Annotated in this window: 57 protein-coding genes (2 of these 57 only partly in view); 14 read left to right on the top strand and 43 right to left on the bottom strand. The window is 55.6% G+C overall.

The annotated features are described in order from the left end of the window. The 4 genes from gyrB to WFO64_RS15595 all read left to right on the top strand — a co-directional run. Positions 1–392, top strand: partial view of a DNA topoisomerase (ATP-hydrolyzing) subunit B gene (gyrB, locus tag WFO64_RS15580; RefSeq protein WP_337012995.1) — the 3' end only. Its footprint begins 2,017 nt before the window's first position; 392 of the gene's 2,409 nt are visible here — the last part of the coding sequence; its start codon lies off the left edge, out of view; its stop codon occupies positions 390–392. A 194-nt stretch (positions 393–586) separates the two neighbouring features. Further along, positions 587–1,063, top strand: coding sequence for a YhcH/YjgK/YiaL family protein (locus WFO64_RS15585; RefSeq protein ID WP_442956155.1), 477 nt, complete (start codon positions 587–589; stop codon positions 1,061–1,063). Positions 1,064–1,162: 99 nt separating this feature from the next. Continuing rightward, entirely contained in the window at positions 1,163–1,972 is an 810-nt protein-coding gene (gene yidA / locus WFO64_RS15590) for a sugar-phosphatase (protein ID WP_337012996.1), read from the top strand. Positions 1,973–2,088: 116 nt separating this feature from the next. Beyond that, the gene (locus tag WFO64_RS15595; RefSeq protein ID WP_337012997.1) at positions 2,089–3,357 is read left to right on the top strand and encodes a DUF3748 domain-containing protein; all 1,269 of its coding nucleotides are present in this window, start codon (positions 2,089–2,091) and stop codon (positions 3,355–3,357) included. Here WFO64_RS15595 and WFO64_RS15600 read toward each other — a convergent pair. Further along, the gene (locus WFO64_RS15600) at positions 3,323–3,691 is read right to left on the bottom strand and encodes a YceK/YidQ family lipoprotein (RefSeq protein ID WP_337013057.1); all 369 of its coding nucleotides are present in this window, start codon (positions 3,689–3,691) and stop codon (positions 3,323–3,325) included. The genes WFO64_RS15595 and WFO64_RS15600 overlap by 35 nt on opposite strands. Before the next feature lie 290 nt (positions 3,692–3,981). Here WFO64_RS15600 and ibpA point away from each other — a divergent pair, with 290 nt between their 5' ends. Further along, positions 3,982–4,398: a small heat shock chaperone IbpA gene (ibpA, locus tag WFO64_RS15605; RefSeq protein WP_337012998.1), complete on the top strand. Its 417-nt coding sequence runs from the start codon at positions 3,982–3,984 to the stop codon at positions 4,396–4,398. A gap of 378 nt (positions 4,399–4,776) precedes the next feature. Here the strand turns inward: ibpA and WFO64_RS15610 are convergent, their stop codons facing one another. The 6 genes from WFO64_RS15610 to WFO64_RS15635 are packed head-to-tail and all read right to left on the bottom strand — an operon-like array spanning position 4,777 to position 10,504. After that, the gene (locus tag WFO64_RS15610; RefSeq protein ID WP_337012999.1) at positions 4,777–5,688 is read right to left on the bottom strand and encodes an EamA family transporter; all 912 of its coding nucleotides are present in this window, start codon (positions 5,686–5,688) and stop codon (positions 4,777–4,779) included. A 21-nt stretch (positions 5,689–5,709) separates the two neighbouring features. Then, entirely contained in the window at positions 5,710–6,210 is a 501-nt protein-coding gene (locus WFO64_RS15615) for a YbaK/EbsC family protein (protein WP_337013000.1), read from the bottom strand. 29 nt (positions 6,211–6,239) lie between these two features. Next, positions 6,240–7,040, bottom strand: coding sequence for a 2OG-Fe(II)-dependent halogenase WelO5 family protein (locus tag WFO64_RS15620; RefSeq protein ID WP_337013001.1), 801 nt, complete (start codon positions 7,038–7,040; stop codon positions 6,240–6,242). A 5-nt stretch (positions 7,041–7,045) separates the two neighbouring features. Next, a complete protein-coding gene (locus WFO64_RS15625) occupies positions 7,046–7,753 on the bottom strand; it encodes a class II glutamine amidotransferase (protein WP_337013002.1) in 708 nt (235 codons plus the stop codon). Then, positions 7,741–9,015, bottom strand: a complete 1,275-nt coding sequence (locus WFO64_RS15630) for an ATP-grasp domain-containing protein (protein WP_337013003.1) — start codon at positions 9,013–9,015, stop codon at positions 7,741–7,743. The genes WFO64_RS15625 and WFO64_RS15630 overlap by 13 nt, the downstream gene beginning before the upstream one ends. A 22-nt stretch (positions 9,016–9,037) precedes the next feature. Continuing rightward, the gene (locus tag WFO64_RS15635; RefSeq protein ID WP_337013004.1) at positions 9,038–10,504 is read right to left on the bottom strand and encodes a hypothetical protein; all 1,467 of its coding nucleotides are present in this window, start codon (positions 10,502–10,504) and stop codon (positions 9,038–9,040) included. Between the two features lie 168 nt (positions 10,505–10,672). Here WFO64_RS15635 and WFO64_RS15640 point away from each other — a divergent pair, with 168 nt between their 5' ends. Beyond that, the gene (locus WFO64_RS15640; protein WP_337013005.1) at positions 10,673–12,124 is read left to right on the top strand and encodes an aminotransferase-like domain-containing protein; all 1,452 of its coding nucleotides are present in this window, start codon (positions 10,673–10,675) and stop codon (positions 12,122–12,124) included. Here the strand turns inward: WFO64_RS15640 and WFO64_RS15645 are convergent. The 9 genes from WFO64_RS15645 to WFO64_RS15685 all read right to left on the bottom strand — a co-directional run bounded on the left by WFO64_RS15645 (position 12,121) and on the right by WFO64_RS15685 (position 21,367). Further along, a complete protein-coding gene (locus tag WFO64_RS15645; RefSeq protein WP_337013006.1) occupies positions 12,121–13,371 on the bottom strand; it encodes a valine--pyruvate transaminase in 1,251 nt (416 codons plus the stop codon). The two genes, WFO64_RS15640 and WFO64_RS15645, sit on opposite strands and share 4 nt — an antisense overlap. Before the next feature lie 81 nt (positions 13,372–13,452). Then, on the bottom strand, positions 13,453–14,427 hold the full coding sequence (gene ghrB / locus WFO64_RS15650) for a glyoxylate/hydroxypyruvate reductase GhrB (protein WP_337013007.1): 975 nt from the start codon (positions 14,425–14,427) through the stop codon (positions 13,453–13,455). Between the two features lie 213 nt (positions 14,428–14,640). Next, positions 14,641–15,921 carry an MFS transporter gene (locus WFO64_RS15655; RefSeq protein ID WP_337013008.1) on the bottom strand — a complete coding sequence of 427 codons (1,281 nt, stop codon included), beginning with the start codon at positions 15,919–15,921 and terminating at the stop codon, positions 14,641–14,643. Positions 15,922–15,953: 32 nt separating this feature from the next. Next, positions 15,954–16,919: a sugar kinase gene (locus WFO64_RS15660; protein WP_337013009.1), complete on the bottom strand. Its 966-nt coding sequence runs from the start codon at positions 16,917–16,919 to the stop codon at positions 15,954–15,956. A 9-nt stretch (positions 16,920–16,928) separates the two neighbouring features. Further along, a complete protein-coding gene (locus WFO64_RS15665; RefSeq protein WP_337013010.1) occupies positions 16,929–17,678 on the bottom strand; it encodes a sugar phosphate isomerase/epimerase family protein in 750 nt (249 codons plus the stop codon). Between the two features lie 139 nt (positions 17,679–17,817). Further along, positions 17,818–18,843, bottom strand: a complete 1,026-nt coding sequence (locus tag WFO64_RS15670) for a LacI family DNA-binding transcriptional regulator (protein WP_337013011.1) — start codon at positions 18,841–18,843, stop codon at positions 17,818–17,820. A gap of 65 nt (positions 18,844–18,908) precedes the next feature. After that, entirely contained in the window at positions 18,909–19,892 is a 984-nt protein-coding gene (locus tag WFO64_RS15675) for a LacI family DNA-binding transcriptional regulator (protein ID WP_337013012.1), read from the bottom strand. Positions 19,893–20,027: 135 nt separating this feature from the next. After that, complete coding sequence (locus tag WFO64_RS15680; RefSeq protein WP_337013013.1) at positions 20,028–20,690, bottom strand: OmpA family lipoprotein; 663 nt, start codon at positions 20,688–20,690, stop codon at positions 20,028–20,030. A 110-nt stretch (positions 20,691–20,800) separates the two neighbouring features. After that, positions 20,801–21,367, bottom strand: a complete 567-nt coding sequence (locus tag WFO64_RS15685; protein WP_337013014.1) for a DNA-3-methyladenine glycosylase I — start codon at positions 21,365–21,367, stop codon at positions 20,801–20,803. 216 nt (positions 21,368–21,583) lie between these two features. On the opposite strand from WFO64_RS15685, the gene WFO64_RS15690 reads away from it, so the two are divergent. The 5 genes from WFO64_RS15690 (at position 21,584) to WFO64_RS15710 (ending at position 25,882) form a co-directional block, all read left to right on the top strand. Continuing rightward, on the top strand, positions 21,584–22,207 hold the full coding sequence (locus WFO64_RS15690; RefSeq protein ID WP_337013015.1) for an autotransporter: 624 nt from the start codon (positions 21,584–21,586) through the stop codon (positions 22,205–22,207). 75 nt (positions 22,208–22,282) lie between these two features. Then, positions 22,283–22,963 (top strand): hypothetical protein, encoded by a 681-nt coding sequence (locus WFO64_RS15695; RefSeq protein WP_337013016.1) that lies wholly within the window; start codon positions 22,283–22,285, stop codon positions 22,961–22,963. A gap of 111 nt (positions 22,964–23,074) precedes the next feature. Continuing rightward, positions 23,075–23,611 carry a primosomal protein DnaT gene (gene dnaT / locus WFO64_RS15700; protein WP_337013017.1) on the top strand — a complete coding sequence of 179 codons (537 nt, stop codon included), beginning with the start codon at positions 23,075–23,077 and terminating at the stop codon, positions 23,609–23,611. After that, positions 23,611–24,351 carry a DNA replication protein DnaC gene (dnaC, locus tag WFO64_RS15705; protein WP_033734618.1) on the top strand — a complete coding sequence of 247 codons (741 nt, stop codon included), beginning with the start codon at positions 23,611–23,613 and terminating at the stop codon, positions 24,349–24,351. The genes dnaT and dnaC overlap by 1 nt, the downstream gene beginning before the upstream one ends. Before the next feature lie 397 nt (positions 24,352–24,748). After that, a complete protein-coding gene (locus tag WFO64_RS15710) occupies positions 24,749–25,882 on the top strand; it encodes an ROK family protein (RefSeq protein ID WP_337013018.1) in 1,134 nt (377 codons plus the stop codon). A 26-nt stretch (positions 25,883–25,908) separates the two neighbouring features. On the opposite strand, the gene WFO64_RS15715 is transcribed toward WFO64_RS15710, so the two are convergent. After that, on the bottom strand, positions 25,909–27,360 hold the full coding sequence (locus tag WFO64_RS15715) for a sugar porter family MFS transporter (protein WP_337013019.1): 1,452 nt from the start codon (positions 27,358–27,360) through the stop codon (positions 25,909–25,911). A gap of 59 nt (positions 27,361–27,419) precedes the next feature. Between WFO64_RS15715 and WFO64_RS15720 the strand changes: the two genes are divergently transcribed. Then, entirely contained in the window at positions 27,420–27,569 is a 150-nt protein-coding gene (locus WFO64_RS15720) for a hypothetical protein (protein ID WP_337013020.1), read from the top strand. A gap of 26 nt (positions 27,570–27,595) precedes the next feature. Here WFO64_RS15720 and WFO64_RS15725 read toward each other — a convergent pair whose 3' ends face one another. The 5 genes from WFO64_RS15725 to xylF all read right to left on the bottom strand — a co-directional run bounded on the left by WFO64_RS15725 (position 27,596) and on the right by xylF (position 32,855). Beyond that, positions 27,596–27,817, bottom strand: coding sequence for a hypothetical protein (locus tag WFO64_RS15725; protein ID WP_337013021.1), 222 nt, complete (start codon positions 27,815–27,817; stop codon positions 27,596–27,598). A 47-nt stretch (positions 27,818–27,864) separates the two neighbouring features. Continuing rightward, the gene (gene xylR, locus WFO64_RS15730) at positions 27,865–29,043 is read right to left on the bottom strand and encodes a D-xylose utilization transcriptional activator XylR (protein WP_337013022.1); all 1,179 of its coding nucleotides are present in this window, start codon (positions 29,041–29,043) and stop codon (positions 27,865–27,867) included. A gap of 93 nt (positions 29,044–29,136) precedes the next feature. Continuing rightward, the gene (xylH, locus tag WFO64_RS15735) at positions 29,137–30,321 is read right to left on the bottom strand and encodes a xylose ABC transporter permease XylH (RefSeq protein ID WP_337013023.1); all 1,185 of its coding nucleotides are present in this window, start codon (positions 30,319–30,321) and stop codon (positions 29,137–29,139) included. Beyond that, positions 30,314–31,834 carry a xylose ABC transporter ATP-binding protein gene (locus tag WFO64_RS15740; RefSeq protein ID WP_337013024.1) on the bottom strand — a complete coding sequence of 507 codons (1,521 nt, stop codon included), beginning with the start codon at positions 31,832–31,834 and terminating at the stop codon, positions 30,314–30,316. Before WFO64_RS15740 ends, xylH begins: the two co-directional genes overlap by 8 nt. A gap of 28 nt (positions 31,835–31,862) precedes the next feature. Next, complete coding sequence (xylF, locus tag WFO64_RS15745) at positions 31,863–32,855, bottom strand: D-xylose ABC transporter substrate-binding protein (RefSeq protein WP_337013025.1); 993 nt, start codon at positions 32,853–32,855, stop codon at positions 31,863–31,865. A 346-nt stretch (positions 32,856–33,201) separates the two neighbouring features. Here xylF and xylA point away from each other — a divergent pair, with 346 nt between their 5' ends. After that, positions 33,202–34,524, top strand: a complete 1,323-nt coding sequence (gene xylA, locus WFO64_RS15750) for a xylose isomerase (RefSeq protein ID WP_337013026.1) — start codon at positions 33,202–33,204, stop codon at positions 34,522–34,524. A gap of 17 nt (positions 34,525–34,541) precedes the next feature. Then, a complete protein-coding gene (gene xylB, locus WFO64_RS15755; protein WP_337013027.1) occupies positions 34,542–35,984 on the top strand; it encodes a xylulokinase in 1,443 nt (480 codons plus the stop codon). Between the two features lie 156 nt (positions 35,985–36,140). Here the strand turns inward: xylB and WFO64_RS15760 are convergent, their stop codons facing one another. From WFO64_RS15760 to asnC, 21 genes are all read right to left on the bottom strand, one after another. Then, positions 36,141–37,379, bottom strand: a complete 1,239-nt coding sequence (locus WFO64_RS15760; RefSeq protein WP_337013028.1) for an MFS transporter — start codon at positions 37,377–37,379, stop codon at positions 36,141–36,143. Between the two features lie 106 nt (positions 37,380–37,485). After that, on the bottom strand, positions 37,486–38,220 hold the full coding sequence (phoU, locus tag WFO64_RS15765) for a phosphate signaling complex protein PhoU (RefSeq protein WP_337013029.1): 735 nt from the start codon (positions 38,218–38,220) through the stop codon (positions 37,486–37,488). 17 nt (positions 38,221–38,237) lie between these two features. Then, entirely contained in the window at positions 38,238–39,011 is a 774-nt protein-coding gene (gene pstB / locus WFO64_RS15770) for a phosphate ABC transporter ATP-binding protein PstB (protein ID WP_337013058.1), read from the bottom strand. Between the two features lie 44 nt (positions 39,012–39,055). Then, on the bottom strand, positions 39,056–39,946 hold the full coding sequence (gene pstA, locus WFO64_RS15775) for a phosphate ABC transporter permease PstA (RefSeq protein ID WP_013359567.1): 891 nt from the start codon (positions 39,944–39,946) through the stop codon (positions 39,056–39,058). Next, entirely contained in the window at positions 39,943–40,905 is a 963-nt protein-coding gene (gene pstC, locus WFO64_RS15780; RefSeq protein WP_337013030.1) for a phosphate ABC transporter permease PstC, read from the bottom strand. Before pstC ends, pstA begins: the two co-directional genes overlap by 4 nt. A gap of 87 nt (positions 40,906–40,992) precedes the next feature. Beyond that, complete coding sequence (pstS, locus tag WFO64_RS15785) at positions 40,993–42,036, bottom strand: phosphate ABC transporter substrate-binding protein PstS (protein WP_337013031.1); 1,044 nt, start codon at positions 42,034–42,036, stop codon at positions 40,993–40,995. Between the two features lie 165 nt (positions 42,037–42,201). Further along, positions 42,202–44,031, bottom strand: coding sequence for a glutamine--fructose-6-phosphate transaminase (isomerizing) (gene glmS / locus WFO64_RS15790; RefSeq protein WP_337013032.1), 1,830 nt, complete (start codon positions 44,029–44,031; stop codon positions 42,202–42,204). Between the two features lie 154 nt (positions 44,032–44,185). Next, the gene (gene glmU / locus WFO64_RS15795; protein WP_337013033.1) at positions 44,186–45,556 is read right to left on the bottom strand and encodes a bifunctional UDP-N-acetylglucosamine diphosphorylase/glucosamine-1-phosphate N-acetyltransferase GlmU; all 1,371 of its coding nucleotides are present in this window, start codon (positions 45,554–45,556) and stop codon (positions 44,186–44,188) included. Positions 45,557–45,717: 161 nt separating this feature from the next. Further along, positions 45,718–46,137: a F0F1 ATP synthase subunit epsilon gene (locus WFO64_RS15800; RefSeq protein WP_008926374.1), complete on the bottom strand. Its 420-nt coding sequence runs from the start codon at positions 46,135–46,137 to the stop codon at positions 45,718–45,720. 24 nt (positions 46,138–46,161) lie between these two features. Next, on the bottom strand, positions 46,162–47,559 hold the full coding sequence (gene atpD, locus WFO64_RS15805) for a F0F1 ATP synthase subunit beta (protein WP_010258870.1): 1,398 nt from the start codon (positions 47,557–47,559) through the stop codon (positions 46,162–46,164). A gap of 30 nt (positions 47,560–47,589) precedes the next feature. Then, positions 47,590–48,456, bottom strand: a complete 867-nt coding sequence (gene atpG, locus WFO64_RS15810) for a F0F1 ATP synthase subunit gamma (RefSeq protein ID WP_337013034.1) — start codon at positions 48,454–48,456, stop codon at positions 47,590–47,592. A gap of 52 nt (positions 48,457–48,508) precedes the next feature. Beyond that, entirely contained in the window at positions 48,509–50,050 is a 1,542-nt protein-coding gene (gene atpA, locus WFO64_RS15815; protein ID WP_010258868.1) for a F0F1 ATP synthase subunit alpha, read from the bottom strand. 14 nt (positions 50,051–50,064) lie between these two features. After that, positions 50,065–50,598: a F0F1 ATP synthase subunit delta gene (gene atpH, locus WFO64_RS15820; RefSeq protein WP_003849530.1), complete on the bottom strand. Its 534-nt coding sequence runs from the start codon at positions 50,596–50,598 to the stop codon at positions 50,065–50,067. Positions 50,599–50,612: 14 nt separating this feature from the next. Continuing rightward, positions 50,613–51,083, bottom strand: coding sequence for a F0F1 ATP synthase subunit B (gene atpF, locus WFO64_RS15825; RefSeq protein WP_003849528.1), 471 nt, complete (start codon positions 51,081–51,083; stop codon positions 50,613–50,615). Between the two features lie 107 nt (positions 51,084–51,190). Beyond that, positions 51,191–51,430, bottom strand: coding sequence for a F0F1 ATP synthase subunit C (gene atpE, locus WFO64_RS15830; RefSeq protein WP_003849523.1), 240 nt, complete (start codon positions 51,428–51,430; stop codon positions 51,191–51,193). Positions 51,431–51,535: 105 nt separating this feature from the next. Beyond that, positions 51,536–52,354, bottom strand: a complete 819-nt coding sequence (gene atpB / locus WFO64_RS15835) for a F0F1 ATP synthase subunit A (protein ID WP_337013035.1) — start codon at positions 52,352–52,354, stop codon at positions 51,536–51,538. An 8-nt stretch (positions 52,355–52,362) separates the two neighbouring features. After that, on the bottom strand, positions 52,363–52,743 hold the full coding sequence (gene atpI, locus WFO64_RS15840) for a F0F1 ATP synthase subunit I (protein WP_283546691.1): 381 nt from the start codon (positions 52,741–52,743) through the stop codon (positions 52,363–52,365). Positions 52,744–53,455: 712 nt separating this feature from the next. Then, on the bottom strand, positions 53,456–54,073 hold the full coding sequence (gene rsmG, locus WFO64_RS15845; RefSeq protein ID WP_337013036.1) for a 16S rRNA (guanine(527)-N(7))-methyltransferase RsmG: 618 nt from the start codon (positions 54,071–54,073) through the stop codon (positions 53,456–53,458). Between the two features lie 47 nt (positions 54,074–54,120). After that, positions 54,121–56,010, bottom strand: coding sequence for a tRNA uridine-5-carboxymethylaminomethyl(34) synthesis enzyme MnmG (gene mnmG / locus WFO64_RS15850; RefSeq protein ID WP_337013037.1), 1,890 nt, complete (start codon positions 56,008–56,010; stop codon positions 54,121–54,123). Positions 56,011–56,442: 432 nt separating this feature from the next. Next, entirely contained in the window at positions 56,443–56,883 is a 441-nt protein-coding gene (gene mioC, locus WFO64_RS15855; protein WP_337013038.1) for an FMN-binding protein MioC, read from the bottom strand. 155 nt (positions 56,884–57,038) lie between these two features. Then, positions 57,039–57,120: the 3' portion of a transcriptional regulator AsnC gene (asnC, locus tag WFO64_RS15860; protein WP_003849496.1), read on the bottom strand. Its footprint extends 380 nt past the window's final position; the window shows 82 of its 462 coding nt (coding positions 381–462); its start codon lies beyond the right edge, outside the window; its stop codon occupies positions 57,039–57,041.

Below are 57,120 nucleotides of genomic sequence, written 5' to 3' on the forward strand. Positions count from 1 at the left end.
ATCCGCTGGAAGCTGATTTCATTCAGGGGCCTGAGTACCGCAAAATCTGCGCTCTGGGTGGCAAACTGCGTGGTCTGCTGGAAGAAGATGCTTATATTGAACGTGGCGAGCGTCGTCAGCCGGTGGCAAGCTTCGAACAGGCTATTGAGTGGCTGGTTAAAGAGTCGCGGCGCGGCCTTTCGGTCCAGCGCTATAAAGGTCTCGGCGAGATGAACCCGGAGCAGTTGTGGGAAACCACGATGGATCCAGACAGCCGTCGTATGCTCCGCGTCACCATAAAAGATGCGATTGGCGCTGACCAGCTGTTCACTACCCTGATGGGCGATGCGGTTGAACCGCGCCGCGCCTTCATCGAAGAGAATGCGCTGAAAGCAGCCAATATCGATATTTAACCGGCAGCGAACCGACCAGGCCATCACCCAGGTGATGGCCTTTTTTTTGTGCCGTACGGGCGCAAACCCGGCAGGACATCTCTTCCTGCCCGAATGCTGCGACCCCGAGCACGTTTTAATTTTTTCAGATCTCCTTCTCTTGCCCCCTCTGCGCGCATTTACCGCGCACAATTCATACAGGGCGTGACACCCTGATTGTTTGCGACCGTTACAACTGGGACAGAGAACGCTACGCCTTTCATCCGGTGTTCGATCAGGCGAAAAGCGGGATGGCCAAAACAGATTTCAGCCAGCTGGAAACCGGTAAATATGAGATGCAGGCTGATAACAAAATATTCTGTCTGGTGCAGGAGAGGATGACCGAACCGGCCAGCGCGCGTCGGGCGAAATCCCACTTCAGCTACATTGATATTCAGTCTCTGCTGGCAGGCACCGAAAATATCGGCCTGGCCCGCGCCCATCCCGATCAGCAAATTACCGAAGATTTCACCGGGCAGCGTGACGTCGTTTTTTATCAGAAAATATTGAATGAATCGGTGATTACGTTGATGCCCGGCATGTTCGCGCTCTTTTTCCCACACGATATTCATCGCCCCTGCTGCGCGCCTGACGAACCCGCACTTATCCGAAAAGCCATGATTAACATCCACCGCGATCTCTTTACCACCTGAACCTGGCGGTCTGCTGGCCGTTGCCGCTTGCCAGGAAACTGGTCAATGATCGCTGAATCGCGCTAGCATTGAACAAAACCCAGACGCAACGAGGACTCTATGGCTATTAAATTGATCGCTATCGACATGGATGGCACCCTGCTCAACCCACAACATGAAATCACGCCGGGAGTAAAATCCGCTCTGGATCGCGCCCGCCAGCAAGGGGTGTCGATTGTGCTGACCACAGGCCGCCCGTTTGTGGGTATCCAGCGCTATCTGATGGAGCTGGATATGCAGGCGCCCGGTCAGTACGCGATCAGCAACAACGGTGCGCTGGTTCATCAGGCCGAAGATGGCGAGTGCGTGGCGGAAGTGACGCTGACCTTTGATGACTATCTCTATATTGAGAATCTGGCGCGTGAGCTTGGCGTGCATTTCCAGGCGTTCGATAAATCCCATCTCTATACGCCGAACAAAGACATCAGCGAATACACCATCCACGAAGCGAGCCTGACCGGCATTCCGGTGCGCTACCGCGCTGTGGAAGAGATGGATCGCACCATGCGCTTCCCGAAACTGATGATGATTGACCGGCCCGCCCTGCTTGACGCGGCAATTACCCGGCTACCCGAGCACGCTCAACAGACCTATACCATCCTGAAGAGCGCGCCTTATTACCTCGAAATTCTTGATCGCCGGGTGAATAAAGGTCAGGGCGTCAAAATGCTGGCGGAGAAACTCGGCCTGAAGCAGGAAGAAGTGATGGCGATTGGCGATCAGGAGAATGACCTGGCGATGATTGAATACGCTGGCACAGGTGTTGCAATGGGTAATGCCATTGATTCTGTTAAAAAAATCGCGCAGTTCATCACAAAGACTAATCGGGAAGATGGCGTTGCATATGCTATTGAAGAGTTAGTACTGTAACGGTTTTGATCTCTGCCGGGCCGCTTCGGCCCGGATCCCTGAACCCGGCAAAAAAGCTGCACGGCAAAACATAATCGCGTAATTTGTCGGGCAACTCTTTCTCCGCGGGTTTCATCATGTCAGAAAAACAGATTACCTTTGCTGCCCGTCAGCATCAGCTCACCAATATTAATGTCTGGACTGCCGACAGCCAGTGGCTGGCGTTTGACGTTCGTCCATCGGGCGCGTCGTTTACCAGCCAGACCATTGAGCGGGTCAATGTGATGACCGGTGAGGTGGAGGTGCTCTATCAGGCCCGGCATGGTGCCCATGTTGGTGTCGTCACGGTCAGCCCCGATCTGCCACCGCGCTACGTCTGTATTCATGGCCCGGAACATCCCGATGCCAGCTGGCAGTATGACTTCCACCACCGGCGCGGTGTGATCGTCGAGAACGGCGCGGCGGTGAATCTTGATGCGTGCGATATCACGCCGCCGTTCACCCCTGGCGCGCTGCGTGGTGGCTCGCATGTGCATGTCTTCAGCCCTGACGGTTCACGTCTGAGCTTTACCTATAATGACCATGTGATGTATGAGCTGGATAGCCGTCTGGACCTGCGAAACGTTGGCGTTGCGGTGCCGCTGCGCGCCGTAACGCCCGAAAAGCAGCATCCGCGCGAATATGACGGCACTTATTTTTGCCTGCTGGTAAGCAGGACGCATGCGGAACCCCTGCGCGGCAGTGACCAGATCACTCGTGCCTATGAGGAGTGCTGGGTCGGTGAGCGTGGCTATCAGAAACCAGACGGCGGCTGGCAGCGCTGGGCCATTGCCTTTATTGGCGACACGCTAACGGCGCAGGGCGAGAAACGCCCTGAAATCTTTATTGTTGATCTGCCTGATGCGCTGGAGGATTACGCCCGTGCGGGAGAAATGCCGCTGGAAGGCAGCAGCCAGCAGTTACCTGCGCCCCCGGCTGGCGTGCGGCAGCGTCGCCTGACACACAGCAATGGCGTGGCGCTGCAACCGCGTCACTGGCTGCGCGCAGCACCCGATGGCAGCCAGATAGCGTTTCTGATGGCGGATGCAGGGCAGGTGATTCAGCTTTGGACAGTCTCCCCCAACGGCGGTGAACCGCGTCAAATCACCCGGCTGAGCCACAGTATTCAGTCCGCCTTTAGCTGGCATCCTGACGGCCAGGCGATCGCCTTTATCTGCGATAACAGCGTGATGCGATGCAACCTTGAGAGCGGCGGATGTCAGCGGCTGACCCGCAGAACGGAAGATGCGCCATCAGGTGACGCGGTGGTCTGGTCACCTGACGGTACACAGATTGCTTATATGCGTGAAGTTAATGGCTGGCGGCAACTCTTTACGGTTGCGGCTGTGACCGCATCGGGGGCATAGGCTGCGCCTGCGCCAGGCTTTCCTGCGTATGGGCCAGCCTTTCGCTTTTCAGGATGCGTTCACGCGGGGAGTTGAGTGATTTATCTTTGTCGCTACGGTAGTAGTCCCACGGCAGCAGCAGCGTATCCAGCACAGCAGAGAAAGGAAGATCGATTAACGCCAGCGGTTTCAGCGCCCAGCTGGTTTCACCATCGGTCAGCATGTCAGCGCTCGCACGAGTGCCTGGATAGTAACCCTGACTCGCACCTGTGTGAGACATCACGCTGGAACAGCCGGTTGTCGCCATTGCGCAGCAAACCATTCCAGCCAGAGGTAAGGTCTTCATCAATTTCATCATCATCATCCCTTCAGCCATGGCATAAGCCTGGCTGAGTTGGCTTGCCAGACAACGTCAACACTCTGGGGCGAAGTCCGTTCGGGTCTGGCAAAAGTAGTTCTGAGTGTATGCCATTTCGTCTAATTGGCGAAAAAAATTGCATTCCGCCCTCTTGAAAATTCGCTTGTGACACCCATTTTTAGTTTACGGACGCACTCACCGTTGCCGCAAGGGACAGTGAGGTGCCGTATCCAGCCTGTCCAATAGTGGAAGGTTGCCAAAACTTGCTGAATTCCAGGAGTCTTAATATGCGTAACTTTGATCTCACCCCACTTTATCGCTCTGCCATCGGTTTTGATCGCCTGTTTAACCTGCTCGAATCTAATCAGAATCAGAGCAATGGTGGCTATCCTCCCTATAACGTTGAACTGGTCGATGAAAATCACTATCGCATTACGATTGCAGTGGCCGGTTTTTCTCAGAGCGAGCTGGATATCACGGCGCACGATAACGTGCTGATCGTGCGGGGTTCCCATCCTGAAGAGCAACCTGAGCGTAAATACCTGTATCAGGGTATCGCCGAGCGTAACTTCGAGCGTAAATTCCAGCTCGCCGACCACATTGTGGTACGCGATGCTCGTCTTGAGAATGGTCTGCTGAGCATCGATCTTGAACGACTGGTGCCGGAAGAGGCGAAACCACGCCGTATTGAGATTCTGAAGTAATATTGAGGTTCTGAAACAGTCATTAAAAACGCCGCTAATGCGGCGTTTTTCGTTTTTGAGATCAGTGGAGATTCATAAGGCAAAAAATGTTGCTCCGGTCCGCTGTGTCAGACGGCTGATAAGTTCAAAGCGATGGGAGCATACGCCTGTAGCAAAGCATCGCGGACCAGGGACAAAAACGCCGGGAGCGTTTTTGAACAACGCAACGCGTTGGCCCGGCTACGGGCGCACCTCAGGGATGAGGTGCGTAATCGCCCGCGCTGAGCATTGCCTTAGAGGGCGTCTTTTGCGTCTTTGCGAAAGGCGTATGCTCCCTGAGCCAGTCACCTGACCTCAAGGCGATATTTTTTGCCCTTATATCTGACCGCAGGCTTGTCCTTACGGCTGCGTTCGCATCGCTAAGCGCTGACCCAGCACGCCACCAAACACATTGACCAGCAGTCCCAGTATAATCACCACCGCACCCAGCATCTGCTGCCCGGAGAGATGCTCATCCAGCACCAGCGCGGCGGTAATAATCCCCACCACCGGCACCAGCAGCGACAGCGGCGCGACGCGCCAGGTTTCGTAGCGGCTCAGCAGATTCCCCCAGATGGCGTAACCCACAATGGTGGCGACAAACGCCAGATAGAACAGCGCCAGCACGGTCTGCAGGCCGATATGCAGCAGGCTGTTAACGATGGCGGCCTGACCATCAAACAGCAGCGAACAGGCAAAGAAAGGAATGATCGGCACCAGCGCACTCCAGACCACCAGCGACATGATCGGCACGCTACGGTTCCGCATAATGATCTTATTGGTGATATTACCCAACCCCCATGACAGCGCCGCCGACAGCGTCAGCATCATGGTGGTCAGCGTGATACCGGCGCTGGTCTGCCCTTCCATGCCTGCTGTTGCCAGCAAAAACATCCCCAGCGTAGCGATGATAATCCCGACAATATGATTCCAGCGCAGCTTCTCTGCCAGCAGCAGCGCGCCCAGCAACAGGGTAAAGAATGCCTGCGCCTGCAGCACCAGTGAGGCCAGACCGGCTGGCATGCCAAGCTTGATCGCCAGGAACAGAAACGCAAACTGACCAAAACTGATGGTCATTCCGTAAACCACCAGCCAGCGTAGCGGTATCGGCGGGCGACGCACAAAGAAAATGGCGGGAAAGGCGACCAGGCTGAAACGCAGCCCGGCGAGCAAAAAAGGTGGCATGCCCTGCAGCCCCAGCTTGATCACCACAAAATTCACGCCCCACGCCACTACCACGCACAGCGCTAACAGCATATCTTTTACCGACATCAGAAACTCCTTGTCGTGCCGTCAGGCGGTGATCGCAATCGGGGTCGCGATATCAGCACAACACGCTTCCCCCACGATGCGAAAATAATCATCAACAGCCAGTGCGATCGACTTCTCCAACTCGCCCGCGTTAAACCATAACGTATCAACCTGTTGCAGCCGGGTATCCACCCGCAGCGCCAGCCGGTCATCAAAACTAAACGGCGGCACTGCGCCCATCACACAGCCAGTCAGCGCCTGTGCCAGCTCCGGTGCCGCGAAAGAGGATTTTTTTCCACCCATGGCGCGTGCCGCGCTTTTGAAATTGATCCGGCAGTCGCCCGGTACAATCGCCAGCAGCTGATGAGACGGTGCACCGTCCGGCATACTCACCTCCAGCACCATCGCTTTGGCCGCCTGACCCAGCGCGTTGCCGCGTATCTGGCTGATCTGTTCGGTCTGCCCTACCGCCTCATGCTCCACCACACGGTAGCGGGCCTGATGCTGATCCAGCAGCGCTGTAATTTTGTCAAACGTCTTCATTCCCTTCTCCTGTTCTGGCGCAACCCGGCTTAGCTCCAGGCGATAGCGTGTTTCATCTTTTTATCGGTCAGCCCGAAAAAGAAACCCATAGTGATACGGGTATCCCCTTCGACACGATCAATCTCATGATAAAAAGCGGGATTAAACAGATAGATATCACCACTGCGCGGTGAAAATTCGCAGATCTCGCTGTTTTCAATCACCCCACTGCGATAACCCAGCTCACCGGGGGTTTTGAACTGTTCATCCTCCGGCGACCACTTTTTGTTGTAGATGCGCAGCGCCCCGCCCGCGTTGCACTCCTGCAGGCAGACCACGCAGCTGAGCTGATGGAGGATTTGCGTCACCACCAGCGAGGTCTTTGCGGCGTCGCGCACGATATTGTCGTTATGCAGCGGGTTAGCAACGCCATCGGCATGAAAGCGCACGATAGAACCGGCATAGTCACCACAATCCGGTTCCTGGGCGATGCGCAGGCTTTCCAGCCGCAGCGCGTGCTGAACCCAGCGATAAATCTTTTCACGCAGCGTATTCAGCGAGGGCGGCAACGCCGGCTGGATATCGCGCAGCTCGGTAAAGTAGTTATCGGGTGCCGCGGTGTGGCGCGCCAGATAAGGGCCAAGCGTGGTCAGCGCGCCATTGGGATAATGGGAGACACGGATCTTTTCCCGGCAGCTCTGCAGGTCGGCCACCACCGATTCCCGCACATCTGGTGTCAGAAAATTACGCAGCACCAGTAGCGGCACCCGTGCGGTGACGATGTCATCCAGCCAGGTCGGTTCCACAAACATGTTGGGATTAATCACGCGGAACTGATTGAAAATAGCCATATTTATCACTCCCTAAACGATATTTCATAGAGTTCATGATTGTTCATTCGCCGCCAGTTGCCGGCGTTACCTGGTATTGTCACGGGTTCAGAGGCGATCAGCGTGTACCCCTCCTGTTGCCGAAAATGCATCGTAAAATAGTCGGGCCAGGGCGTGTCGTGCGGATACCACTGCCACGCCCAGGCTTTGTCACGGGTGACGAAAATGGCATTGCCTGCGCTGCCACCTGGCTCAACCTGCGCCATCTTTGCGCGCAGATAGTCGCGGGTGAAATCGGCGGGCGTGGTCTGATCGACCAGATAGCGGAGATATTCTTCAGAATCAAAGTGCGATTCCGCCAGGCCGAGCTGGCGGTAAATCGTCGGCAGAAAACCGTTATGCATCATGTACCACTGATGTCCGGCACTGTTGCGCCGCAGCGGATGAGAAAACGCCAGACCCTGATTTTTACTCAGCGTGGCGTGGCGCACATGCACCGCCAGAAACCGGCTGCGCAGGCGATCCACATCAATACCCGGCAGGGCGTCAGCAAAGGCACCGGTGCCTTGCAGGGTGCGGATCTCGCCCTCTTCAAGCCACAGACAGCCCCAGCCGTTGGGATGCGATTTGATCGGGCCATCGTGTTCGGCGCCTTCACCGCAGCTCATAGCGCGTGCCGCCTCAAGAATCTGTGCGCTGTCAAACTGGCCATGCGCCAGAATCATCCTGCACATACTTTGTCTCTCCCGGCTGCCACTGACTGCGCGGCAATCACCTGCTGAAAGGTGGTGATAATTGGCTCATGCGTCTTGGCCGTCAGGCTGAAGGTGGCCAGGATGCCCGCGTGACGGGTCAGATCGGCATAGAGCGATGAGCGTGGCGAAACCTGTAGCGCCGGCAATCTGAGTGGCGGCAACAACGCACCCTGCTGATGTTGATCGATCCAGCGTTCGGCAGCCTGTAGCTGCGCCGGTTGACGTAACCGCAACTGGCCGACCGCACCGGGGGGGGTAAAGGTAAAGGCAGGCAATGTGCCGCCCGCTTCCAGCCGGAAGGTGACTTCCGCCCAGTTGATGCCCGTCGCCTCCTGCACCAGCGTCGCCACCCCCATACCGGAGAGCCGGAACCCCATCTCCAGAAAATGCGGCACGCCGTTGACCACAATGAAATCGATATGAAACGCGCCCTGACGATAGCCAAAGGTTTCACAACAGAAGGTCATCAGGCTGCTGAACGAAGCAGGCAGGGCCGCTGCCGCCATCGCCACATGCCCCGACTCATAAAAGCTGACGCAGCCCTCACCATCCCGATGCTGTTCAATCACCTTCTGGCAGCAGGTCAGCGCCAGGGGTTCTCCCTGATGCACTACGCCCTGCAGTGAAAACTCCTCGCCAATTAACGCGCTTTCGACAATAAAGCCGCTGAAGCTGCGTCCGCCGTAGTTCATGGTCTGCACCAGTTGCTTTACCACGCTGCGCAGCTGATCGGCGCGCTCAATCAGCCAGATGCCCAGCCCGCCGCCACCATCCACCGGTTTCACTACACAGGGATAGATCAGCGCCTGTTCAGCATCCAGAATGCTGAGCGGCGAGGCGAAAAAGCGAAACTCCGGCTGCGGGAAACGCGGCCAGGCTTTTTGCAGCGCCATGCGCTGCGCATATTTATCCAGCGGAATAAAGGCGGCGGGCGCGTCCGGCCCGGCCAGCATCTCACGCAGCCGACCTGCACTGGCGTTGTAGGCTTCAAAGCCCGCCAGCACCACCAGCGGATGCGCCAGTAAACCGGCGTGAAGATAAGCTTGCATCACCTCCCACGGATTTTCAGGGCGGTCGAGGCGAATGATAAGATCAAACGGCAAAACCAGGCTTAACGACTGGTAATCGACAAAATCCCCCATCTCAGCCAGCACGGTAAAATAGCCGTCGCGCTTCGCCACCGCGCAGTAAGGATTTTGTCCGTCGCGGGTGGCGCCAATTTGCAGGAAAATCTTTTTCATCGCCTCGCCTCACCTTACCGGGTTAACGCCCGGAAATGATTTCTGTCACGATGTCATTGAGCACACCGTTATTGACCTGAATCGCCGCTTTGTGGGGATCAAAACGCAATACGCGCGACAGCGGATCAGCGCGTTTTCCCTCCAGCAGCGAACTGACCGGCTGGCTCTGCCAGCAGTGCTGCATCTGCGTGAGGTTCATGCCGGAGAGCTGCGTTAACTGCTGTGCCAGCGCGAGGTCCTCACTGCGTTGCTCAAGCAGGTCGCGGATGGCCGCCTCATCCAGCGTAATCTGTTGCTGCGACAGCCAGTGGCCGAGCCGCTCTCCCTGCGCCAGGAACGGTGAGTAAATCATGCAGATCAGTTGATCTTCGCTGAGGTCAAACGCCTGGATGGCGAAGTTTGCCGCGCGCTGCCGCTGCCGCTGAATGGCGGCGTCATCCTGATAGCGTGCCGCCATCTCATCGATTAATTGCGGCGGGAAATCTTTCTTCACCATCAACCCCAGCGCAAAGCGCACATATTCGCGGATCCCCTCGGCATAGTTTCGCTGCAGCAACGTTTCTGCCCGCAGTCCGCGCAGGTGCGCCATCAGCGTTGGATTACCGCAGTCGGACTCGGAAAAACTGAACATCAGTTCATCAAAACGGAAACGCATAAATTCGCTGAGCAGCGCCCAGTGCGCGCCCGCTTCATAGGCGGTGTCCTGATAGATATTGAAAAACAGCGGATCGCGCGCCAGCTGGTGGGTGATGCGGTGCGCGGGCGTCAGCTGATCGGCACCGTAAACATCACTGAAGTAGCGCTCGGCCACCCCATCCAGCGTCTGTAGAAATCCGCTGAAGCCCCGATTTCTCTCCGCCACTGGCGCTTCAAACAGCCGTGAAAGATGGCGCGCCCAGGCAACATAGGCGGCCTGCTCCTGCGGCGAGTCGCCAGTGATAATCAGATCCACACCGCCGTTATAGTCAGCTGCAAGGCCAAAAGAGTTCACCATGCTGAGATTACAGGCGTTGCAGAAGGTCGAGCGCGCATCGGCGCGAAACCGGTGACCATTCATCAGCACATCATTGCGGTTCTGCTGCCGCACGCTGTCCGGCATCGGCAGGTCGCGGGCAAACGGCCGAATCAGCAGGCCATCCACCACCAGACATTCCGCCCGTTCATCGTCGTGCATCGCCAGCGACTGATAAACGCGGTGAATATTCTCCATCACGCTCTCATTCATTGCCGCGTGGCGATTGGTGCTGACCCGCAGATGAAAAGTGCTGCCCTGCTGCTGCCAGATCAGTCCCTGAATGTAACGCACGTAAGCCACCATGTAGCTGCTGTCTTTTCCACCGCCATAGGCGAGCAGCACACGGTTGTTCTCCAGCCGCAGCTTATCCGGCAACGCGGCAAGCAGGCGGCCGGAGCAGCGTTGAGCCGACTCAATGATGGCGGGCGACAGATACGCTTCAATCTCCTTTATCATGGCGGGCAGATTATTCATTTTTCACGTTTCCCTCTGGTGAACAGAATCACTTTATGGCCTGAAGCTGGTCGGCGGGCGGGATCGCCGTGCCGGTTAGCGTCATGAATAATTAAGAGATGCAGCCTAAAGTACTTTGAATGTACTCTGTTGAATATGCACAGATCAGCGCGATATGGGGTGGAACAGATGGCCGATGTTATCGGGGAACAGGAGAGTCAGAGCAGTCGTTACCGTCAGATAGCAGAACAGATCAAGCAGGCCATTCATGCCGGTTCGCTGTCACCCGACAGCCGTCTGCCGTCGGTGCGGACGCTGGCGACGCAGTACAATGTCAGCCTCACCACCGCCCTGAAAACGCTGCGTACGCTGGAAGATGAGCGTTACGCCGTCGCCCGTCCAAAATCGGGTTTTTTTGTTGCCCCGCAGCGCCCCTCTTCGCGTCAGCTGCCCGCCGTCAGCGAACAGCCACGCGCCATCGCGCCGCTTGATGAGCAGACAGAATTGCATCTGGCGATGCTCGGCTCAGACTGCCGGGTGCGTCTCGATCTGGCCAACGGCGACAGCGCACTCTATCCGGTCAAGCGCATCGGCCTGCTGATGCGTCAGATGGGCTACAGCAAACCGGCCCTGCTCGGGAATACCGTCAAGGGCACCGGCTATGCGCCGCTGAAAACAGAGATTGCTCGCCGCGCGGTCGATTACGGCTGCAATATCAGCGCCGACGATATTCTGATCACCAATGGCTGCATTGAGGCGATCTCGCTGTCGCTGCGCGCCACCACCCAACCGGGTGACGTGGTAGCGGTGGAGTCACCCTGCTATTTCGTGTTGCTGCAGATGCTACACAACCTCAATTTACGGGTGATTGAAGTGGACGCCGGGCCGGAAGGGTATGTAAATGTGGCGAAGCTCACCGGGCTGTTTCAGCGCAAGGCGGTGCGGGTTTTCCTCACCCTGTGCAACGTCAATAACCCACTGGGAAAGAGCATTCCCAACGAGCAGAAAGCCTATATTGCGCGGCAGGCGGATGAAAATGATGTGGTAATCATTGAAGATGATATTTTTGGCGATACTGCGTTTGGTGAGCGTCGCCCCTTCCCGATGCGCGCCTTCAGCCCCAACGCCATTCTCTGCAGTGGCTTCTCTAAAACCGTGGCACCCGGCATTCGTATTGGCTGGGTTCACAGCGTCAACTACATGCGCAAAATCGCCTCACTGAAATATACCTCCACCATGGGCACCTCGGTGCTGTCTCAGGCGGCGGTGGCGGAACTGCTGCGCAGCGGCGGCTATGATGCTCACCTGCGCAAACTGCGGCGCGAGCTGGCGCGGCAAATCCGTGAAATGCGTCACTCGGTGCTGCGGGAATTTCCGGCGGGCACCCGGGTGTCCGATCCGGAAGGCGGTTATGTGCTGTGGGTCGAGATGCCACGACAAGCGCTGAACGTGCGCGAGCTGTTTCTGAAAGCGCGCAACGCGGGCATCGGGATTGCGCCGGGCCACATTTTTGCCACCGATCAGCGCTACGATCACTGTTTCCGGCTGAATGCCGGTTTCGGCTGGAATGCGGAGGTGGAACAGGCGATTCAACAGCTGGCGCAGTGGTGCCAGCTATCATTAACCGATCCGCAGGATTAGCTGTCGCGCCAGGCGTTCTCAACTTCTTCCGCCAGAATCTGCACCGCCCGCTCGATGTTCTCCGCATCCGGCACGTAATTCATCCGCATACATTGATGGGTGTGCGGCCACGCCTGTTCCAGCCCTGGAAAGAAGAAGTGGCCCGGCACCATCAGGACACCGCGCGCTTTAAGCCGCTGATAGAGCATTTCGGTGGTGATCGGCAAATCGCGGAACCAGAGCCAGAGGAAAATCGCCCCTTCCGGCTTGTGGATCAGGCAGCGTTCTTCCGGCAGATAGCGCCGCAGAATCGCAATGGTCTGCTGCACCTTCTGCTGATAGAACGGCTTAATCACCTCTTCGGAGAGCCGCAACAGATCGCCGCGACGGATCATCTCATTGGCAATGGCCGGACCGATGCTGCCTGGCGCCAGACTAATGATGCCGTTCATGTTGCTCAGCGCGGTGATCGTCTTCTCGTCAGCAATAATAATGCCGCAGCGTGCACCGGGCAGGCCGAGCTTCGACAAACTCATGCAGAGAATAATGTTGGGATTCCACAGCGCGCGTACCTCACTGAAGATAATGCCGGGGAACGGCACGCCATAGGCGTTGTCGATCAGCAGCGGCACCTCATGCTGCTGTGCCAGCGCATCAAGCTGCATCAACTCATCATCAGTGATCACGTTACCGGTGGGGTTAGTCGGGCGCGATACGCAGATCAGGCCGACCTCTTCGTTCATCGGCAGATGCTCGAAATCGACATGATATTTAAACTGACCTTCCGGCAGTAGCTCAATGTTCGGCTTCGCCGACACAAACAGCCCCTCTTCCAGACCGGCATCCGCATAGCCAAGATACTCAGGCGCCAGCGGGAACAGCACCCGCTTTTTGCTGCCATCGGCCCGGCGACCGGCGAACAGGTTAAACAGATAGAAGAAGGCACTCTGGCTGCCGTTGGTTAGCGCGATGTTCTGTGCGGTGATCGGCCAGCCAAGCTGGTCGCTCAGCAGTCCGGCCAGTGACTCCAGCAACGTCGCCTTACCGCGCGGACCGTCGTAATTGCACAGCGCCTCGCTGAGTTTGCCCTCCTCATGCATCTGCTGCAGCAGTTGCTGAAAGTAATCGTTCATGGCCGGAATTTGCGCTGGATTGCCGCCGCCCAGCATGATGGTGCCGGGCGTGCGCAGGCCCGCGCCCATATCTTCCATCAGACGTGAGATGCCGGAATGTTGGGTAAATTTGTCGCCGAACTGAGAAAAGGACATAGCGGTTAAATATTTGTGATAGCGAATCGGGTGTCCACCATAACGCCCGCCATCGGCGGGCGCAATGGAAAGGCGTGGAGATTACCTGAGCGCCTGCGGGTTAACGCAGTTTTTATCGACGCTTCCGCCGAGCGCGGCAATGAGATTCTCTACCGCATCCTGCATCATGCCGTAGCGGGTTTCATGCGTTGCGGAACCGATGTGCGGCAGCGTTACCACATTAGGCAGCGACAGCAACGGAGAGTCGGCAGAAACCGGCTCCTGCTCAAACACATCCAGTCCGGCAGCATGCAGTTTGCCCGCCTGCAACGCGGCGATCAGCGCCTGCTCATCCACCACCGGGCCACGACCGGCGTTGATCAGCACCGCATCCGCCTTCATCAGTTCAAGCTCGGCGGCACCGATCAGATGGTGTGTCTCGCTGGTCAGCGGCAGACTGATGCAAACGAAATCACTCTGCTTCAGTAGCGCTTCCCGTTCACAACGCTGCGCGCCAAAGCGCGACTGCGCCTCTTCATGCTCACGGCGAGCGTTGTAGAGGATTTTCATGCCGAAGCCGAAGTGGGCGCGCTGCGCCAGCGCCATCCCAATGCGTCCCATACCGAGAATACCCAGCGTTTTATGATGAACGTCGATGCCGAACTGCGCCGGACCGATGCTCTTCTGCCAGTTACCCGCTTTGACCCAGGCATCCAGTTCCGGTACCCGGCGCGCCGTGCTCAGCACCAGCGCCATCATGGTGTCCGCCACAGTTTCGGTCAGCACGGTCGGGGTGTGCATCAGCACCACGTGACGCTGATTCAGTGCATCAACATCAAAATTGTCATAGCCCACAGAGACGCTGGAGCAGACGCGCAAATTGGGCATCTTCGCCAGCAGCTCGCCATTCACTTTACCGCCCGACCCCAGCAAACCTTCTGCCTGCTGGAACGCCGCAGCATGCTGCTGCTGGCTTTCCGGCGAGAGATCGCTGATTTCCGTCACGTCACACTGTTCAGCCAGGCGCGCATAGAGATCGTCAGGCAGTTTTTTATAAAGAATTACAGCGGGTTTCATTCGGTGGCTCCCGGTCAATAAGTAGCGGACGGCTTGCAGGCCGCCCGGAGAAACAGAGGCTAACGTTTAGGCTTTCAGCGTACTGACATAGCTAATGTGATGGGCGCTGACACCAGCAGCAAGGCATTGCAGGCCAGGCGTGGTATTTTACGTCTTTGCGGACGGGTCAGGCCCTGAGCCATGCCTGATCAACAACCGCTAACGCTTACGCTTTCAGGCCGGTTTCGCCCCCTGCAGCGGCGGCGCGTTGTTCTGCGCCGGTTTCACAATCAGCGTCAGCCATACGGAAACCAGCAGGGCCGATCCCATAAAAATGTAGGACGCGGACGGGCTGCCGGTGGCGCCATTAAGATAGCCGACAATCCATGAACCGATAAACGACCCCAGCGCACCCATACTGTTGATCAGCGCCATCGCGCCACCGGCAACATTACGCGGCAGCATCTCAGGAATAATGGCGAAGAACGGCCCGTAAGGCGCATACATCGCAGCACCGGCAATCACTAACAGAGTGTAGGACATCCAGAAGTTGTTCGATCCCATCAGATAAGAACCCAGGAACGCCAGTGCGCCCACCAGCAGCAGCGGCCAGACAAACAGCTTACGGTTCTGGGTTTTGTCCGACGCCCAGGAGACCACCACCATCGCAATGGTCGCCGCCAGATAAGGCACTGCTGAGAGCCAGCCCGCTTCGACCATGCCCATCTGCGAACCGTTGCGCAGAATCGACGGCAGCCACAGCACAAAGCCATAAACGCCGATGCTCCAGGCAAAATATTGCAGGCAAAGGATGATCACGTTGCGGTTACGGAACGCTTCGCTGTAGTTGCGCACCGCTTTGATGTTTTCCTGCTCTTTTTGCAGTTCAGCCTGCAACGCCGCTTTCTCGGCATCGCTCATCCAGCGCGCCTGCGCCGGTTTATCCTGCACCAGGAACCACCAGGCAATCGCCCAGACCACCGCAGGAATCCCTTCGAAGATAAACATCTCACGCCAGCCAAAAGATTCGATCAGATAGCCCGACACCACCGACATCCATAGCACCGTGACCGGATTACCCAGGATCAGGAAGGTGTTGGCGCGCGAACGCTCCGATTTGGTAAACCAGTTGCTGATGTAGATCAGCATCGCAGGCATTACAGCGGCTTCCACCACACCCAGAACAAAGCGAATCGCTGCCAGCATCGGAATGTTGCTGACCACGCCGGTCAGCGAGGCGCAGCCGCCCCACAGGATAAGGCACCCGAAGATCAGTTTTTTAACGCTGCGGCGTTCGGCATAAATCGCGCCAGGGATCTGGAAAAAGAAGTAGCCCAGGAAGAACAGCGCCCCCAGCAGCGAGGACATCCCTTTCGTGATGCCGAGATCGTCATTAATCCCGGCAGCAGAAGCGAAGCTAAAATTTGCACGATCGAGATACGCCAGGCTGTAGCTGATAAACACGATGGGCATAATGAACCACCAGCGTTTTGGCGCGATTGTCTGCTTTTTCATCGGGAACTCCTGTGACTGTAGAGGGGCGAAAACTACACGTCGCCCAGTTGCTGACGCGTCGGCAGACCTTCGCTGTCACCCATGACCTGAATCGCCATCGAACCAATTTTGTTGCCGCGACGAATCGCCTGCAGCAGCGACTGACCTTCCAGTAAAGCGCTGATGACGCCCACGGCAAAGCCGTCACCGGCACCCACAGTATCCACTACATTGTCGACTTTGATCGCCGCAACCTGGCCCTGTTCGCCCTGCGCCGTTTTGTACCAGGCACCGTCACAACCGGTTTTAATCACCACGGCTTTCACACCCTTATCGAGATAGAAATCCGCAATCGCCTCCGGCTGACGATAGCCGGTAAGAATCCATCCCTCTTTTTCACCCGGCAGCACCCAATCGGCATACCCCGCCAGCAGATTGAGCTGTTTACACATCTCCTGTTCGCTGCGCCACAGCACCGGCCGCAGGTTAGGGTCAAAGGAGAGAGTTTTACCGCGCGCGCGCATCTCTTTGGCGGAGTGCTTCAGCAGCTCCAGCGAACGCTCTGACAGCGCCGCCGCCACACCGCTCAGATGCAGATGACGTGCCGAGCCAAAATAGTCCGCGTCAAAATCGTCAACTGACAGATGGCTGGCAGCCGAGCCTTTACGGAAATATTCTACCCGTGGATCAGAGCCGTCATCGACTTTGGACTTGAGCTGAAAACCGGTTGGGTAACGCTTATCAACCGTCACCCGGGCGTGGTCGATACCCTCTTTTTCCAGCTGCTGGCAGATAAACCGGCCAAAAGCGTCATTCCCGATACGGCTGACCCAACCTACTTTCAGGCCAAGACGGGCCAGGCCGGTCGCCACATTAAGTTCCGCGCCCGCCGCGCGTTTAACAAAGGTCTCTGCTGCGGCCAGGTCGCCGGTTTCACGGGCAATGAACATCGCCATCGCTTCACCGAGGGTGACAACATCAAGCGGGCCGTTGTGATGCATAGTGTGATGCGTCGTCATCTTCACTCCTTACACGTTACGCAGCAGCGACACATAGTGGCGCGTCACCGCCGTCAGATCGTCGCCTTCCAGCGGAAATTCGATACCGCGCGGCGCGTGAGCGGGCAGCTGTTGCAGCAGCGTGCGCCAGTGGTCGTCAGCCTCATCCAGCGCAATCGCCCGGAAGCTGTCCTGATGCGCCACGGCGGCTTTGACATGTACATAGCTCACCTGCGCCGCCAGCTGCTGTGCGGCCTGATTCGCATCCTCACCGCTCCAGCACCAGTTACCCATGTCAAAGGTCATGCTGATCGGCAGATCGGCTTTGCGAACCGTCGTGAAAAACGCCACTGAGGGTGCCAGTCGGCCATGTTCAGTTTGATCGTTTTCCACCGTCAGCTGAAACGGCAGATCCGCCAGCAGCGTCTGCAACGTTTCGCGATGAAGCGCACCGGTGAAGTTTCCCAGCGCCACTTTCAGCCGCTGTGCGTTTAACTGCCGTGCTTCTTCAACGTAGTGGGTTATGCGGGGATTGATTTCGCCGCCGTCACAAAACAGCGTATCGGGCACCGAATAGCTGCTGTGCAGCTGATGCTGCGCCACCGCCTGGGACAGGGCGGGCAGATCGGTCAGCGCCGCGTCATCAAGCAGTTCGCGGCGGATTTCAACCCCGTCTGCGCCCGCCTGCTGAATAATCGGCAGCAACGCACTCTGACCGCCGAGCGCGACAATCTGCGCGTGGCCATATGCGGCAGTCACCACGATGATGTCAGGTTTCATGTTGTGCTCCATGGCAGGACTTTGCCCTTAACGAAGACAAAAACCCTAAATGGAACCGGTTCCAAAGCAAAGCAGCAAACGGTGAAATTATGATCGTGCTCACGAAGCGAGCACGTAAATGGAAGGTTAAATCTGAAATTCAGGCAAGAGGCTGGCTGGAGCCGCGAACAATCAGTTCGCCAGAGAAAACCTGCTCGGCAACCGGCAATTCGCTGCCCTCAATGCGCGCAATCAGCCGTTCCAGCGCACGGTAGCCAATCTGCCAGGTGGGCTGTTTCAGCGTGGTGATACCGACCCCCGCCAGCGCCGCCCACTCCAGTTCGTCAAAACCGAGCAGGCCGATATCGCGGCCCCAGTGCAGGTTAAGTCGTTGCAGCGATCGCGCCACCTGCAGCGTCAGCGCCCCGTTAGCGACCATTACCGCGCAGCGTTTGCCGGTGTGACGCTGATGGAATGCCAGCAGCGTCTGATCCAGCACAGCGGACTGATGCAGCGCCGCTTCGGTATTCTCATGCTCAACCTGCGGATGCGCCAGCAGCAGCTGGCGGAAAGCCTGCAAACGCTCTCGGCGTGTATTGACGCTGCCCAGCGGCTCACTGAGAAACAGCAGCGCATCATAGCCATTGTCGACCAGATGGCGCGTTGCTGTTTCGGCCGCTTCGGCGTTGTTCAGGCCCACCACATCACAGGGGAAATCGGCAATTTTGCGGTCAATAAGCACCATCGGCAGCAGGGATTGTTGCAGATGGTTCAGCACCTCTTCACGCATCCCGACCGCGTTAACCACGATCCCTTCTACCTGATAGCTGCTCAGCAGTTGCAGATAGTGCTGCTCCAGATCCACTTCATTGTTGGTGTTACACATTAGCAGCGTGAAGCCCTGCTCGCGGCAGGCGGCTTCGATACCGCTCATCATATCGACGGAATAAGGATTCGTGATATCGGCGATTATCAGCCCGATCAGGCGGGTACGCCCGCGCTTCAGACCGCGCGCCATCTGGCTTGGGCGATAGCTGAGATCGGCAATGGCCTGTTCAATCCGCGCTTTTAAATCGGCAGAAAGCAGATGCAGTTCACCATTGAGATAGCGTGAAACGCTGGTTTTACCGGTTCGTGCGGCGTGAGCAACATCGCTGATGGTGGCGCGAGGCGGCCTGATTTTCATGAGATATCCTGCGAAAGAAGAAACCTGGCAGAGACTAGCACAAGCAAAGCCTGGCGCAAAAAGCGCTAGGCCGGTAACTGCAGCCAGGGTTGCCACAGGGTCTGTAACGTTTCTGGCGGCGCACCATTGATCAGCTGCATAACCATTTCAGCCACCTGTTCTCCAGCCTGATGCGGGGTCGCCTGACGAATGGCGACAATGGGATGATCGAGAATCGCATCACGCGGCAATCCTTCCCAGCCCGCCAGCAGAATGGCACCCTCGCCCGCTGCCCGTCCGGCCTGATGCAGCGCCACGGCAGCGCCTTCAGCCAGCGCTGCGCAGTCGGTAATAATCACTTCCGGCACCGGTCCCTCTGCCAGCCACTGCCGGGTTTGCTGATAGCCGGCACGGCGTGACGGTGCCACAGCCGCCATCGCATAGGGCGCAACATTCCCCAGCGCCGTCAGATAACCCTGACGCCGATCACGCACTCGCGTACTGTTTTCATTGCTGCCGAGCCAGGCTATCCGCCGCCGACCCTGTGCCAGCGACCAGCCCACCGCCAGTTGTGAACCGGCAAGGTGATCAACGTCAAACCAGGCGTAGGTGGGTGGCAAATCGCTGCGGCCCAGTGCCAGAAAGCGAAAATCGGTCTGAAGCAGAGCGAGAAGGCGACTGTCTTCTGGCGTGGTGTGGCCGACAATCAGAGCATCAACGGCCCCACTGCGCAGCAGGCGTGTCAGGGTGGACTGACGCTGCTGCTGCTTATCCGTTAGCAACAACAGGTTAATTTCATAACGGGCAAGATGATGATCCAGCGCCAATAGCATATCGCTAAAGTCGCTGCCACTCAGGGGTGATGCACTGATCGGGTAGACAAATCCCACCGCGTTAGCACGACCGGTTTTCAGGCGCCGGGCTGCTGCATTGGGCCGGTAGCCACGGCGCTGCGCTTCCTCTTCGATGCGTTTACGCGTCTCCTGCGCGACATCCTGATAACCATTGAGGGCGCGGCTGACAGTCGTAACGGAGAGACCTAAAACCGCAGCGATGGCTTTGAGAGACATGGGGACGCGTCCGCTGATTAATTTTTAATCAGCCTACCATAAAGTCTCTGCTGGCTCTATCCGCAGAACCATTATTGGTGCTTTCAGCGTGACACTTTACAGAAAAGGTGCGCCCCCGGGTGGGGGCGACCGTGATTATCCCAGCGGGCTGAGCGTGATCTCAACACGACGGTTTTGCGCTTTGCCTGCTTCGGTACTGTTGCTGGCAACCGGGTTATCCGGGCCTGCACCCTGCGTGCGCAGGCGATCGCTGGCCACACCCTGCACGATCAACGCGCTGGCGACACTTTCAGCACGCTGCTGTGACAGACGCATGTTCAGTGCGCGGCTGCCGGTGCTGTCGGTGTAACCCACTACGTTTACCGCTGTTTTCGGATACTCTTTCAGCACCATTGAAACACCCGTCAGGGTGTTCGCGCCGGCAGGTTTCAGATTGCTGCTGCTGGAATCGAAGGTCACATTGTTTGGCATATTCAGGACGATGCTATCGCCATTACGGGTCACGCTGACGCCGGTACCGCGCATCTTGTCGCGCAGTTTCGCTTCCTGCACATCCATGTAGTAACCCACGCCACCGCCCAGCGCAGCGCCGCCTGCGGCACCAATTAACGCACCTTTGCCGCGATCTTTCTTCGACGAAGAGAGCACGCCGACACCGGCACCCACTAATGCGCCCAGGCCCGCGCCCACGCCTGACTTACCCGCCTGAGATTCGCCGGTGTAAGGATTGGTGGTGCAGCCTGGCAGGGCCAGACTGCCGCTTAATAACAAGGTGATGGCGATTAATTTCTTCTGCATTTTTGTTCCCTTACATTCGACACACACGGGAAAACCTTTCCCATAAGTGGCACGATTATGCCGCCTGGTGACCGGGAATGTAGTGCAGAAAAATCCTGATTTAGCGGGGATCACGCCTTTTGATTGTCAGGATGACAAAAACAGTTGCTCTGATGATCATTTATCAGCCCGCAGGCCTGCATAAAGGAGTAGCAAATTGTGGGGCCGATGAATTTGAAACCACGCTGCTTTAACGCCTTCGAGAGCGCAACGGCCTGCTCTGATGTGGTGGGTGCCTGGCTGTAGTCGGGGTAATGGTGAACAATTTGCACGTTATCGACAAATTGCCAGACGAAGTGGCTGAAATCCTCGCCTTTAGCTTCCATTTCAAGATAAGCGCAGGCATTGGCGATAATGGCAGCGATTTTACCGGCGTGGCGGATAATACCGCTGTTAAGCATCAGCGCGTCTCTATCGCTGGCATCCATCTGCGCGATGGCCTGCGGATCAAACTGATGAAACGCCGTTCGATAGTTTTCTCGCTTTTTCAGCACGGTGATCCAGGATAACCCCGCCTGCTGTCCTTCCAGACAGAGCATCTCAAACAGCGCACGCGTGTCTCTCTGCGCCACGCCCCATTCCCCGTCGTGATAAGCCAGATAGAGCGGATCCTGCGTTACCCAACCACATCGTTGCATCGCTTTGTTCCTTTATAACAAGAATATTTTAGCGGTCCGCTTGATCTTAGAATTAATCGGTTGATAGTTAAACGATCACCGGTTAAATAACAGAGACAGCGCGAATTTTAATTTAGACGCCGGATAATAACTTCAGCCTTGCCTGGAGAAGCGATGTTGCCGAGAAGCGGTTGGAAAGGTCTGCGGACTTGCTGTGCTGTATGGCTGTTAATCTTAATGCAACCGGTTTTTGCCAGGGGCAGTCCCTCTGCGCCTCAACATCCCGACTTTCTGCCCGACTACGACACGATTCTGGCAGAGAAGATCGCCCTGACGCCACTCGCCTTCAGCGATGAGAGCCGTGCCCTGTTTGAAGCTGCGATTAATTCGCCTACCGCGTCACCCATCGCATTGCACAGTGAAACCGGCAGCGTAGGCACCATCCCCTTGGGAAAACGCTATCGGGCTGGCGTTGACCTGCCCATCGCCCCCTCCTTAACCACCGGGCCGGTGGCGCAGTATGCGGTTGATCCGCAGCAGATGAACTGTCTGCAATGTGACTACAGCGATCAGCAGAGCCGTGAGCAGAGCGCCAGCGTCGGCTGGCGCATTGATTCGCAGCAGGGATGGATATCGCCCTGGGCGCAGCTGAGTTATCACTATTTGCTGGCAGACACGCCGCAGAATCCCCCGCGTGAGGCGACGAACGGCGCGGGTCAGTCCGACGGCATCGATCTGAGCATCGGTGCACAAATGCCGCTGAACGATAATCTGGCGGCTTTCGCCGCGTTTTCACAAAGCGAAGCGCTGAATAACCAGGAGCAGCAACTTTACACCTTTGGCTTCAGCGCCAGCTTCTGACCGGGGCATGAAAAGAGAAAGGGAATCGGGCGTTTAAAATATAATGAGTCTGATAATCATTATACTGGTAACACTATGCGCAACGATTTGACAATTGTTGGCCGCGAAATAGCGGTCTTCATACTGGCAGCACTCTTTCTCGCTCTGATGATATTGCCCATCTATATTGATGTGGCCTGGATGAATGATGGGCTGCACGAAACTTCTTTTACTGAAACCACCCAGGAAATCATGCTGGCGGTGATTGCCGCCCTGTTCTTTATTGCGGCCCAGCGCCGTCCGGCTCAGCGCGGTGCGCTGACCTTAGTGGCAGGCTTCTATAGCTGTATGCTGATCCGTGAGCTCGACTTTGTGTTTGATGCCATCCAGCATGGCAGCTGGATCTGGTTCGCTCTGGCGGTGACGGCCGGTTGTCTGGCCGTCGCGCTGCGAACGCCGAAAAAAACCCTGCACGCGCTGGCCAGGCTGCTGCAACACCGCAGCTGGCCGGTGATGGCCTCCGGCTTTTTAGTGGTGCTGGTCTTCTCCCGCCTGTTTGGTATTCATGCGTTGTGGCAGCACCTGATGCTGGGGGATTACAACCGCGTGGTGAAAAACATGGCCGAAGAGGGTACCGAACTGCTGGGTTACGGCCTGTGCTGGCTGGCTTCGGTTCGCTATTTATGGCAGACCCGTCCGGCCGCCGCGGCTGTCAGCGTGCGCGCCACCGAATCTGCTCCGGCCCGTCACGCCACTTCGCCGGTTACCTCGCACTAATTTGCGGTCGTGCTTTTTAAGCGATCCGCACCCTCAAAACAGGTACAATAAACACTTCTGCGTCGGCGACAGGTTCCCGGCGCAAGGTGTTCGTTAACCTCAGGTCTTTTCATGTCAGCTAAAATCTTAACTTCAACGCTCATTGGCCTGGATGCCTTCCGACAGGATCCGCTGACTGCCCTGCAGCAGGCGGAAAAGGGCACGCTGGCGATATTAGATAATTATGCGCCAGTGATGTACGCCATCACGCCGGCGCGCCTGGCTGAGCTGCTGGCGCTGGAAGCCGCTGCCCGGCAGCCAAATGATGTCGCGCTCGATGACAGCCTGTATGACGATACCCCCGCCGCGATCCATACACCGGCAGGCAAGTTCGCCATGCATCAGGGCTGGCAGCCGGATGCCGACTTTACGCGCCAGGCCGCGATCTGGGGTGTGGCACTGGGCGAACCGGTGACCCCCAGCGAGCTGGCGGCCTTTGTGGCTTACTGGCAGGCGGAAGGCCGGATGTTCCATCATGTACAGTGGCAACAGAAGCTGGCACGCAGCATTCAGATGAACCGTGCCGCAAACGGCGGGCAACCAAAGCGTGATATCACGCAGTTGCCTGATCCTGACCGTACCATTCCCGATGGTTTCCGAGGTGAATGATGAAAACGCCAGATGATCTCTTTAACCGTCTCAAAAGAATGATGCCTGCGGGCACCCGTCCCAAATTTGCCAATGGCGAAGAGCTGCTGGCGTGGAATCAGGAGCAGGGTCGCCTGCGTTCAGAGGCGATTGTGCGTGAGAACCGCGCAATGAAAATGCAGCGCGTGATGGGCCGTTCCGGCATTCGCGAGCTGCACATGAACTGCTCGTTTGATAATTACCGGGTAGAGAACGAGGGACAGCGCAAAGCGCTGGAGCTGGCGCGTCAGTATGCCGCCGAATTTGATGGCAGCATCGCCAGCTTTGTCTTTTCAGGCCGTCCTGGCACCGGTAAAAACCATCTGGCCGCCGCGATTGGCAATGACCTGATTCTGCGCGGCAAAAGCGTGCTGATCGTGACGGTCGCCGATTTGATGTCGAGCATGAAGGGCACCTTCAGCGGCAGCAGCGGCATTACCGAAGAACGGCTGATTCAGGATCTCAGCAGTGTTGATCTGCTGGTGATTGATGAGATCGGTATGCAGAGCGAATCGCGCTACGAAAAAGTGATTATCAACCAGATTGTCGATCGCCGTTCTTCATCGAAGCGTCCGACCGGCATGTTATCCAACCTCGACCATGCGGGCATGAATGCACTGCTGGGCGAACGCGTTATGGATCGTATGCGCCTCGGCAACAGCCTGTGGGTCCGTTTCGACTGGGAAAGCTACCGCAGCCGGGTGCGCGGTGACGAATATTAATCGGACGGCAGATTGCCCGCGACAACCAACCCACAGCCAAATTATACGCTGTCGCGAGGCTCAATCGGTCTGACGCTGCGGGCATCGCGTTTAACGAAACGGCCCTTGCCTCTCAATAAAGAGGCTGCGGGTTATAGGGCTTGGCAGGTTGTTCCGATACCGTAGCATCTGCCTGACGTCCCGCCCTGTGGCTGCATAGATACGCGACTCAGGGATGTTATTGCTCTTTTCCCTGCCCTTTAATGCGCGATGGCAGCATTACCGCTCAGACTGCGGTACCGAGCGCGCGCTCTTCGTCAGGGGATGTTGTTGTGTGAAACAGCACGCAAAGTGGGGGAGGAAGAATACGTATGGGCTGATACACTCAATTCTTACTCCTCTGTTGAGTGAATCCGTAATGAAAACGAACGGCAAAGGCCCTGCACTACTGCGACTGAATAACCAGAAACGGGTGATGACTCAGCTGCGTAAACTGCGCGTCACGTCGCGTCAGGATCTGGCGGAAACGCTGACCCTCAGCAAAAACACCGTCTCATTAATCATTGATGATCTGCTTGAGCGGGATCTGATAGAGGAACTGGGGCCGGTCAGCGTGGCGGCCGCTGGGCGGCCTAAAATCGGGATTACATTGCGGCCGGAAAAACTCAAAAGCGCGGGCGTCATGGTGGAACGCAATGTTATTCACTGGCGGGTCTGCGACTACTTTTCTCAGCTGCTGGCTGAAGCGACGCTGCGCACCGATACCAGTAACCCGACGCGACTGCTGGCTGAGCTGGCCATGCTGTGCCGGGAACTAATCGAGCGTTATCCCGATTTGCTCGGCATTGGCATTGGCTTCCCCGGCATTGTGGATCCCCGGCGCGGCTGGATGCATCTTTCAACGCATCTCGACTGGCAGGATGTTGATCTGCTGAGCGCCCTGCGTAAGCACGTCCGTCTGCCCATCCGCATTATGAACAATGTCAAAGCCGCTGCGCTACTGGCTGTAGAGCAGCGTGGATTATCTGTGGAGAGCGGTCACTTTTATCTGCGCATTTCAGAGGGGATCGGCGGCGCACTGGTACAGCATGGAGAAGTGTTCACCGGGCACTGCTGGACAGCGGGAGAGGCGGGCCATGTGGTTGTCCAGCCCGATGGCCCGCGTTGCAGTTGCGGCCGCCGGGGATGCCTGGAAGCCCTGGTCAGCCAGCCTGCGGTTAAACAGCAGCTTGCGCAGCGTCAGCCAGGCCTGAGCTGGCAGAACCGTGACAGCGCACCGCGTGTGGTGGATGAGGTAATGGCGCAGGCGGGTGGCTATCTGGGCACAGTACTGAGTCAGATCATGCTGTTGCTCAATCCCGCCACCATCATCATTGATTGTCCGTGGAACGCCAGTGAGCGCTTTTGCAAAGCGGTGCGCGACACCACCCATGGCAACGCGCTGGCCTTTACCGCCGCGCATACCCAGCTGCATTTTCCGGAAAACCGGATTGATTCGGCCAATGGGCTGGCGCTGGCGGTGCTGGAGCAGAGTGAGCAGCGCGTAGGGTGAGCGTGCCCCCGCTGCCTGCCCTCGTTTTATGATCGCGTCTCACCCACCGGTGCGCTTATCCGTTCGCCCGCTTCATGCGGGTCGATATTAAACTTCTCCAGCACGCACGCGTGAATTTTCTCCAGCGGCACCCCAGCCGTTTCCGGCAGATATCGGAAAGTGAAGAAGTACATAGCCAGTGAAAACAGCGCGAACAGTAACAGCGGGAAGCCACCGTGGAAAATCTCAAGCAGGAAAGCGTTGCTGTTCAGGATCGGGAATGTGGTGCTGATGACAAAATTCGCCATCGACATGGCACAAATGGAGATGCCGACACAAATTGATCGGATCTCTGTCGGAAACAACTCGCCCAGTACGGTCCAGACAATCTGTCCCCAGGTCATACCAAAGAAAACCATATAGGCAAACAGACCCACCACCGCCAGCAAGCCGGGTAAATGGTAATAGAAAGCGATAAAGGTGTAGGCAAGGAAAACAGCAGACGTGATCGCCCCCAGCAGCAGCAGCTTACGACGCCCGACTTTATCAATCAGCGCCATCCCTATCAGCACCCCAGCGAACTGACACACAGACAGCCAGAAGGTCTGGAGCAGCGCCGAATCGGTGCTGCCGGAAACATTTTTCAGCAACGTTGGACCGAAATACTGAATCACATTGATGCCGCTAATCTGATTGCCTACCGCCAGGCCAATACCGATGATGAGCAACGGCAGCGTGGTTTTGTTCAGGCGGAATCGGGATTTATGGCGGGTCGCCGCTTCATCAGAGAAAGAGCGTTTAATCTCATTGAAAACGCTGCGGGCATGGGCCGGGTCAGAAATCTTGCTCAGCGTATCCAGCGCCTCTTTGTCTTTGCCTTTCAGAACGTTCCAGCGTGGTGACTCCGGTATAAAAGCAATGAAAAAGATAAACAACGCACAGGGCACCAGCGCGGTTGCCAGAATATAGCGCCAGCCTATCTCTACCATCGCCTCGGGCAGCATCGATTTATTAATGAAGTAGTTGGTCAGCAGTACCACCGATTGCCCACCCACGCAGCAGACCGCATAGAGCGCGCTGGTGCGACCACGAAACTTCGACGGTGAAAGCTCCGCCAGATAGATCGGCGAGATCACTGAAGCCAGCCCAATCGCTAATCCGCCGAGAATACGAAAGGCGACAAACGTGAAAAAGTTATGGGCGATGGCGGTACCCACCACCGAAACAGTAAACAGCAGCGCCGTGATAGCGAGCGATTTTTTGCGGCCAAATTTGTCGCTCAGCTTTGGCGCAATAAAGCAGCCAACCAGACTGCCTAACAGGATGTTTGACACTGCCCAGCCGGTTTCTGCCGGGGTAAGCTGGAAATAGTCACTGAGCGGCTCAATGGCGCCAGAGATAATCGACGAGTCATAGCCCATCAGCAGGCCACCAAAAGCGGCGACAGTGCAACAGAGCATGACATATTTCATGTTGTAACGTTTTTGCCGGGTTTCCATTTTTCAGGCTCCTTTTCTCTACTGCCTGAGCCGTATCGGTTCAGAAAGAGGAGGCGTGATTGTCAGAGGTTCAGGAACTGCAGCGATCAGATACCAATGAAATATATTTTCTAAATGGAATAATTTGGATTAATTTTTTCGAAAGTGTGAAGCAGGTTGGAAAAAATGACAGAATTGCTGAGGCAGCTATTAATAAAAATGCTTATTAATCAGAATTATAATTATATAAACAGGATTAAAATGGGTGGCCCATTAACGTTAAAAGTCTTACGGCATAAGATACATCACCTGAAGCGTCCTGCATCAGCCGAAAGAATTTCACACCAGCATTGCGACTGACCTGCTGATTTATAAGCATTTGATCACAGCCCGATTTACCGTCCACGTTGATCGCCTCAGCTGGTCCGGACAGCCTCAGATTCAAGATCGATTCGCCGCGATGAAATATAATTTCCATCCAGACGCTTTTATGAAAAACCCAACGTTGTTTATTCTGGTCTGCCGTTAAAGCAGGTTTTCGCCAAAATGCTGACGATACTCTTTCGGCGTGGTGTCGTAGCTTTTGCGGAAGACTGAATAGAAGTATTGCAGCGAAGGATAGCCGCACATCTGTGAGATCTCATTGATGTTAATCGACGAAGAAGCAAGCAACTCGCGCGCTTTTTCCAGTTTTTCGCGGTGGATCATCGCATGGAGGGTGTCGCCGGTCTCATCCCGAAAACGTTTTTCCAGGTTAGAGCGCGACAGCCCGACCGCATCCAGCACCTGCTCCACTTTAATCCCCTTACAGGCATTGAAGCGGATGTAGTGCATCGCCTGAATCACCGCGGGATCGCGCAGCGAACGGAAGTCGGTAGAGCGCCGAGCGATAACTTTTACTGGCGGTACCAGTATGCGTTGAAGCGGCAGGAACGGCTTATCCAGCAGCCGATGCAGCAATTTGGCTGCCTGATAGCCCATCTGTCGCGATCCCTGTGCCACCGAAGAGAGCGCCACGCGCGACAGATAGCGGGTCAGTTCCTCATTATCAATTCCGATCACCGTAAGCTTCTCCGGAACCGGTATTTTCAGGTGTTCGCACGCCTGCAACACATGTCGCGCCCGCGAATCAGTGACGGCAATAATGCCGCTTTGCGGCGGCAGCGTCTGCAGCCAGTCAGCAAGCCGGTTCTGAGCGTGCTGCCAGTTTTCCGGCGCGGTTTCTATGCCCTGATAGACCACGCCCTGATAGCGTTCACGTCCCACCAACTGGCGGAACGCCAGTTCCCGCTCCTGCGCCCAGCGCTTGCCGCTGGAGGTCGGTAAACCATAAAAGGCAAAGCGGTTGATGCCCTTCTCTTTCAGATGCAGAAAGGCTTTCTCCACCAGCGCGGCGTTGTCAGTGGCAATGTAATGCACCGGAGGATAATCGTCCTGCCGGTGGTAAGAGCCGCCGACGCCAACAATTGGTACAGAGACATTCGACAGCAGGGTTTCGATGGAGCGATCGTCGTAATCAGCAATCACCCCATCGCCCAGCCATTCACGGATGTTGTCGATGCGGCAGCGGAAATCTTCTTCGATGAAGATATCCCAGTCAGTCTGCGACGCCTGCAGATACTCTCCGACGCCCTCCACAACCTGACGGTCGTACACTTTGTTGGCGTTAAACAACAGCGTAATGCGATAGCGTTTATCATGCATGGTGGCGCGTTCCCTTTAATCCTCAGCGCATTGCATACCACGGCTGAAAGGGGCAAAAAAATTGTTTTCGCCACAATGTGATCGCCCGCGCGATTACACCCGACGCCGCGTTGCGGTATCCATCCATACAGCCAGCAGCAGAATCGCGCCTTTGACGATGTACTGCCAGAAGGTCGGCACATCCATCATACTCATGCCGTTATCCAGCGAGGCCATGATAAAGGCTCCCATTACCGCACCCGCCACTGAACCTACGCCGCCCGCCAGACTGGTGCCGCCAATCACGCAGGCGGCGATAGCATCCAGTTCCGCAATGTTACCCGCCGACGGCGAGCCTGCGCCCAGCCGTGAACTGAGGATCAGCCCGGCAATCGCCACCATCACGCCATTGATGGCAAACACTGCCAGTTTGGTGCGCGCCACGTTAATGCCAGACAGACGGGCAGCATCAATGTTGCCGCCGATGGCGTAGATACGACGGCCAAATGCGGTGCGGGTGGCCATAAACATGCCCGCCAGCAACAGGACTGCCAGCAGTAAAACCGGGGTGGGCACGCCGCGATAATCGTTGAGTAACCAGATAGCACCCAGCACTAAGATCGCAGTGATCGCCTGACGCCCTACTGTACCGCTGGCTGCGCCTTGCGCCAGCCCGAGCTGCTGACGACGCAGCCGCAGCCGCCACTGCCACAGCATAAACAGCACCAGACCGGCAAAGCCAAAGCCGAAGCCGACGCCGCCCGGCAGATAACTCTGACCAATCTGCGACATGCCCGGCGTAATCGGCGCAACCGTAGTGCCATCGGTAATCCCGACCAGAATGCCGCGGAAAGCCAGCATCCCCGCCAGCGTCACGATAAACGAAGGCACTTTACGGTAGGCCACCCACCAGCCATTCCAGGTGCCAAGCAGTAGCCCCATCACCAGCGTCACCACGATGGTCAGCGGCAGCGGCCAACCGAGCCAGACATCAAATATTGCCGCTGCGCCGCCCAGCAGCCCCATCATAGAGCCCACCGACAGGTCGATCTCCGCAGAGATAATAACGAACACCATACCGACCGCCAGAATACCGGTGATAGCGGTCTGGCGCAGCAGGTTGGAGACATTACGCGCACTGAGCCACGCGCCATCGGTGGTCCAGGTAAAGAACAGCGCGATCATTACAATCGCGCCCAGCATTACCAGAACCTGCAGATTGGGCAGTGAGAACCTGACCGGTGACGGTTTGCCCGGCGTGCCGGAAAGGCGGCTTTGAGTCGTTTCACTTTTAAGCATATTGTTCACTCCGCAGGGCAGCTTCCATCACCTGCTCCTGAGTCAGGTTATCGTTAATCAAATCAGCTTTGATCTGCCCTTCATGCATCACCAGCACCCGATCGCTCAGGCCCAGCACTTCCGGCAGCTCAGATGAAATCACAATCACCGCGATACCCTGCTGAACCAGCGCATTGATCAGCAGGTAGATCTCCTGGCGTGCGCCCACATCAATGCCGCGTGTGGGTTCATCCAGGATCAGGATTTTTGGATTGAGCAGCAGGCACTTCGCCAGAATCGCTTTCTGCTGGTTACCGCCGCTTAACCGGCCAATCGGCAGGTCCGATGAGGAAGTTTTGACTCGCAGCCGGCTGATAGCGTCGTTAATCGCCCGCTGCTCCAGCGCTTCATCCAGCGTCGAGAGTCGGTGGCTGAACTGGTCCAGCGCCGCCAGGGTAATATTTTTGCCCACCGCCATCAGCGGCACGATGCCATCCTTTTTGCGATCTTCCGGCACCATGGCGATGCCGTGCGCAATAGCGGCGCGGCAATCGGTGATACTGACCGGTTGGCCATTGATCCAGATATCACCCTGCCAGCGCCCCGGCCAGACGCCAAACAGACACTGCACCATTTCGGTTCTGCCCGCCCCCACCAGCCCGGCGATGCCGAGGATTTCACCGCGTCTGAGCGTGAACGAAACATTATTAACGCGGCGGATGTGGCGGTTGATCGGATGCCAGGCCGTGAGGTTCTCGACCTTTAATATCACATCGCCAATCTGATGAGGTGCGTGGGGATACAGCGCGGTCAGCTCACGTCCAACCATCAGGGTGATAATGTCATCTTCGCTCAGACCGGCTGCCGGATGGGTAGCGATATGCTGGCCGTCACGAATCACGCAGATCGTGTCAGAGATCGCCTTAACCTCATTCAGCTTGTGCGAGATATAGATGCAGGCGATACCGTGTTCACGCAGATTACGGATGATGCCAAGCAGCACATCCGTCTCCTGCTCCGTCAGAGACGAGGTCGGCTCATCCAGAATCAGCAGCCGGACCTGTTTGTTAAGGGCGCGGGCGATCTCTACCAGTTGCTGCTGGCCCAGCCCTAACTCACCTACACGGGTCGCGGGAGAGACGTTCAGCCCGACCCGCACCAGCAGTTGCTGGCAGCGCAGGGTCATGGTTTCGTCATCTACGATGCCGAAACGGCTCAGTTCGGCACCGAGGAAAATGTTCTCCATTACCGTGAGTTGCCGCACCAGCGCCAGCTCCTGATGAATAATCACAATGCCTTTACGCTCGGTATCGCGAATGGTCTGCGCTTGAATGTCGTCGCCAGAGAAGTGAATCTGCCCTTCAAAATCGCCGTGCGGATAGAGTCCACACAGGATTTTCATCAGCGTCGATTTGCCTGAGCCATTCTCACCGCACAGCGACATCACTTCGCCCGCCTCAAGTTGCAGGCTGACATCATTCAGCGCCTTCACCGCACCGAAACGCTTGGTGATGTTTTTCATTTCCAGCAGCATCGATTGTTCTCCCTCACGCTACGCGCGGTCAGAGTTCGCTCTGTTTGTGGAAACCGTCTTTCACCACGGTGCTTTCAATATTGTCTTTGTTGACCGGAATAGGCTTCAGGAGCCGTGACGGCACCGCTTTCAGGCCATTGTTAAGCGTGCTGTTACTGGCGGGTGTTTTGCCATCGCCCAGCTCGACGGCAATGTTCGCCGCTTCGGTGGCGAGCGCGGTGATCGGTTTGTAAACCGTCATCGTCTGGGTGCCCGCTTTGATACGCTTAATCGCGGCTAAATCAGCATCCTGACCGGAGATCGCTACTTTTCCTGCCAGCCCCTGCGCGCTCAGGGCCTGAATCGCGCCGCCTGCAGTGGCATCGTTAGAGGCCACCACTGCATCAATATGGTTGCCATTAGCAGTCAGCGCGTTTTCCATAATTTTCAGCGCATTTTCCGGCAGCCATGCATCGACCCACTGATCGCCAACAATTTTAATGCTGCCGTTATCAATAGACGGTTTTAAAACTTTCATCTGTCCGGCGCGAAACAGACGGGCATTATTATCTACAGGTGATCCGCCCATTAGAAAATAGTTGCCCTTGGGCACCTGTTTCACCATGCTTTCAGCCTGCAATTCGCCCACTTTTTCATTATCAAAAGAGATGTAAAAATCGATATCAGCATTATTTATCATTCGGTCATAGGCCAGGACTTTAATGCCTTCCCGTTTCGCTTCAGCGACAACATTACTCAATACCTGACCGTTATAGGGAATAATCACCAGCACATCGACACCGCGGTTGATCATATTTTCAATCTGCGACATCTGGGTTTCTTCGTTGCCGTTCGCTGACTGAACAAACACCTTCGCGCCCAGCGTCTCAGCGTGTTTAACGAAAATATCGCGGTCTTTCTGCCAGCGCTCAAGGCGCAAATCGTCAATCGCCATGCCGATCTTCACTTCTTTTGCCACGCTGGTCTGGCTGAACAGCGTGAGCGCCGCGCAGATGGCTAACAGTGCATGTTTCATTTTCATTGTGATCATCCTCTGAAGGGTGAGGCTATTGTCGTTTCAGGCCTATGAACCTGGCGGATGGATTGTTGTTCTTATTTTCCTGCCACAGCAATTACTGATTTTTATCCGGCCATTACGTTTTTTGGTTTATTTCATTTTTTATGAGCGCGATCGAGGTTTCATCTTTTTCGGATAAGAGAATGACAATGATAAACCGACAGGTAAATAGCATTATTTTGCGAGCCAGCACACAAATAATAATTATCTGACACCCGTAATGAAATATCGTAATTGAGCTGAGGTAACAGCCAATATCAAATATTGCTTCAACGCAGACCATCCGGGTACTGATGCTAAGGAGCAAACCATGCACGCTTATTTCGATCAGATCGATCGGGTTCGTTATGAAGGCACCCAGTCGACGCATCCTCTCGCTTTCCGCCACTACAATCCCGATGAGGTAATCCTCGGCAAGACCATGGCGGAGCATCTGCGCTTTGCCGCCTGTTACTGGCACACCTTCTGCTGGAACGGCGCGGATATGTTTGGTGTCGGCGCCTTTGATCGTCCGTGGCAGAAAAGCGGAGATGCGCTGCAGCAGGCAAAACTGAAAGCGGATGTCGCCTTTGAGTTTTTCCATAAACTGAATGTGCCGTGGTACTGCTTCCATGACGTTGATGTCTCACCAGAAGGTGATTCGCTGCGCAGCTATAAAGAAAACTTTGCCGCCATGACCGATAAACTGCTGGAGAAACAGCAGGAGACCGGCGTAAAGCTGCTGTGGGGCACGGCCAACTGCTTTACTCATCCGCGCTACGGTGCCGGTGCTGCGACCCATCCCGATCCTGAGGTCTTTGCCTGGGCCGCGTCACAGGTCTGCAGCGCCATGCAGGCCACCAAAACCCTGGGCGGGGAAAACTATGTGCTGTGGGGCGGACGCGAAGGCTATGAAACCCTGCTGAATACCGATCTACGCCAGGAGCGCGAGCAGATTGGCCGCTTTATGCAGATGGTGGTCGAGCATAAACATAAAATTGGCTTCCAGGGGACGCTGCTGATTGAACCGAAACCGCAGGAGCCGACCAAACATCAGTATGACTACGATGTCGCCACGGTTTATGGCTTCCTGAAACAGTTCGGACTGGAAAAAGAAATTAAGGTTAACGTTGAAGCGAACCACGCCACGCTGGCCGGCCACTCTTTTCATCATGAAATTGCTACCGCCATTGCGCTGGGTATTTTTGGTTCGGTGGATGCCAACCGCGGCGATCCGCAGTGCGGCTGGGATACCGATCAGTTCCCGGTCAGCGTGGAAGAGAATGCGCTGGTGATGTACGAAATCCTTAAAGCGGGTGGCTTTACCACCGGCGGCTTAAACTTTGATGCCAAAGTACGTCGTCAGAGCACCGATAAATATGATCTCTTCTACGGTCATATTGGCGCAATGGATACGATGGCGCTGGCGCTGAAAGTGGCGGCTCGCATGATCAGCGACGGTGAACTTGATAAGCGCGTGGCACAGCGCTACAGCGGCTGGAATGGTGAGTTCGGTCAGCAAATATTGAACGGTGAGTTTTCACTGGAGGCACTGGCGGCGCATGCTCAGCAGCAGCAGCTTAATCCGAAGCATCAGAGCGGACGTCAGGAGCAGCTGGAAAATCTGGTGAATCACTACCTGTTTGATTTCTAACCCTTCAGGAGCAGAGCATGTTTATCGGGATCGATTTAGGCACCTCTGGCGTGAAAGTAGTGCTGATGGATGCACAAGGCAACGTGGTGGCGACAGAGACGGCACCGCTGCAGGTTTCGCGTCCGCAGCCATTGTGGAGCGAGCAGGATCCCGAAAGCTGGTGGCAGGCGCTGGATTCGGTCATGCAGGCGCTGAGCGCGCAGCAGAACCTGCGCGCGGTGCAGGCTATCGGGCTGAGCGGACAGATGCATGGTGCGACGCTGCTCGACAGCGCTAACCAGGTATTACGTCCGGCCATGCTCTGGAATGATGGGCGCAGTGAGGCGCAGTGTCGTGAGCTGGAGCAGAAGGTGCCGGATTCGCGGGCGATCACCGGCAACCTGATGATGGCCGGCTTCACGGCCCCCAAGCTGCTGTGGGTGCAGCAACATGAACCGGCCATCTTCCGTCAGGTTGCTCACGTGCTGTTGCCCAAGGATTACCTGCGCTGGCGAATGAGCGGCGACTTTGCCACCGATATGTCAGATGCCGCAGGCACGATGTGGCTGGATGTGGCGCAACGTGACTGGAGCGATGTGATGCTGCGCGCCTGCGATCTCAGCCGTAATCAGATGCCGCAACTCTATGAAGGCAATGCCCTGACCGGCACTTTACATGCCGAACTGGCCAGCCGCTGGCAGATGAACGCGGTACCGCTGGCGGCGGGCGGGGGCGACAATGCTGCGGGTGCAATTGGCGTCGGTATGACCAAACCGGGCCAGGGAATGCTGTCGCTGGGCACCTCTGGCGTCTACTTTGTGGTGAGCGACGGCTATCTCAGTAACCCTCAGCGCGCGGTACACAGCTTCTGCCATGCGTTACCGCAGCGCTGGCATCTGATGTCGGTGATGCTCAGCGCGGCTTCCTGTCTGGACTGGGCAGCGACGCTAACCGGTTGCAGGGATGTTCCTGAACTGCTGGCTGAGGCGGAGCGCGCACGCGATGAGGTGCCCGGACTGTGGTTTCTGCCCTACCTTTCCGGTGAACGCACGCCGCATAACAACCCCAATGCCAGAGGCGCATTCTTTGGTTTTACCCACCAGCATGGCCGTCCCGAGCTGGCACGATCGGTGCTGGAAGGCGTGGGATTTGCCCTTGCGCAGGGCATGGATGCGCTGCATGACTGTGGCGTTCAGCCAGAGAGTATTATGTTGATTGGCGGCGGCGCACGCAGTGCGCTGTGGCGTCAGATGCTGGCGGACATCAGTGGCCAGACGCTGGATTACTGCCACGGCGGGGAAGTTGGCCCGGCACTGGGTGCCGCAAGGCTGGCGCAGCAGGCACGGGATGCACCGGTCACCATCCCGACCCCGGCGCTGGTGCAGCGACATCAACCGGATTCGGGCAAGATGGCGCATTATCAGTCGCGTCGGGAGACCTTTGCGATTCTGTATCAACAGCTTCTGCCACTGATGAAGTAAATCAGCGAGGACAGTTCTGGATTTAAAGAGCCTGTTAACGCCCCCCTGGCATTGAATGCCAGGGGGGTCGTTAATGCAGAAAAGGTGATCGTAAACCTTGTTACTGACCCGGAATGGCTGGGATATCACTTACCCAGCCACACTATCACAGCAGCATCAGCCAATGGCGCCCAGCGTATCATCCTGACCCTGTTTCTTCGGCAGCAGGAACAACGTCGCCGCAATATCCAGCAGATAAATCAGTGCCAGCAGGGTAATCGCCGCCGTGAATGAGAACTGGCTCGCCAGCAGACCAATCACCACCGGACCAAAGCCGCCCACCCCGCGGCCAAGGTTGAACAGGACGTTTTGCGCAGTGGCACGCACCTGCGGCGGGAAGGTATCGGAAATCAGCGCGCCGTAGCCGCCAATCATGCCGTTAACAAACATCCCCATGATCGCGCCGGTAAACAGCATGATATTCGGGTCGCGCAGCTGAGCATAAACCACCACCATCACCACAGCGCCGAACTGATAGAGCAGGAAGATTTTCCAGCGCGCAAATCGGTCAGCCAGCACGCCAAACAGCCAGATGCCAAAGGTCATCCCGACCACGGTCACCGCAGTCCAGAGGCCCGACTTCGTCAGGCTGAAACCAAAGCTGGAAGAGAGGTAGCTCGGCATCCAGATCATCAGCCCGTAGTAACCAAAATTCTGTACTGAACAGAGAATAAAAATACCGAGGCTGGCTTTGGCGGTGGCGCGATCGCGCACCAGCAGCTTCAGGCGCGCCGGAAAAGAGAGAGACGGCACATGTTTAACCTGCCTTTGATAGGCCTCCGGTTCTCCCATGCCGCGACGAATGGCAAACGAGACCAGCGCCGGTAATAATCCGACCAGGAACATGCCGCGCCAGCCGATGATATTAAGCAGCGGTGGCGTGATAAAGGCTGCCATCAGCACCCCCAGCTGCCAGCCGATACCGACCCACGCCGATGCGCGATTGCGCTTCTCAACAGGCCAGGCTTCAGCAATCAGTGCCATACCGATACCAAATTCGCCCCCCAATCCGACACCCGCTAGCGTTCGCCAGGCGAGCAGATCCCAGTAGCCCTGCGCCACCGCGCACAGGCCGGTAAAGATCGAGAAGACCAGAATCGTGACGGTAAGCATGCGGATACGACCATAACGGTCGCTGAGGTGACCGAAGACAATGCCACCGATAACCGCGCCAATCAGCGTCCAGGTCACCAGCGATCCCGCCTGTGAGGGATCGAGCGCCAGCGAAACGCTGATAGCCGGCAGCATAAAGCCGAGTATCAGCAGGTCAAATCCATCCATGGCATAACCGCTGACCGCAGCCAGCATCGCTTTGCCTGGTGTTACACCCGGCTTAGCGTGGGGAGAAGGGGACATCGTTGCGCACCTCAGAGAGAAAAGTGCCGCAATTATAAAGAGAGTTCAGGATGTGACCAATTGAAAAGGCTAAACCCTGCACCGATCAGCCGCAGGGTTCAGTTTTTCACGAAGGGCGGTTGCTGCCGTCGTCGCCTGACAGTAATTCATCAAGCCGGTCACCGCCAATGTGACGAAAATCCTGACCTTTGACGAAATAGAAGATGATTTCGCAGATGTTCTGGCAACGATCGCCGATGCGCTCAATGGCACGCGCACAGAACAGCGCCGTCAGCACACTGGGAATGGTGCGCGGATCCTCCATCATGTAAGTCATCAGCTGACGCACAATGCCTTCGTACTCTTTATCCACCTTTTTATCTTCCCGGTAGATGGTGATCGCTTCAGTGAGATCCATGCGTGCAAAGGCGTCCAGCACGTCATGCAGCATCTGCACGGTGTGACGACCCAGCGACTCAAGGCTCACCAGCAGCGGAAGATGCTGCTGGCCAAACTTCTCCAGCGCCGTGCGGCTGATCTTCTCCGCCACGTCGCCAATGCGTTCCAGCTCGGAAATAGTTTTGATGATTGCCATTACCAGGCGCAAATCGATCGCGGTTGGCTGACGTTTGGCGATGATACGCACGCAGGCTTCATCAATCTCCACCTCCATCATATTGACCTTCTGGTCGCCGTCGATTACCCGCTGCGCCAGTTCGCCATCCAGATTATGCATCGCGGTAATCGCATCGGTTAGCTGCTGCTCGACCATGCCGCCCATGATCATCACCTGGGTGCGAATATGCTCCAGCTCGGCATTGAACTGACCGGAGATGTGCTTATTCAGATTCAGATTATCCATGTCGATCTCCTGTCGTATCAGCCGTAGCGGCCAGTAATGTAGTCTTCGGTTTGCTTCTGCGCGGGCTTGGTGAACAGCATGTCGGTGTCGCTGAACTCAATCAATTCGCCCAGATACATGAAAGCCGTATGGTCAGAACAGCGTGCAGCTTGCTGCATGTTGTGCGTCACGATCACCACGGTGTAATCCTGTTTCAGCTCGGTGATCAGCTCCTCAATACGGCCAGTGGAGATGGGATCAAGTGCGGAGCATGGCTCATCCAGCAGTAATACTTCCGGCCGAATCGCGATACCGCGGGCAATGCACAGTCGCTGCTGCTGGCCGCCGGAGAGACTGTAACCGCTCTGATGCAGCTTGTCTTTGGTTTCATTCCACAGCGCCGCTTTGGTCAGCGCCCACTGTACGCGCTCATCCATATCGGCACGCGACAGCTTTTCAAACAGGCGAACGCCAAAGGCGATGTTGTCATAGATCGACATCGGGAACGGCGTAGGCTTCTGAAATACCATGCCAACGCGGGCGCGCAGCAGCGCGATATCCTGCTGTGTCGCCAGAATGTTTTCGCCATCCAGCAGAATGTCTCCTTCGGCCCGTTGCTCAGGATAGAGTGAGTACATTTTATTGAAGGTACGCAGCAGGGTCGACTTACCACAGCCCGATGGCCCAATAAACGCGGTCACCTGATTCTTAGCGATATCCAGATTAATGTTCTTCAGCGCATGAAACTTGCCGTAATAGAAGTTCAGATTACGGACCTGAATTTTATCGGCTGATGCCGTCGCGATACTCATCATTCATCTCTCTTATACGGTGCCGCACAGGGCCGCGCCGGAAGTTAACCGTGTTTACCTTTGGCGAAGATCACCCGCGCCACAATATTCAGCAGCAGCACACAGAGGGTAATAATCAGCACGCCTGCCCAGGCCAGGCTCTGCCATTCGGCGAACGGGCTCATAGCGAACTTAAAGATGGTGACTGGCAGATTCGCCAGCGGCTGCATCATATCGGTGCTCCAGAACTGGTTCGACAGCGCCGTAAACAGCAGCGGTGCCGTTTCCCCTGCGATGCGGGCAATCGCCAGCAGCACGCCGGTGATGATGCCGGATACCGACGCTTTCAGGGTGATGGCCGAGATCATTTTCCATTTGGGCGTGCCGAGCGCATAGGCCGCTTCACGCATGCTGTCTGGCACCAGACGCAGCATATTTTCGGTGGTACGAATCACAATCGGCACCTGCAACAGCGCCAGCGCAATCACCCCGGCCCAGCCGGAGAAGTGCTGCATCTGCGACACCACCAGGGTGTAGACGAACAAGCCGACCACAATGGAGGGTGCCGACAGCAGAATGTCGTTAATAAAGCGGATCACTTCTGACAGGGCCGATTTACGTCCATATTCCGCCAGATAGATGCCTGCCATGATGCCCAGCGGTGTGCCGAAAAAAGTAGACCAGAAAATCAGCAATCCACTACCGGCCAGAGCGTTAGCCAGCCCGCCACCTGCAGTATTGGGTGGTGGCGTTGATTCGGTAAACAGGGACCAGGAGAGTCCATCTACGCCGCGCGATACGGTGGTGAACAGGATCCACACCAGCCAGAACAGGCCAAACGCCATGGTCAGCAGCGACAGCGTCAACGCAATCTTATTTTTGGTGCTGCGCCAGGACTGCATTTTACGGCGTGATGCGTCCAGTTCGGCGCGCGCCTGAATTTCAATTGTGGTCATGAGCGCGCTCCTTCACTTTTCGCCAGCCGCATAATCATCAGCTTTGAAATTGCCAGCACGATAAAGGTAATCACAAACAGGATCAGTCCCAGTTCCATCAGCGCGGCGACATGCACGCCCGATTCCGCTTCGGCAAACTCATTGGCCAGCGCCGAGGTAATGCTGTTACCCGGCATAAACAGCGACGGGCTGTCGAGCTGGTAGGTGTTACCGATAATAAAGGTCACTGCCATGGTCTCACCCAGTGCACGACCCAGTCCCAGCATCACGCCGCCAATCACGCCATTTTTGGTAAAGGGCAGGACAATGCGCCAGATCACTTCCCACGTGGTGCAGCCGATGCCGTAGGCTGACTCTTTCATCATCACCGGGGTCTGCTCAAAGACGTCACGCATCACCGAGGCGATGTAAGGGATGATCATGATCGCCAGAATCACTCCCGCTGCAAGGATACCAATACCGAAAGCGGGGCCGGAGAAAAGCTCGCCGATAATCGGAATGCCCGACATCACGTCGTTAACCGGCGTCTGAAAATATTCGGCAAACAGCGGCGCGAAAACAAACAGGCCCCACATGCCATAAACGATACTCGGGATAGCGGCCAGCAGCTCAATGGCGGTGCCCAGCGGGCGACGCAACCAGCCTGGCGCGAGTTCAGTCAGGAACAGCGCGATACCAAAACTCACCGGCACGGCGATAATCAGGGCGATGATGGAGGTCACAAGGGTGCCATAGATCGGTACCAGTGCGCCGAATTGTTCGTTAGGCGCATCCCAGGTTTTGGTCCACAAAAAGGCGAAACCAAACTTCTGGATGCTGGGCCACGAGGAGATGATCAGGGAGACAATAATGCCGCCCATCAGTAACAGAACAATCAGCGCAGCCAGCCTGACCAGCGCGCCAAAAATCCTGTCACCTTGTTTACCTGGGGCTTTGAATGCCGGCTTCGTTGCAGCCATAGAAGTCTCAGTCTTCAGAAGTTATCAGGGCGGCATGACGCCGCCCGTTGGGTCAGACCAGACTGCTGTCCGGTCAGGGTCGATCAATTACTGATAAAGCGCTTTACCAGAACTGTCTTTGATGTTGGCTTTCCAGGCGGCGCGAATCTGTTCAGTCACGCTCTCTGGCAGCGCAGCATAGTCCAGCGCGGTGGCGGTTTTGCTGCCGCTTTTATAAGCCCAGTCGAAGAACTTCAGCACTTCAGCGCCTTTGGCCGCATTCGCCTGATCTTTGTAGATCAGAATGAAGGTGGTTGAGGAGATTGGCCAGGCACCCGCGCCCTTCTGGAAGGTCAGATCCTGTGCGAATGATTTACTCCAGTCAGCGCCTTTAGCGGCATTGCTGAAGCTGGTTTCGCTCGGCGCGACCGCTTTGCCATCGGCATCGATCAGTTTCGTGTAGGTCAGGTTGTTCTGTTTGGCATAGGCGTATTCCACATAGCCGATTGAACCCGGCAGACGCTGAACAAATGCGGCGACACCGTCGTTACCTTTACCGCCCAGACCCACCGGCCAGTTTACGGTGTTACCTTTACCAATTTTGCTGTTCCACTCCGGGTTCACTTTTGCCAGATAGCTGGTAAAGACGAACGAGGTGCCTGAACCGTCGGCGCGACGCACCACGTTGATGTTGGTCTCTGGTAGTTTTACGCCTGGGTTAAGTTTGGCGATCGCCGGATCATTCCACTTTTTGATGGTGCCGAGATAGATATCACCCACGGTTTTGCCATCCAGTGTCAGCTGGCCTGACTTGATACCCGGCAGGTTAACCGCCAGTACCACGCCACCGATCACGGTAGGGAACTGGAACAGGCCATTTTTCTGCAGATCTTCATCTTTCATTGGCGCATCGGACGCACCGAAATCAACGGTCTTGGCAATGATCTGTTTAACGCCGCCAGATGAACCGATGCCCTGGTAGTTAACTTTGCTACCGGTGGCTTGCTGATATTCTGCTGCCCACTTGGCATAAACCGGCGCCGGGAACGTCCCGCCTGCACCGGTGAGATCGGTGGCCGCAAAAGCAGATACCGCGCTTACGGCGAAAGTGGTGGCGAGGATTCGGGCTACGGTGCTACGCATCAGTGTCATGTTCCCTCCGGGGGAGAAAAGTCAGGCTCAGGGCCGTTTTAGTAAGAGTCTGTGATTGCTGCAGGAGGGAAAATAGGACAGTTTGATGACAGTGAAATGTACGAAATATGACAGTTATATGACAGAGGGCCAGAATGAAGTGGGCCCGCGACGGGGCCCACCGGGTTATTCCACGGTCACCGATTTTGCCAGGTTACGAGGCTGATCGACGTCAGTGCCTTTGATCAGGGCGACGTGATAGGAGAGTAACTGCAACGGCACGGTGTAGAAGATGGGCGCAATCACCTCTTCAACGTGCGGCAACGGGATAATCTTCATCCCGTCACAGTCACTGAAGCCCGCATCCTGATCGGCAAACACATAGAGCAGACCACCGCGTGCGCGCACCTCTTCGATGTTGGATTTGAGCTTCTCCAGCAATTCGTTGTTAGGTGCGACCACGATCACCGGCATGTCAGCATCAATCAGCGCCAGCGGGCCATGTTTTAGCTCACCTGCGGCATAGGCTTCCGCATGAATGTAGGAGATCTCCTTGAGCTTCAGCGCCCCTTCCATGGCAATGGGGTATTGATCGCCACGACCGAGGAACAGCGCATGATGCTTGTCAGAGAAGCCTTCTGCCAGATTCTCAATCAGCTTATCCTGCGCCAGCATCTGCTCAATCCGGTTAGGCAATGCCTGCAGGGCATGAACAATCTCATGCTCAGTGTCGGCAGACATTCCTTTAAGACGGCCCAGTTTCGCCACCAGCATCAGCAGCACCGCTAACTGGGTGGTGAACGCTTTGGTGGAGGCGACGCCGATTTCGGTGCCCGCTTTGGTCATCAGCGCCAGGTCAGATTCCCGCACCAGTGACGAACCGGCCACGTTGCAGACTGCCAGCGACCCCAGATAACCCAGCTCTTTTGAGAGGCGCAGCGCCGCCAGGGTATCTGCCGTTTCACCCGATTGCGACAGGGTAATCAGCAGGCTGTTTTTGCGAACGGCTGATTTGCGATAGCGGAACTCTGAGGCGATCTCCACATCACAGGGCAGGTTTGCCAGTGACTCAAACCAATAGCGTGACACCATGCCGGAGTTGTAGGAGGTGCCGCAGGCGATAATCTGGATATGCTCAACCTGACTCAGCAGCGCTTCAGCGCCCGCGCCCAGTTCGCTGAGATCAACCTGCCCCTGGCTAAACCGACCACTCAGGGTGCTTTTCAGCGCCATCGGCTGTTCGTAGATCTCTTTCTGCATATAGTGACGGTAAATGCCTTTGTCACCGGCATCATATTGCACGTTCGACTCGATTTCGGCACGTGTCACGGTATTGCCTTCACGATCAATCACTGTGACATCACGACGACTGATTTCGGCAATATCACCCTCTTCCAGATAGATGAACCGGCGGGTCACTGGCAGCAGGGCCAGCTGATCCGAGGCGATAAAGTTTTCGCCTACACCACGGCCAATCACCAGCGGGCTGCCGGAACGGGCCGCCACCAGCAATGAGGGATCGCGGCTGTCCATGATCACCATGCCATAGGCACCGCGTAGCTGCGGAATCACACGCAGCACCACTTCACGCAGTGAACCGCCCTGCTTCTGCTCCCAGTGAATTAGATGCGCCACCACTTCGGTGTCGGTTTCAGAGGCAAAGACGTAGCCGCGTTCGATCAGTTCAGCGCGCAGCGGCTCATGGTTTTCAATGATGCCGTTGTGCACGATGATGATATGCTCTGAGACATGCGGATGCGCATTCGCTTCTGACGGCTCACCATGGGTTGCCCAGCGCGTGTGCGCGATGCCGGTGCCACCGATCAGCGGCTGCTGTTCAGCGGCTTCCGCCAGTTTCTGCACTTTCCCTAAACGCCGCAGGCGCGTGACGTGCCCCTGACGATCGACCACGGCCAGACCGGCCGAATCATATCCGCGATATTCAAGACGACGCAGACCTTCCAGCAGAATCTCTGCGATATCGCGTTGCGCTACTGCACCAACAATTCCACACATAATGATGTTTTCCTGACTACATGGCTTTTCGCCACTTCTGTTGTCATGCGACCTGATATCCGGCTTTGCCGGTTCCCCGAGCCTTGTAGAGAGTGGGGATTATAGTTTTGGCACTGCACTGCATCGGCCCGCATAAAGCGGGCCGTTTAAAAATTTATTTTTTCTTCATCGGACGCTGCCAGTCCGCTTTGTGATTCTGCTCTTTACGGTTATAGACCAGACCCGCCTGGGTTACATCTTTCATGATGGTGGTGCCTGCCGCAATGGTGGTGCCTGCCGCGACGCTGACCGGAGCCACCAGCTGGGTATCTGAGCCTACAAATACGTCATCGCCAATCACGGTTTTGAATTTGTTCGCGCCATCATAGTTGCAGGTGATAGTGCCTGCACCGATGTTCACGTTGTCGCCAATCTCCGCATCGCCAAGATAGGAGAGGTGACCCGCTTTCGATCCCCTGCCCAGACGCGCTTTCTTCATTTCAACGAAGTTGCCCACGTGGGCAGCGTGGGCCAGTTCGCTGCCTGGACGCAGACGGGCAAAAGGCCCAACGGTACAGGCGGTGGCGAGATGTGCATCCTCGATCACCGACCAGGGGCTGATTTCACAGTCATCGCCAATCACGCTGTTTTTGATGATGCAGCCCGCGCCGATTTTGACGCGCGCGCCCAGCGTGACCTGGCCTTCAATAATGACATTGGTGTCGATTTCAACATCCCGCCCATGCGTCAGCGTCCCGCGCAGGTCAAAACGGGCCGGATCGCGCAGCATCACGCCTGCCAACAGCAGTTTTTCTGCCTGTTCAGCCTGGTAAGTGCGCTCTAATGTTGCCAGCTGCAGCCGGTTATTCACCCCATCGGTTTCACTAGTACGTGCCGGATGGACCGCGTTGATCAGCCGACCGTCCTTATGTGCCAACGCGATGATATCGGTGATGTAATACTCACCCTGAGCATTATTGTTGGTGAGCTGGGCCAGCCAGCGTTTTAAATCGCCGCCGTTGGCGATCAGAATGCCGGTGTTGATCTCTTTAATGGTGAGCTGCGCCGGGCTGGCATCTTTCTGTTCGATAATGCCGGTGATGGTGTCGTTCTCACGCACAATGCGGCCATAGCCGGTAGGATCATCCAGTACCACGGTAAGTAAGCCAATACCGCCCTGGGGTTTTGCTTCGCGCAGACGCTGTAATGTCGCCTGCGAGATCAGTGGCACGTCCCCGTAAAGCATCATGATATCTTCATCATCTGCGAAGGCGGGAGCAGCCTGCTGCATGGCGTGGCCGGTGCCGAGCTGCTCGGCCTGCAGCACCCAGTTAAGTGTGCTGTCAGTGAGGGTCGCTTTCAGACGATCGCCGCCATGACCATACACCAGATGCACCTGCTGTGCACCCAGCCCTTTGGCTGCATCAATAACGTGCTGAACCATCGGTTTGCCTGCCAGCATATGCAGAACTTTAGGCAGATCGGAATACATACGGGTGCCCTTGCCAGCGGCAAGAACCACCACACTCATCGCACTGTTAGACATAACTATCCTGAGTGAATTTTTTACGAGTGAAAGTAAAACGGTTTGGGGTTGAGATTACTACATTTTTCTCAGGTCGAAATTAGGCGGACGGGAAGATCGGGCGCTGCAGACAAAAAAAATGCCAGCCCGAGGGCTGGCATTTCGTGACACATAAAGCTGGATTACATCGCTTTTTTGGTCAGTTCGATCACGCGCAGTTTAGCAATGGCTTTCGCCAGCTCGGCAGAGGCCTGAGCATAATCCACGTCGCCGTGGCTGCTGTTCATGTGCTCTTCTGCTTTGCGTTTTGCTTCCAGAGCACGCGCTTCGTCCAGATCGGTACCACGGATAGCGGTATCGGCCAGAACGGTGCTGCTGCCCGGTTGCACTTCCAGCACACCACCAGAGAGGTAGATATACTCCTCTTCGCCGTGCTGTTTCACGATACGGATCATTCCAGGCTTAATGGCAGTCAGCAACGGCGCATGGCCAGGGAAAATCCCCAGTTCACCTTCGCTACCTGACACCTGAATTTTCTGTACCAGACCAGAGAACAACTGCTCCTCTGCGCTGACCACATCCAGGTGATAAGTCATAGCCATAATCTTCCTCCCGGGAAACCGTTATTACAGTTTCTTCGCTTTTTCCACGGCTTCTTCGATGGCGCCAACCATGTAGAAGGCCTGCTCTGGCAGGTGGTCAAACTCACCTTCCATGATGCCTTTAAAGCCACGGATAGTGTCTTTCAGCGTCACGTATTTGCCCGGTGAACCGGTGAATACTTCCGCCACGAAGAACGGCTGAGACAGGAAGCGCTGAATCTTACGCGCACGTGCCACCAGCAGTTTGTCTTCTTCAGACAGCTCATCCATACCGAGGATGGCGATGATGTCTTTCAGTTCCTGATAACGCTGCAGCAGTGACTGAACGCCACGTGCAACATCATAGTGCTCCTGACCGACAACCAGCGGATCCAGCTGACGGCTGGTAGAGTCCAGCGGGTCAACGGCCGGGTAGATACCCAGAGAGGCGATCTGACGGCTCAGCGTTACCGTTGAGTCTAAGTGCGCAAAGGTAGTTGCTGGTGACGGGTCAGTCAGGTCATCCGCAGGGACGTAAACGGCCTGTACGGAGGTGATTGAACCGGTCTTGGTGGAGGTAATACGCTCCTGCAACACACCCATCTCTTCTGCCAGCGTTGGCTGGTAACCTACCGCAGATGGCATACGACCCAGCAGTGCAGAAACTTCTGTACCGGCCAGGGTATAACGGTAGATGTTATCGATGAACAGCAGAACGTCGCGGCCTTCATCACGGAATTTTTCCGCCATGGTCAGACCGGTCAGTGCGACGCGCAGACGGTTACCCGGCGGCTCGTTCATCTGGCCATAGACCAGTGCAACTTTATCGATAACGTTAGAGTCAGTCATTTCGTGGTAGAAGTCGTTACCCTCACGAGTACGTTCACCCACACCGGCAAACACGGAGTAACCTGAGTGTTCAGCCGCGATGTTACGGATCAGTTCCATCATGTTGACGGTTTTACCTACACCCGCACCACCGAACAGACCGACTTTACCGCCTTTAGCAAACGGACACATCAGGTCGATAACCTTGATGCCGGTTTCCAGCAGTTCCTGCGAGTTAGACTGATCTTCATAAGAAGGGGCTGCGCGGTGAATAGAGGCGATCTCTACTGCGCTGCCATCTTCTTCTTTCAGCTCGCCTTTCATATCGATTGGCTCGCCGAGAACGTTCATGATACGGCCCAGGGTCGCTTTACCGACGGGTACCTGAATCGGTTTCTGCAGGTCGTTGACGCTCAGACCCCGCTTCAGGCCGTCAGACGTACCCATTGCGATGGTACGTACTACGCCGCCGCCGAGCTGCTGCTGAACTTCCAGCACCAGACGCGCATCACCATTCATAACCTCGAGGGCGCTGTACACTTGCGGTACCGCGTCCTGAGGGAATTCGACGTCAACAACGGCGCCGATAATCTGGACAATCTTTCCAGTTGCCATCTTGAATCCTCTACCTAATTCCAAACCTGGTTAAACCGCGGAGGCTCCACCGACAATCTCGGTAAGTTCCTGGGTGATGCTGGCCTGACGAGCTTTGTTGTACACCAACTGCAGCTCTTTGATCAGATTTCCGCCGTTATCGGTTGCGGCTTTCATCGCCACCATACGTGCGGCCTGCTCACTGGCCAGATTTTCCACCACACCCTGATAAACCTGCGATTCGACATAACGACGCAGCAGGGTATCCAGCAGCGCTTTCGGATCGGGTTCATACAGGTAATCCCAGGTCTTCGCCTTCATCTCTTCTTCACCTTCCGCTGGCGGTAACGGCAGCAGTTGGGTGATGGTCGGAGTCTGAGACATGGTGTTATTGAATTTGTTATTGACGATCATCAGCTTGTCGATGCGGCCTTCATCATAAGCCTGCAACATCACTTTTACCGGGCCAATCAGATCAGACAGAGCAGGTTTATCGCCCATGCCGCTGACTTGCGCCACAATGTTGCCACCCACAGCATTAAAGAATGACGCCCCTTTCGAACCGATAATCGACAGATCGCTCTGCACGCCTTTATCGGACCAGGACTTCATATCCGCCAGTAACTTTTTGAACAGGTTAATGTTCAAACCACCACAAAGCCCGCGGTCAGTTGAAACGACCAGGTAGCCGACGCGCTTCACGTCGCGCTCTTCCAGGTAAGGGTGCTTGTATTCCAGATTACCCAACGCAAGGTGACCAATCACTTTGCGCATGGTGTCTGCATACGGACGGCTGGCCGCCATGCGTTCCTGCGTTTTACGCATCTTGGAGGCGGCGACCATTTCCATCGCTTTGGTGATCTTCTGCGTGTTTTTCACGCTTCCAATCTTGCTTCGTATCTCTTTTGCGCCGGCCATTAGCTTCTCCTCAAAGCCTTGCGGCCTGCCTTTTCAGACAAGCCGCCAGACATTACCAGGACTGGGTTGCTTTAAACGTCTCGACCAGGCCTTTCAGCTTGGCTTCGATATCGTTATTAAAGTTACCCGACTGGTTGATTTCAGCCATCAGCTCAGCGTGGTCGCGATCGGCGAAGGCCAGCAGTGCAGCTTCGAAGCTGCCAATTTTTGCCAGTTCAACGTCGTTCAGATAGCCACGCTCTGCAGCGAACAGAACCAGACCCTGCTGCGCAACAGACATCGGCGCATACTGTTTCTGCTTCAGCAGCTCGGTCACTTTCTGACCGTGGCTCAGCTGTTTGCGGGTTGCATCGTCCAGATCAGAGGCGAACTGCGAGAATGCCGCCAGTTCACGATACTGTGCCAGCGCGGTACGAATACCACCGGACAGTTTCTTGATGATCTTGGTCTGTGCAGCACCACCTACGCGGGATACCGAAATACCTGGGTTAACGGCCGGACGAATACCGGAGTTGAACAGGTTCGATTCCAGGAAGATCTGACCATCAGTAATCGAGATTACGTTGGTCGGAACGAACGCAGAAACGTCGCCCGCCTGGGTTTCGATGATCGGCAGCGCGGTCAGTGAACCGGTTTTACCTGTCACTGCGCCATTGGTGAAACGCTCTACATAATCAGCGCTTACGCGTGATGCACGTTCCAGCAGACGGGAGTGGAGATAGAACACGTCGCCAGGGAAAGCTTCACGGCCTGGTGGGCGGCGCAGCAGCAGAGAAATCTGACGGTACGCGACAGCCTGCTTAGAAAGGTCATCGTATACGATCAGTGCATCTTCACCGCGGTCACGGAAGTATTCGCCCATCGCACAGCCTGCGTACGGAGAGAGATACTGCAGTGCAGCAGATTCAGAAGCAGACGCCACAACAACGATGGTGTTCTGCAGTGCGCCATGCTCTTCCAGCTTACGAACCACGTTAGAAATGGTTGAGGCTTTCTGACCAATCGCAACGTAGACACACTTGATGCCTGAGTCGCGCTGGTTGATGATCGCATCGATCGCCATTGCGGTTTTACCGGTCTGACGGTCACCGATGATCAGCTCACGCTGGCCACGGCCGATTGGAATCATCGCATCGACCGACTTATAACCGGTCTGAACCGGCTGGTCGACTGACTGACGGTCGATAACGCCAGGTGCAATGACTTCAACCGGTGAGAAACCGTCGTTGTCGATTGCGCCTTTACCGTCGATAGGAGCACCCAGGGTGTTCACGACGCGGCCCAGCAGGCCACGGCCTACCGGTACTTCAAGAATACGGCCAGTACACTTAACCTTCATGCCTTCGGCGAGGTCAGCGTAAGGACCCATCACCACTGCACCAACCGAGTCACGCTCGAGGTTCAGGGCGATAGCGTAACGGTTGCCCGGCAGGGCAATCATCTCACCCTGCATGACATCGGCCAGGCCGTGTACGCGGATGATACCGTCACTTACAGAAACAATCGTACCTTCGTTGTGAGCTTCACTCACGACATTGAACTGAGCAATGCGCTGCTTGATCAGTTCGCTGATTTCGGTGGAATTCAGTTGCATATGCTCCAGTCCCCTTAAGACTGCAAGACGTCAGCCAGACGGTCAAGACGGCCGCGTACGCTGCCATCAATAACCAGATCACCCGAACGGATGATCACGCCTGCCATCACAGACTTATCAATTTTGCAATTCAGCTTAACTTTGCGTGACAGACGTTTTTCCATCGCGGCGCTGATTTTATTCAGCTGGTCGTCACTCAGCGTACTGGCGGAGATAACATCAACTTCAGCGGTGGCTTCATGAGCGTCACGCAGTTCGATGTATTGGGCCAGTACAGCCGGAAGCGCTGTCAAACGTCCGTTTTCCGCCATCACCTTAATCAGGTTCTGCGCGGGTTCATCCAGTTGATCACCACAGACTGCGTTAAACGACGCTGCCAGCGCTTCAGGGGCTAACGCACCTGAGAGAAGATCAGCCATCTGTTCATTGCGAGCCACTTCTGCGGCAAACGCCAGCATCTGTTGCCAGCGTTCTATACTTTGATGCTCAACAGCAAAGTCAAAAGCTGCTTTGGCGTAGGGGCGAGCTACAGTAATCAGATCAGACATCAGCCCCTCCCTCCTTACAGTTCAGCGACCAGTTTATCAACGATGTCGCTGTTAGCAGCTTCATCCACGGAGCGTTCGATGATCTTCTCGGCGCCAGCCATAGCCAGCAACGCAACCTGCTTACGCAGTTCTTCACGCGCACGTTTGCGTTCGGCGTCAATTTCGGCCTGCGCTTGTGTCACGATGCGATTACGTTCGTTTTCAGCTTCGGTTTTCGCTTCGTCCAGAATCTGCGCGCGACGCTTGTTCGCTTGCTCGATAATGACCTGTGCGTCTTCTTTGGCTTTTTTCAGCTGGTCGGTCGCATTAGCCTGCGCGAGATCCAAATCTTTCTTGGCACGTTCAGCAGAAGCAAGGCCTTCAGCAATTTCTTTCTGGCGCTTTTCGATAGCAGCCATAAGCGGCGGCCATACGTACTTCATGCAGAACGCGACAAACAGGATGAACGCGATAGCCTGGCCGAGGATTGTTGCATTAATGTTCACAGCACAATGCCTCTAGATTGAGTATTTAACTTTTCTGCCGTTATCGCTGTGATAAGCGGCAGAATCCGTTCACCCCTGCACATTGTGCGCTGAGTGAACACAGGGCTTTAGGCGACAGCAAACATCACGTACAGACCCAGACCAACAGCGATCATCGGGATTGCATCCACCAGACCCATTACAACAAAGAACTGCGTACGCAGCAGAGGAATCAGGTCAGGCTGACGAGCAGCGCCTTCCAGGAATTTTCCTCCGAGGATGCCGATACCGATCGCAGCACCGATTGCCGCCAGGCCCATCATCACAGCGGCAGCCATGTACAGCAGATCCATATTCAGGTTTTCCATGACAGTCTCCAGTTTGTTTCAGTTAAATGCTCCCTTCATCTTCCGGGCTTCAGCGGTGTGCGCTGCAACCCGGAATCAAGAGGGAAAGTAGTGTTGAGAAAAAAATCAATGCTCTTCAGATGCCATCGACAGATAGACAATCGTGAGGACCATGAAAATGAAAGCCTGTAGCGAAATGATCAGGATGTGGAAAATGGCCCACGGCACATTCAGCACCCACTGCGACCACCACGGCAACAGACCGGCAATAAGGATAAAGATCAGTTCACCCGCATACATGTTACCGAACAGTCGTAAACCCAGTGATACAGGCTTAGACAGCAGGCTCACACCTTCCAGAATCAGGTTGACCGGGATGAAGATCGGGTGATTAAAAGGCTGCAGCGTCAGCTCTTTAGTGAAGCCGCCAATGCCTTTCATTTTGATGCTGTAGAACAGAATCAAAATAAATACGCCCAACGCCATAGATAGCGTGATGTTCACGTCTGCAGACGGTACGACGCGCAGCGCCGGTAACCCCAATACGTGCTCGCCAATATAGGGCAGCAAGTCGATTGGCAGCAGATCCATGAAGTTCATCAGGAAGACCCAGACAAAAATTGTCAGAGCCAGCGGGGCGATAAGTTTGCTCTTACCGTGATACATGTCGCGCACGTTACTATCAACGAAACCGACAACCAGCTCGATAGCCGCCTGCATTTTCCCTGGCACACCGCTGGTGGCAGATTTCGCCACGCTACGGAACAACACCAGGAAGATAACTCCCAGCACCAGAGAGAAAAACATGGAATCGATATTTAATACCCAGAACGTCGCGGGAGCGTCGTGCGGATTCACTAACTCGAAGGTACGCAGGTCCAACTGAAGATGAGTCAGGTGGTGACCAATGTACTCTTGCGGAGTAGAGATTTCTCCTGCAGCCATGATGCCTCTTACCCTTTGTTGTTAATTACCGCCGGTGCCAGCATTTGTACCACCAGCACCGATAACCAGGTTATTCCGACCGGCCAGAAGACCGCCCCGAATAGACCCAACGCCACAATGAGCAAAATGATGGTCGCAAACACTTTGGCTATTTCACCCAAAGCGAAGCTCCACGCGACTCGCCCCGAAGCGGGGGGTTGCCCCTGCAGGCGCCAGGCTAAAAACAAAAACAATACGTTTGGCAGCCAGGCTGCCGCTCCGCCAGCAAGAGCAGAGACACCCCAGGTGACATCTTTAACAGCAAAGAGTGCGCCGATGATGACTATCGTCACCAGCTGAATCATCAGCACCGTTCGGGCGAATTTCACACTGTAAAGAGACACTGACATGACGCTGATACTCTCCTGCCCCGTCAGGGGTATGTCGCGTGTCGTATAAGACTGCCTTTGTGCAGTTGAGTCAAGCAGCAAAAGCCGTGCAAATTATACGGGCCGCACCTGCGATTTCAATCGGTAAGTAGCGAAAAGGTGAACAATTATTTAAATTTCTTTCCGGAGGGCTATTTTTCCAAAGATTGCCCTGCGGTGATTCACCCTAATCTGACTGAAAATTCTCTGGCTTCTTGCTTTTAAAGCGTGCTTTAGATCACATAACTAGCGTTCGCGCTTTACTGAGTTTTATCAGCGCTCTATTTAAGAACATTCTTAACAGATAATTTTTATCGTAAAATCAGTAAATTAAAATTATAAAAATGTTTATGCAAGCCTGATTTTAAAGAAAACACGCTATTGACATCTAACAGTGCTTGAGAATCGTGAAATTGATATTACGCACGCAAAGTTATTACCAGGATATATTTTCCGGCGTGACTAGTTTTATTCCGCGCCCCGGCTATACAAGTGATATTTCTGATAAACAAATGTGAATTAAACGTTAAATGTAACAGGGCTTTTCGGATAATTTCCGTCGGCTTTTTTAACTTTCTGTACGCCAGCGCATAATCAAAATATTTTATTGATCGCGCATCATCTGCACTTTTTTCATCCTCACCCTGCAGAAAATGACTCGCTGATAAGGGCTAAATCCCAGGAAATCGAAAGTCTACTGGCGACGAATAATGACCAGATGACGATCTCCTTCCAGCTGCGGAACCTGCAGCTTTATCACTGCATCAGCGAGATAGCCTGCCGGTAACTCAGCGATTTCATCGTCCGGACGCACACCCTTAAGCGCGAAGAAGCGCCCTTCTCTTCCCGGCAGATGACGACACCAGTTCACCATGTCGGTCATCGAGGCAAATGCACGACTGATCACGCCATCAAAGGGCGGCTCAGCCGGGAACGCTTCAACCCGACTCTGCACCGGAGTAATGTTAGTGAGTCCTAACTCATGCTGAACCTGGCGCAGGAAACGCACCCGCTTGCCCAGGCTGTCGAGCAATGTAAAGTGCGCATCAGGCATCACGATAGCCAGTGGAATGCCTGGCAGACCAGGTCCGGTTCCCACATCAATGAAACGTGAGCCTTTCAGATGCGGCGCCACCACGATGCTGTCGAGGATATGGCGTACCAGCATCTGCTGCGGATCGCGCACTGATGTCAGATTGTAGGCTTTGTTCCACTTATCCAGCAGGCCGACATAGGCAACCAGCTGCTGTTTTTGTTGATCGGAGAGGGAAATACCGGCTGCCTGTAGCAGCGACGTGAGTGTGTTGATCACAGCATAAGTCCATTCAGCGGGGGCGAGTCGCCTCGCCCCGTTTCAGATCAGGCGCTTTTGCGCAGCAGACCCTGTTTTTTCAGATAGATAAGGAGAATTGAGATGGCCGCCGGCGTAATGCCAGAGATACGTGTCGCCTGACCAATCGAACTCGGTTTGTGATCGTTCAGCTTGGCAATCACCTCGTTAGACAGGCCGTTGACCTGGCGATAGTCGAGCTCCACCGGTAACAGTGTGTTCTCGTTACGCAGTTGCCGATCGATCTCTTCCTGCTGACGCGCGATATAACCTTCATATTTGACCTGAATCTCAACCTGCTCAGCGGCCTGCTCATCAGCCAGTGCCGGACCAAAAGCATCCAGCGTCATCAGCTTCAGATAGGTCAGCTCAGGACGGCGCAGCAGATCTTCACCGCTCGCTTCTTTAGTCAGTGGCGCACTGAGTACCGTATTCACTTCCGTCACGTGTTCTGATTTCGGATGGACCCAGATATCGCGCAGGCGCTGACGCTCCTGTTCAATCGCTTCCAGCTTCTGATTGAAACGCGCCCAGCGCGTATCATCCACCAGACCCAGTTCACGACCGGTTTCGGTCAGACGCAGATCGGCATTGTCTTCGCGCAGCATCAGACGGTATTCAGCACGGGAGGTAAACATCCGGTACGGCTCTTTGGTACCGAGCGTGCAGAGGTCATCAACCAGTACGCCCAGATAAGCCTGGTCACGACGTGGTGCCCAGCCCTCTTTGTCCGCAGACTGACGGGCGGCATTCAGACCCGCCAGCATCCCCTGCGCAGCAGCTTCTTCATAGCCGGTTGTGCCGTTGATCTGGCCGGCAAAGAACAGGCCGTGAATAAATTTACTCTCCAGCGTCGGTTTAAGATCGCGCGGATCGAAGAAGTCATACTCGATGGCATAGCCCGGACGCACGATTTTCGCATTCTCCATGCCCTGCATGGAACGGACGATCTGAATCTGCACATCAAATGGCAGGCTGGTTGAGATACCATTTGGGTAGATCTCATTGCTGGTCAGCCCTTCCGGCTCCAGGAAGATCTGATGCGAGTTACGATCGGCAAAGCGCATCACTTTGTCTTCGATCGACGGGCAGTAGCGTGGCCCGATCCCCTCGATGATCCCGGCGTACATCGGGCTGCGATCCAGATTATTGCGGATCACCTCATGGGTTTTCTCATTGGTGTGAGTGATCCAGCACGGGACCTGCTGCGGATGCTGAGACGCATTGCCCATAAACGAGAACACCGGCATCGGGTTATCGCCGTGCTGCGGGCTGAGTACTGAAAAATCGATGGTGCGCGCATCGATACGCGGTGGCGTACCGGTCTTGAGGCGGTTTACCCGCAGCGGCAGCGCACGCAGTCGTTTTGCCAGCGGAATGGACGGAGGATCACCTGCGCGACCGCCACTGTAATTATCCAGACCGATATGAATTTTGCCGTCAAGGAAAGTGCCGACGGTGAGGACGACGGTTTTCGCGCGGAACTTCAGTCCCATCTGAGTGACTGCACCCACCACACGATCGTTTTCCACGATAAGATCGTCGACCGCCTGCTGGAAGATCATCAGATTGGGCTGGTTCTCCAGTGCCGTACGCACTGCCTGCCGATAGAGCACGCGATCCGCCTGAGCACGGGTCGCCCGCACTGCCGGACCTTTGCTGGCGTTTAGTATCCTAAACTGGATACCCGCCTGGTCAATCGCACTGGCCATCAAACCACCCAGGGCATCCACTTCCTTCACCAAATGTCCTTTGCCAATCCCACCAATCGCCGGGTTACAGGACATTTGTCCAAGCGTATCAATGTTATGGGTGAGTAACAGGGTTTGCTGACCCATTCGGGCTGCCGCCATTGCGGCTTCGGTGCCCGCATGACCACCACCAATTACGATGACGTCAAAAGGATCCTGATAAAACATGAAGTGGTACCTCGGTTGATGAACTTGCAGGATCGTCGTCCTGGGGCGTGGATTCTACTCAAATTCCGTCTGGGGTGAAAGCCGCGGGATCGTCCGGTTTTAAAAGAAAGGATCTTAGATCTGTATATGATCTTTCTGTTAGATCTCTTATTAGGATCCCGCTTTTCTGTGGATATGTGCCAGAAGCACAGCAGAAACAACAGGATGAAGAGGATCACTACCTGTTAGTGATCGGTGATCCTGATCCGTATAAGCTGGGATCAAAATGCCATGTTATCCACAGCTCAAAAATCATTCTACGGTTGTTCTTTGGATAACTACCGGTTATACGCAGTAAAAGAGGGTAGTTATCCACAAAATAAACGAGAGGAAAAGGATAAAATCAGCATCTTCCACTGGGGATCGTCACTATTTCGCGATCCCCAGCCCCCGTCAGATCGCCTTTTTCCAGCTTTCCAGCCAGGCTTCAGCGGGATCTTCAGGTATCTCATGCTCCAGCACGTCAATCTCCAGACGATCGCCGATCTGACGGGCACCCTGAGTAATTAGCAGCGCTTCAATCTGGCGGATCGCACCACAAAAGAGATCATATTCATGATTGCCCAGTCCAATGGCACCAAACCGGACCTGAGAGAGATCGGGCTGGCTTTCACTGATCGCCTCGAACAGCGGCAGCAGATTGTCGGGAATATCGCCAGCACCGTGGGTTGAGCAGACCACCAGCCAGATACCCTCTTGTGGCACTTCTTCCAACTCCGGGCCATGCAGCATCTGCGTTGAGAAGCCCGCTTCCTGTAATTTTTCTTCCAGATGTTCAGCCACATACTCTGCGCTACCCAGAGTACTGCCACTGATTAAGGTAATATCGGCCATCTTGCTCTCCCGGACATTAAGGCGAGCATTGTACGCTGTGATCAAGCGGTGATCCACCTGTGGACAACAGGGTTAATAGATTAAGAGAAGCGAACGCAGCCGTTGTCAGCCGCCACATTCGTCAGGGATAAGATTATGCACAAGGTGGAGAGGGATCAGGGCTTGATAGTACGCATGATTGGGTTTTGCAGCGAGATCAGCGTTTCCGTCGACTGAATTTCATCTATGGTCTGGATC

The sequence above is a fragment of the Pantoea sp. AS142 genome (assembly GCF_037152305.1).
Taxonomy (GTDB): Bacteria; Pseudomonadota; Gammaproteobacteria; order Enterobacterales; family Enterobacteriaceae; genus Pantoea.

What these genes read in the sequence shown, in the direction of transcription:
- WFO64_RS15660 (WP_337013009.1), bottom strand. Translation starts at nt 16,919, where the DNA reads ATGACGACGCATCACACTATGCATCACAACGGCCCGCTTGATGTTGTC.
- atpI (WP_283546691.1), bottom strand. Translation starts at nt 52,743, where the DNA reads ATGTCAGTGTCTCTTTACAGTGTGAAATTCGCCCGAACGGTGCTGATG.
- WFO64_RS15725 (WP_337013021.1), bottom strand. Translation starts at nt 27,817, where the DNA reads ATGGAAATTATATTTCATCGCGGCGAATCGATCTTGAATCTGAGGCTG.
- WFO64_RS15600 (WP_337013057.1), bottom strand. Translation starts at nt 3,691, where the DNA reads ATGAAATTGATGAAGACCTTACCTCTGGCTGGAATGGTTTGCTGCGCA.
- mnmG (WP_337013037.1), bottom strand. Translation starts at nt 56,010, where the DNA reads ATGTTTTATCAGGATCCTTTTGACGTCATCGTAATTGGTGGTGGTCAT.
- WFO64_RS15740 (WP_337013024.1), bottom strand. Translation starts at nt 31,834, where the DNA reads ATGCTGCTGGAAATGAAAAACATCACCAAGCGTTTCGGTGCGGTGAAG.
- WFO64_RS15710 (WP_337013018.1), top strand. Translation starts at nt 24,749, where the DNA reads ATGAAAACGAACGGCAAAGGCCCTGCACTACTGCGACTGAATAACCAG.
- dnaT (WP_337013017.1), top strand. Translation starts at nt 23,075, where the DNA reads ATGTCAGCTAAAATCTTAACTTCAACGCTCATTGGCCTGGATGCCTTC.
- yidA (WP_337012996.1), top strand. Translation starts at nt 1,163, where the DNA reads ATGGCTATTAAATTGATCGCTATCGACATGGATGGCACCCTGCTCAAC.
- WFO64_RS15655 (WP_337013008.1), bottom strand. Translation starts at nt 15,921, where the DNA reads ATGAAAAAGCAGACAATCGCGCCAAAACGCTGGTGGTTCATTATGCCC.
- glmU (WP_337013033.1), bottom strand. Translation starts at nt 45,556, where the DNA reads ATGTCTAACAGTGCGATGAGTGTGGTGGTTCTTGCCGCTGGCAAGGGC.
- xylF (WP_337013025.1), bottom strand. Translation starts at nt 32,855, where the DNA reads ATGAAAATGAAACATGCACTGTTAGCCATCTGCGCGGCGCTCACGCTG.
- WFO64_RS15630 (WP_337013003.1), bottom strand. Translation starts at nt 9,015, where the DNA reads ATGAAAAAGATTTTCCTGCAAATTGGCGCCACCCGCGACGGACAAAAT.
- atpH (WP_003849530.1), bottom strand. Translation starts at nt 50,598, where the DNA reads ATGTCTGATCTGATTACTGTAGCTCGCCCCTACGCCAAAGCAGCTTTT.
- phoU (WP_337013029.1), bottom strand. Translation starts at nt 38,220, where the DNA reads ATGGATAATCTGAATCTGAATAAGCACATCTCCGGTCAGTTCAATGCC.
- WFO64_RS15640 (WP_337013005.1), top strand. Translation starts at nt 10,673, where the DNA reads ATGGCCGATGTTATCGGGGAACAGGAGAGTCAGAGCAGTCGTTACCGT.
- WFO64_RS15715 (WP_337013019.1), bottom strand. Translation starts at nt 27,360, where the DNA reads ATGGAAACCCGGCAAAAACGTTACAACATGAAATATGTCATGCTCTGT.
- WFO64_RS15670 (WP_337013011.1), bottom strand. Translation starts at nt 18,843, where the DNA reads ATGAAAATCAGGCCGCCTCGCGCCACCATCAGCGATGTTGCTCACGCC.
- WFO64_RS15620 (WP_337013001.1), bottom strand. Translation starts at nt 7,040, where the DNA reads ATGGCTATTTTCAATCAGTTCCGCGTGATTAATCCCAACATGTTTGTG.
- ghrB (WP_337013007.1), bottom strand. Translation starts at nt 14,427, where the DNA reads ATGAAACCCGCTGTAATTCTTTATAAAAAACTGCCTGACGATCTCTAT.
- mioC (WP_337013038.1), bottom strand. Translation starts at nt 56,883, where the DNA reads ATGGCCGATATTACCTTAATCAGTGGCAGTACTCTGGGTAGCGCAGAG.
- pstC (WP_337013030.1), bottom strand. Translation starts at nt 40,905, where the DNA reads ATGGCTGCAACGAAGCCGGCATTCAAAGCCCCAGGTAAACAAGGTGAC.
- WFO64_RS15695 (WP_337013016.1), top strand. Translation starts at nt 22,283, where the DNA reads ATGCGCAACGATTTGACAATTGTTGGCCGCGAAATAGCGGTCTTCATA.
- xylR (WP_337013022.1), bottom strand. Translation starts at nt 29,043, where the DNA reads ATGCATGATAAACGCTATCGCATTACGCTGTTGTTTAACGCCAACAAA.
- WFO64_RS15645 (WP_337013006.1), bottom strand. Translation starts at nt 13,371, where the DNA reads ATGTCCTTTTCTCAGTTCGGCGACAAATTTACCCAACATTCCGGCATC.
- WFO64_RS15760 (WP_337013028.1), bottom strand. Translation starts at nt 37,379, where the DNA reads ATGTCCCCTTCTCCCCACGCTAAGCCGGGTGTAACACCAGGCAAAGCG.
- pstS (WP_337013031.1), bottom strand. Translation starts at nt 42,036, where the DNA reads ATGACACTGATGCGTAGCACCGTAGCCCGAATCCTCGCCACCACTTTC.
- ibpA (WP_337012998.1), top strand. Translation starts at nt 3,982, where the DNA reads ATGCGTAACTTTGATCTCACCCCACTTTATCGCTCTGCCATCGGTTTT.
- WFO64_RS15690 (WP_337013015.1), top strand. Translation starts at nt 21,584, where the DNA reads ATGCAACCGGTTTTTGCCAGGGGCAGTCCCTCTGCGCCTCAACATCCC.
- xylA (WP_337013026.1), top strand. Translation starts at nt 33,202, where the DNA reads ATGCACGCTTATTTCGATCAGATCGATCGGGTTCGTTATGAAGGCACC.
- WFO64_RS15625 (WP_337013002.1), bottom strand. Translation starts at nt 7,753, where the DNA reads ATGTGCAGGATGATTCTGGCGCATGGCCAGTTTGACAGCGCACAGATT.
- glmS (WP_337013032.1), bottom strand. Translation starts at nt 44,031, where the DNA reads ATGTGTGGAATTGTTGGTGCAGTAGCGCAACGCGATATCGCAGAGATT.
- atpB (WP_337013035.1), bottom strand. Translation starts at nt 52,354, where the DNA reads ATGGCTGCAGGAGAAATCTCTACTCCGCAAGAGTACATTGGTCACCAC.
- WFO64_RS15635 (WP_337013004.1), bottom strand. Translation starts at nt 10,504, where the DNA reads ATGAATAATCTGCCCGCCATGATAAAGGAGATTGAAGCGTATCTGTCG.
- dnaC (WP_033734618.1), top strand. Translation starts at nt 23,611, where the DNA reads ATGAAAACGCCAGATGATCTCTTTAACCGTCTCAAAAGAATGATGCCT.
- WFO64_RS15675 (WP_337013012.1), bottom strand. Translation starts at nt 19,892, where the DNA reads ATGTCTCTCAAAGCCATCGCTGCGGTTTTAGGTCTCTCCGTTACGACT.
- WFO64_RS15610 (WP_337012999.1), bottom strand. Translation starts at nt 5,688, where the DNA reads ATGTCGGTAAAAGATATGCTGTTAGCGCTGTGCGTGGTAGTGGCGTGG.
- pstB (WP_337013058.1), bottom strand. Translation starts at nt 39,011, where the DNA reads ATGAGTATCGCGACGGCATCAGCCGATAAAATTCAGGTCCGTAATCTG.
- xylB (WP_337013027.1), top strand. Translation starts at nt 34,542, where the DNA reads ATGTTTATCGGGATCGATTTAGGCACCTCTGGCGTGAAAGTAGTGCTG.
- WFO64_RS15615 (WP_337013000.1), bottom strand. Translation starts at nt 6,210, where the DNA reads ATGAAGACGTTTGACAAAATTACAGCGCTGCTGGATCAGCATCAGGCC.
- WFO64_RS15685 (WP_337013014.1), bottom strand. Translation starts at nt 21,367, where the DNA reads ATGCAACGATGTGGTTGGGTAACGCAGGATCCGCTCTATCTGGCTTAT.
- WFO64_RS15595 (WP_337012997.1), top strand. Translation starts at nt 2,089, where the DNA reads ATGTCAGAAAAACAGATTACCTTTGCTGCCCGTCAGCATCAGCTCACC.
- WFO64_RS15800 (WP_008926374.1), bottom strand. Translation starts at nt 46,137, where the DNA reads ATGGCTATGACTTATCACCTGGATGTGGTCAGCGCAGAGGAGCAGTTG.
- atpE (WP_003849523.1), bottom strand. Translation starts at nt 51,430, where the DNA reads ATGGAAAACCTGAATATGGATCTGCTGTACATGGCTGCCGCTGTGATG.
- atpA (WP_010258868.1), bottom strand. Translation starts at nt 50,050, where the DNA reads ATGCAACTGAATTCCACCGAAATCAGCGAACTGATCAAGCAGCGCATT.
- WFO64_RS15680 (WP_337013013.1), bottom strand. Translation starts at nt 20,690, where the DNA reads ATGCAGAAGAAATTAATCGCCATCACCTTGTTATTAAGCGGCAGTCTG.
- WFO64_RS15665 (WP_337013010.1), bottom strand. Translation starts at nt 17,678, where the DNA reads ATGAAACCTGACATCATCGTGGTGACTGCCGCATATGGCCACGCGCAG.
- atpD (WP_010258870.1), bottom strand. Translation starts at nt 47,559, where the DNA reads ATGGCAACTGGAAAGATTGTCCAGATTATCGGCGCCGTTGTTGACGTC.
- atpG (WP_337013034.1), bottom strand. Translation starts at nt 48,456, where the DNA reads ATGGCCGGCGCAAAAGAGATACGAAGCAAGATTGGAAGCGTGAAAAAC.
- pstA (WP_013359567.1), bottom strand. Translation starts at nt 39,946, where the DNA reads ATGACCACAATTGAAATTCAGGCGCGCGCCGAACTGGACGCATCACGC.
- xylH (WP_337013023.1), bottom strand. Translation starts at nt 30,321, where the DNA reads ATGCTTAAAAGTGAAACGACTCAAAGCCGCCTTTCCGGCACGCCGGGC.